Annotated in this window: 19 protein-coding genes (1 of these 19 cut by a window edge); 11 read left to right on the top strand and 8 right to left on the bottom strand. The window is 71.8% G+C overall.

The features are described 5' to 3' along the window. Positions 1-254: 254 nt before the first annotated feature. The 11 genes from ACFV20_RS16200 to ACFV20_RS16150 all read left to right on the top strand — a co-directional run bounded on the left by ACFV20_RS16200 (position 255) and on the right by ACFV20_RS16150 (position 38,166). Positions 255-470, top strand: coding sequence for an MbtH family NRPS accessory protein (locus ACFV20_RS16200; RefSeq protein ID WP_356767897.1), 216 nt, complete (start codon positions 255-257; stop codon positions 468-470). A gap of 89 nt (positions 471-559) precedes the next feature. Continuing rightward, positions 560-5,587 (top strand): amino acid adenylation domain-containing protein, encoded by a 5,028-nt coding sequence (locus ACFV20_RS16195; RefSeq protein WP_385656869.1) that lies wholly within the window; start codon positions 560-562, stop codon positions 5,585-5,587. Next, positions 5,584-22,704, top strand: coding sequence for an amino acid adenylation domain-containing protein (locus ACFV20_RS16190; RefSeq protein ID WP_385656866.1), 17,121 nt, complete (start codon positions 5,584-5,586; stop codon positions 22,702-22,704). The genes ACFV20_RS16195 and ACFV20_RS16190 overlap by 4 nt, the downstream gene beginning before the upstream one ends. Positions 22,705-22,826: 122 nt before the next feature. Beyond that, positions 22,827-23,777, top strand: coding sequence for an ornithine carbamoyltransferase (locus ACFV20_RS16185; RefSeq protein WP_385656864.1), 951 nt, complete (start codon positions 22,827-22,829; stop codon positions 23,775-23,777). Further along, entirely contained in the window at positions 23,774-25,036 is a 1,263-nt protein-coding gene (locus ACFV20_RS16180; RefSeq protein WP_385656861.1) for an MFS transporter, read from the top strand. Before ACFV20_RS16185 ends, ACFV20_RS16180 begins: the two co-directional genes overlap by 4 nt. A gap of 146 nt (positions 25,037-25,182) precedes the next feature. Beyond that, positions 25,183-26,166 carry a TauD/TfdA family dioxygenase gene (locus tag ACFV20_RS16175; protein ID WP_385656858.1) on the top strand — a complete coding sequence of 328 codons (984 nt, stop codon included), beginning with the start codon at positions 25,183-25,185 and terminating at the stop codon, positions 26,164-26,166. 7 nt (positions 26,167-26,173) lie between these two features. After that, positions 26,174-26,947, top strand: coding sequence for a thioesterase II family protein (locus ACFV20_RS16170; RefSeq protein ID WP_385656857.1), 774 nt, complete (start codon positions 26,174-26,176; stop codon positions 26,945-26,947). Positions 26,948-26,953: 6 nt separating this feature from the next. After that, positions 26,954-27,163, top strand: coding sequence for an MbtH family protein (locus ACFV20_RS16165; protein WP_385656855.1), 210 nt, complete (start codon positions 26,954-26,956; stop codon positions 27,161-27,163). Positions 27,164-27,295: 132 nt separating this feature from the next. Then, positions 27,296-31,891 (top strand): amino acid adenylation domain-containing protein, encoded by a 4,596-nt coding sequence (locus ACFV20_RS16160; RefSeq protein ID WP_385656853.1) that lies wholly within the window; start codon positions 27,296-27,298, stop codon positions 31,889-31,891. Continuing rightward, a complete protein-coding gene (locus tag ACFV20_RS16155; protein WP_385656849.1) occupies positions 31,888-37,824 on the top strand; it encodes an amino acid adenylation domain-containing protein in 5,937 nt (1,978 codons plus the stop codon). Before ACFV20_RS16160 ends, ACFV20_RS16155 begins: the two co-directional genes overlap by 4 nt. Positions 37,825-38,004: 180 nt before the next feature. After that, a complete protein-coding gene (locus ACFV20_RS16150) occupies positions 38,005-38,166 on the top strand; it encodes a hypothetical protein (RefSeq protein WP_385656846.1) in 162 nt (53 codons plus the stop codon). A 10-nt stretch (positions 38,167-38,176) separates the two neighbouring features. Here ACFV20_RS16150 and ACFV20_RS16145 read toward each other — a convergent pair whose 3' ends face one another. From ACFV20_RS16145 to ACFV20_RS16110, 8 genes are all read right to left on the bottom strand, one after another. After that, a complete protein-coding gene (locus ACFV20_RS16145; protein WP_385656843.1) occupies positions 38,177-39,046 on the bottom strand; it encodes a LuxR C-terminal-related transcriptional regulator in 870 nt (289 codons plus the stop codon). A gap of 195 nt (positions 39,047-39,241) precedes the next feature. Then, complete coding sequence (locus tag ACFV20_RS16140) at positions 39,242-40,279, bottom strand: helix-turn-helix domain-containing protein (protein ID WP_385656840.1); 1,038 nt, start codon at positions 40,277-40,279, stop codon at positions 39,242-39,244. Positions 40,280-40,499: 220 nt separating this feature from the next. Continuing rightward, the gene (serA, locus tag ACFV20_RS16135) at positions 40,500-42,089 is read right to left on the bottom strand and encodes a phosphoglycerate dehydrogenase (protein WP_385656837.1); all 1,590 of its coding nucleotides are present in this window, start codon (positions 42,087-42,089) and stop codon (positions 40,500-40,502) included. A 171-nt stretch (positions 42,090-42,260) separates the two neighbouring features. Then, positions 42,261-43,199 carry a TauD/TfdA family dioxygenase gene (locus ACFV20_RS16130; RefSeq protein WP_385656834.1) on the bottom strand — a complete coding sequence of 313 codons (939 nt, stop codon included), beginning with the start codon at positions 43,197-43,199 and terminating at the stop codon, positions 42,261-42,263. A gap of 32 nt (positions 43,200-43,231) precedes the next feature. Further along, positions 43,232-44,359, bottom strand: a complete 1,128-nt coding sequence (locus ACFV20_RS16125) for a hypothetical protein (protein ID WP_385656831.1) — start codon at positions 44,357-44,359, stop codon at positions 43,232-43,234. Further along, entirely contained in the window at positions 44,356-45,354 is a 999-nt protein-coding gene (gene sbnB, locus ACFV20_RS16120) for a 2,3-diaminopropionate biosynthesis protein SbnB (RefSeq protein WP_385656828.1), read from the bottom strand. Before sbnB ends, ACFV20_RS16125 begins: the two co-directional genes overlap by 4 nt. Before the next feature lie 223 nt (positions 45,355-45,577). After that, positions 45,578-46,879 carry an MFS transporter gene (locus ACFV20_RS16115; RefSeq protein ID WP_385656825.1) on the bottom strand — a complete coding sequence of 434 codons (1,302 nt, stop codon included), beginning with the start codon at positions 46,877-46,879 and terminating at the stop codon, positions 45,578-45,580. After that, on the bottom strand, positions 46,876-47,439 hold the 3' end of the coding sequence (locus ACFV20_RS16110) for an amino acid adenylation domain-containing protein (RefSeq protein ID WP_385656822.1). Its footprint extends 12,762 nt past the window's final position; only the last 564 of its 13,326 coding nucleotides appear in the window; the start codon falls outside the window, past its right edge; the stop codon is at positions 46,876-46,878. The genes ACFV20_RS16115 and ACFV20_RS16110 overlap by 4 nt, the downstream gene beginning before the upstream one ends.

The following is a 47,439-nucleotide window of genomic DNA, read 5'->3' as shown; positions in this document are numbered from 1 at the left end:
CCGGCCCAGGGAATTCGACCGCTCCTGAGCCGCCCCCCACACCCCCCCCCCGCCCGCCCCCCCCCACCAGGGGCGGCCGGGCCGTGCTCTGTCGCCACCATGGCCAGATAGCTCCGGTAGAGCCGGAGTATGGGACCGCTCGCGAGGATGAACAGCACGATGCCCGCAGCCTGACGGACGTGATCCCGGGCCGCGGAGCCCGCTGCGGCCGACTGGCCGTCAGCACCACTCATCATCCGACGAGGAGACCTGTCATGGCCGACGAGCGTGCCGACGACCGTATCTACCACGTGGTCCTCAACGACGAAGAGCAGTACTCGATCTGGCCGGCGGACCGCGACATCCCGGCCGGCTGGCGCGCGGCGGGGACCACGGGAAGCCGTGAGGAGTGCCTCACCCGCATCGGCGAGGTCTGGACGGACATGCGCCCGCTGAGCCTGCGCCGGCGCATGGAGCAGGCGAGCGCCTGACCCCCACCCCCACCGCCGTCGGCCTGCCGCTGGCGAGTCGGGCGCCACCGCGCCGCACCCCATCCACCGCTGACCACCCAGGAGTACCCATGAAGTCCGAGTCGGCACGGAACGGCTCGCTCGACGAGGCCATCACCGTCCATGAACTCGTCGCGAAGCAGGCGGCTCGGACGCCGGACGCGATCGCCGTCACCGACGGGTCACAGAGCCTCACCTACGCGGAACTGGCCGAGCGGTCGGGCCGGCTGGCCCACCTCCTGCGCGACCACGGAGTGGTCGCGGACTCCAGGGTCGGGATCTGCCTGGGCCGCGGTCTGGACCTGGTGACCGCAGTACTGGGCGTGTGGAAGGCGGGTGCGGCGTACGCGCCGCTGGACCCGGCCCAGCCGAGCGCCCGGCTGGCATGGCTGCTGCGGGATCTGGGAGCCGGTCTCGTCCTGACCGACGGGGCGACGGCGCCCACCGTCGAGCGCGCGGGGGTGCGCGCACTGGACCTGTCATCCGCCGACGCCCGCCGGGAGCCGGCCCGGCGCCCGGCCGACGGCCCGGCCGTCGAGGTGGACCCGGCCCAGGCGGCGTACGCCATCTACACCTCCGGATCCACCGGCCTGCCCAAGGGTGTGGTCATCACGCACGAAGGCATCGCCAACCGGGTCCGCTGGGCGGTGGACACGCATGAACTCGGCTCACGGGACCGGGTGCTGCAGAAGACGGCCGTCACCTTCGACGCCTCCTGCTGGGAGATCTTCGCCCCGCTCGTCAGCGGCGGCACGCTGGTGCTCGCCCCGGCCGGAGCCGAGCGCGACCCCGCCGCCCTCCTGCGGGCGGTGGCCGAGCACGACGTGACCGTCCTCCAGGTCGTCCCCTCGGTCCTCCAGGCACTCGCCGAGGAGTCCGGCTGGGAGCAGTGCACCGCGCTGCGGCTGCTGTTCTCGGCCGGTGAACCGCTGCACGCCGAACTGGCCCAGCGTGTCCTGGCCCGGCGGCCCGGCCTGACCGTCTGGAACACCTACGGCCCGACCGAGTGCGCCATCGACGTCACCGCGCACCGCTTCGACCCGGCCGTCACGACCGGCCCGGTGCCCATCGGCCGGCCCATCCCCGGCATGCGCGTGCTGGTCCTCGACGCGGCCGGCGCCCCCGCCGCCGTCGGCGCACCCGGCGAACTGCACGTCGGCGGTGTGGGCGTGGCCCGCGGCTACCTCGGCCGACCGGACCTCACCGCGGACCGCTTCGTGCCCGACCCCTACGGGAAGACCGGCGGCGCCCGCCTCTACCGCACCGGCGACAAGGTCCGCTGGAACCGCAACGGCTACCTGGAGTACCTCGGCCGGTTCGACGACCAGACCAAGGTGAACGGCGTCCGCCTCGAACCCGCCGAGATCGAGGCCGCGCTGGTCACCCACCCCGCTGTCAAGAGCGCCGTCGTCGTCCCCGTCAAAACCGACGACGGAGCCACCCGGCTCGCCGCCCATGTGCTGACGCACACCCCCGAAGTCCTCGGTCAGCTGCGGGACTTCCTGCGTGACCGGCTGCCCGAGACCCACATCCCGGCCGCCTTCATGGACGCGGGCGAGTTCCCGCTCACCGCGCACGGCAAGGTCGACCGCTCCGCGCTCGCCGCCCGGGGCCTGGAGGCCGGTACGGCCCGTACGGCGCCCCGCACCGACGCCGAGAAACTCGTCGCGGAGATGTGGGGGCAGCTGCTGAAGAGCGAGGACATCGGCGTCCACGACGACTTCTTCCAGCTCGGCGGCTCCTCGCTCCAGCTCACCCGGCTCGCCAACCAGCTGCGCGCCGCAGCCAAGCGGGACATCCCGCTGCGTGGCCTGCTGACGGCCACCACCGTCGAGGCGCAGGCCCTGCTGATCTCCCCCGAGCCCGCCGAGACGGCGGCTCCCACCGCGCAGCCGAAGGACCCCGACGGCATCCCGCCGGTCCCCCGCGGCACCACCCTGCCGGTCTCCTCGGGGCAGCGCCGGCTGTGGGCCCTGGACCGGATGAACCCGGGCAGCGCCGAGTGGGTGGCCGGTGTCTTCCTGCCGGTCGCACCGGAAGCGGACACCGACGCGGTACGCCGCGCACTGGACGCCCTGGTCGCCCGCCACGAGTCGCTGCGCACCCGGTACGTCACCGTGGACGGCGAGCCCCGTCAGCACATCGACAGCCCCGCCCCCGTGGCGCTGCGCGAGACGGACACCACCCGGGAGGGGCTCGCCGACCTGCTCGGCACCGCGCTCGGACACGGCTTCGACCTGGAGCGCGGACCACTGGTGCGGGCCACGCTGGTGCGCACCCTCGACGACGGGCAGCGGGTCCTGGTGCTGGCCGTGCACCACATCTGCAGCGACGGCTGGTCGACGCAGGTCCTCCAGCGGGACTTCCACGAGCTGCTCAACGCCGCCGTCACCGGCCGCGACCCGCTCCTGCCGCCGCTCGGTGTGCAGTACGCCGACTACGCCGACTGGCAGCGATCCCGGCTGACCGACGAGGTGATCGAGCGCGAACTCGCCTACTGGCGCGCCGCGTTGGACGGCTCCACCCCGGTGGCTCTGCCCACCGACCGGCCCCGGCCCGCCTCCCGCGACGGCCGTGGTTCGGTGGCGGCGTTCACCGTCGCGGCCCCCGTCGTGACGGCGCTCACCGACCTCGGCCGCAGCCGGGGCGCCACGCCGTTCATGACGCTGCTGACCGCCTACGCCACGCTGGTGGCCCGCCACACCGCACAGTGGGACCTGCCGGTCGGCACGCCCGTCGCCGGACGCGACCGGCCCGAACTCGAGGACGTCGTCGGCTTCTTCCTGAACAACGTGGTGCTGCGCTGCGGGCTGGACGCGGACCTCACCTTCGTCGAGGCGCTGGACCGCGTCCGTGACGCCTGCCGGGACGCCTTCGCCCACCAGGATCTGCCGTTCGACCTGCTCGTGGAGGACCTGGCTCCCGAGCGGGACCTGTCCAGGACGCCGCTCTACCAGGTCGCCTTCGACCTGCATGACCAGGAGTTCACCGGACGCGCCACGTCCCTGGAGGACACCGGCACCGTCGTGGACTCCTGGCGCCTGGCCCACACCGACCTCACCCTGCTGATGCGCCGGACCGCCGACGGCGGTATGGAGGGCGCCTTCGAGTACGCCACGGCGCTCTTCGAGCCCGCCACGATGGAGCGCCTGGCCGACCGGTTCCAGCACCTGCTGCGGGCGGCCGCGGACGCCCCGGCCACCCGGCTCGCCGACCTGCCCGTCGTGCCCGCGCGTGAGGCCGAGCTGCTGACGCTGTGGTCGGTGGGTGCGGGGCCGGTGGTGGAGCGGCCGGTGGTGGAGATGTTCGAGGAACAGGCCGCCCGGGTGCCGGAAACGGTGGCGGTGGCCTGCGGCGAAGCGTCCGTGTCCTATGCGCAGCTGGATGCCCGGGCCAACCAGCTGGCGCATCACCTGCGGGCACTGGGCGTGGGCCCGGAGTCCCTGGTCGGTGTGCTGCTGGAACGGGACATCGACCTGATGGTGGCGCTGTTGGCCGTGTGGAAGGCCGGCGCCGGCTACGTCCCGCTCGATCCCGCACTGCCCGGCACGCGCGTGACGGGCATGCTGACCGACGCCGGAGCCCGGGTGCTGATCACCCGGGACGCACCCGACGACGGCTTCGACGGCACACTCGTCGACCTCGACACCGACGCCGACGTGATCGCCGCTCGTGTCTCGACCCGCCCCGAAGGTCAGGTCGACGCCGACAGCGCCGCGTACGTGGTGTTCACCTCCGGCTCCACCGGCCGGCCCAAGGGAGTGGTGGTCTCCCACCGCAACCTCGGCAACCACGTCGGCTGGGCCGTGCGCGAACTGGCCTCGTGCGGCCAGGGCGGCGGCGCGGTGTTCTCCTCCGTCGCCTTCGACCTGGTCGTCCCCAACCTGTGGGCACCCCTGTGCGCGGGCCAGCGCGTCGCACTGCTGCCCCCCGCCTCCGGCCTGGACGAACTGGGCCCATGGCTCCTGCAGCAAGGCCCCTTCAGCTTCCTCAAGCTCACCCCCGGCCACCTGGAAGTCCTCTCCCACCAGGTCACCCCCGAACAAGCCACCCGCCTCGCGGGCGTCATCGTGGTGGCCGGTGAAGCACTCGCCGGCTCCCTGGGAGCACGCTGGGCGGGCTGGCTCGGCGAAGGCCGCCTGATCAACGAATACGGCCCCACCGAAGCCTCCGTCGGCACCACCATCCACCCCGTCCCGGCCGACGCCGAAGGCATCGTCCCCATCGGCCACCCCCTGCCCGGCATGCGCGTCCACATCCTCGACGCATCCCTGCAACCCGTACCCGTCGGCGCCCTGGGAGAGCTCTACGTCGGCGGCACCGGCGTCGCCCGCGGCTACATCGGCCGACCCGAACTGACCGCCCAGCGCTTCGTCCCCGACCCCTACGGCGAACCCGGCGCACGCCTCTACCGCACCGGCGACGTGGTGCGCTGGAACACAGCCGGAGCGGTGGAATTCCTCGGCCGCGCCGACGACCAGGTCAAGATCCGCGGCTACCGCGTCGAACCCGCCGAAGTAGCCGCAGTCCTCACCCAGTCGCCCATGGTGAGCGAAGCGGTCGTCATCGCCCGCACCGACGACGGCGAAACCCGCCTGGTCGGCTACATCGTTCCGGCCGACGGCCCCGGCACCGCACCCACCGACGACCTGGCCGCCCACCTCGCCGAGTCACTGCCCGACTACATGGTGCCCTCCGTCCTCGTCGAGCTCGACACCATGCCGCTGAACGCCAACGGCAAGATCGACCGCAAGGCCCTGCCCACCCCCACCCACGACACCGGACAGGCCGGGCGGGTCGCGCCGCGCAACGGCGTGGAGGAGCGGATCGCCGAGCTGTGGGAGGACGTCCTCGGCACAGCCGAGTTCGGCGTCCACGACAGCTTCTTCAAGGTCGGCGGCAACTCCATCCTCGCCATCCGCCTGATCGCCGCCCTGCGCGGCGAGTACGAGATCGACCTCCCGGTCCGTGCCCTCTTCGAAGGGCCGACCGTCGCCGCGCTCGCCGACTCGGTCGAGACCTGCATCAGAACCGAAATCGACATGATGTCCGACCGAGACGTGGCGGACTCGATGCTGCCGAAGGAGCAGAACCGATGAGCAACGGGGGCCACGAATCCAAGGCCGTTCCTTCCGCGGCGGGAACCGACCGTGAGGAACTGCTGCGCCGGCGACTGGCCGGCCGCCGGACGGGCGGCCGCCGCTCGGTGATCCCGAAGGCCGACCGCGGCGCGCCCCTGCCGCTGGCCGCCGGGCAGCAGCAGATGTGGTTCCTCAGCCGGCTCGACCCGGACAGCACCGAGTACCTGATTCCCCTCGTGGTGCGCCTGCGCGGCGCGCTGGACGTCTCCGCGCTGGAGCGTGCCCTGGGCGAGATCAGCGCACGGCACGAGATCCTGCGTACCCGTTACGCGATGACGCCGGACGGACAGCCGGTCCAGATCGTCGACGCGCCCGCCGAGTCGACCGCGGTCCTGACGGTGGAGCAGGTACCCGGCGGTACTGCCGCCGAGCGTGAGCGCCGGCTGACCGGGCTGGTCGCGGCGCACACGGCGGCCCCGTTCGACCTGGAGACCGAGTGGCCGTTGCGGGCCCGGGCGTTCCGCCTCACCGAGAACGACCACGTCCTGTGCCTGGTCTTCCACCACATCGCCTGCGACGCCTGGTCCACCCGCATCCTGCTGACCGAGATCAGCGCCCTGTACGGCGCCTTCACGGCCGGACGTCCGTCCCCGCTGGAGCCGCTGCCGGTGCAGTACGCGGACTTCGCGGCCTGGCAGCGCGAGCAGCTGTCCGGCGAGGGTCTTCAGCGGCAGCTCGCGCACTGGCGCACGGCGCTCGACGGCGCGGCCCCCACCGAACTGCCCACGGACCGGCCCCGCCCGGCGACGCGCAGCTACGCGGGTGCCGAGGTGTTCTTCGACTTCCCCGCCGAGCTGCCTCAGGCGGTGCGCGAACTCGCCGCCGCGCAGGAGACGACTCCGTTCACGGTCATGATGGCCGCCTTCCAGGCGGTCCTCGCCCGCAGCACCGGACAGAGCGACATCTCCGTCGGCACGGTCGTCTCCGGCCGCGCGCGTCCGGAGCTCCAGTCGCTGATCGGCTACGGCATCAACAGCCTGGTCCTGCGCGGGCACTGGGACGAGGACACCGACCCCGCCTTCACCGACCTGCTCGACCGCACGCGCCGCACGGTCCTGGACGCCTTCGACCACCAGGACGTGCCGTTCGCCCAGCTCGTGGACGAGCTCCAGCCGGAGCGCGACCTGTCGCGTACGCCGCTGTACCAGATCGCGTTCACGATGCACGAGTCCCGGCTGGACGCCGTCGACCTGCCGGGTCTGCGCGTCGAGCCGTACTCCGGCGGCGCACCCGTGGCCAAGTGCGACCTGACGCTGCAGGTCGAGGAGTCGACCGACGGCTCGTTCCACGGGCGCGTCGAGTACGCGAGCGCCCTGTTCGACCGGGAGACCGCACAGCGCACGGCCCGCCACTTCCTGCAGCTCCTCCAGAGCGCCGTGGCCGCCCCGGCGACTCCGATATCCCGGCTGAGCATGCTCGACCCGGCCGAACAGGCCATCGTCAGCGGAAGTCTCGACGGGCACCGTCCGTCGGCCGCGGTGGAGCGGTGTGTGCACGAGATCTTCGCGGAGCGTGCCGCGGCGACGCCGGACGCGGTCGCGGTGATCGCGGGCGGGGTGGAGCTGACCTACGCCGAGCTGGACCAGCGGGCCAACCAGCTCGCCCATCACCTGCGTTCACTGGGTGTGGGCCCGGAGTCGCTGGTGGGTGTGTGCCTGGAGCGCGGGCCCGACCTGATGCCGACCCTGCTGGGCGTGCTGAAGGCGGGCGCCGGATATCTGCCCCTGGACCCGGCCAACCCGGCGGACCGGTTCGGGTTCGTGCTGGCGGACGCGGGTGCGCGCGTGGTGGTCACCTCCGGCGAGCTGGTCACGGTCCTGGACGGGGTCTTCGACGGTGAGCTGGTCGTGCTGGACCGGGACGCGGAGACGATCGCCTCCCAGCAGCGGACCGCGCCCGAGACGTCGGTGGCCCCGGACAACATCGTCTACGTCATCTACACCTCCGGCTCCACCGGCCGCCCCAAGGGCGTCACGCTCGCCCACACCCAGGTGGTGCGACTGCTGGAGACAGCCCAGGAGCACTACGGCTTCGACGAGCACGACGTGTGGACGATGTTCCACTCCTACGCCTTCGACGTGTCGGTGTTCGAGATGTGGGGTGCGCTGTTCCACGGCGGGACCCTGGTCGTGGTCGAGCGGGAGGTGACACGCTCCCCGGAGGACTTCCTGGACCTGCTGGTCGAGCACGAGGTCACGGTGCTCTCGCAGACGCCGACGGCGTTCCGTTCCCTGGTGGCGGCCGCGGGCCAGGACGACCCGCGTATCGGGCGGTTGGCCCTGCGTGCGGTGATCTTCGCGGGTGAGAAGCTGGAGGTCGGCGAGCTGCGTCCGTGGACGGACCGGCTGGGCCTCGACGCCCCGCACCTGGTGAACATGTACGGCATCACCGAGACCACCGTCCACACCACCTACTACCGCATCAGCGACGAGGACTTCGATCCCGCTGCCGCCAACCGCGTCGGCTACCCCCTCAGCGACCTGCGTGTCTACCTGCTGGACCGCTTCGGTGAACTGGTGCCGGTCGGTGTCCCCGGTGAGATCTACGTCGGTGGTCCCGGGGTGGCCCGCGGCTACCTCAACCGGCCCGAACTCACCGCCGAACGCTTCGTTCCCGACCCCTTCGGCCCCGCCGGCTCACGCCTCTACCGCAGCGGCGACCTCGCCCGCCGCCGCCCCGACGGAAGCCTGGAGTTCCTGGGACGCGCCGACGACCAGGTCAAGGTCCGCGGCTACCGCATCGAACCCGGCGAGATCAGCGCCCGACTGTCCGAGCATCCGGCCGTGCGCGAAGCGGTCGTCGTCGTCCGCGACGAGCGCCTCGTGGCCTACCTCGTCGTCGACGGCGCACTGCCCTCCACCGCCGAGCTGCGCGCCTTTGTGGCGGGCGCGCTGCCGGAGTACATGGTGCCGGCGGCCTTCGTCGAGCTGGAGCGCATCCCGCTCACGGTCAACGGCAAGCTGGACCGCCGCGCCCTGCCCGAGCCCGACGCCTCCGTCGAGACCGGTCGCACCTTCGTCGCTCCTCGCACTCCCACCGAGGAGCGCGTGGCGGAGGTCTGGCAGGACGTGCTCGGCGTCGAGCGCGTCGGTGTCGAGGACGGCTTCTTCGAACTGGGCGGGGACTCGATCCGCGCCGTCGCCCTGGTGGGCGCCCTGCGAGCGGCCGGATTCGACGTGGCCGTCCGCGACGTCTTCGAGCACCGCACGGTCGCCGGCCTCGGTGAACTGATCACCGGCCTGCCCGCTCCGCAGCCCGAGCAGTTGTCCGTCGAGCCCTTCTCCCTCATCGGCGAGGAGGACCGGGCCGGGCTCCCGCAGGACGCCGTGGACGCCTACCCGCTGTCCCAGGTCCAGCTCGGCATGATCGCCGAGCAGTTCGCCGACGACCGCCGGAACAACTACCACAACGTCAGCCTCTTCAGGGTCCGCGACGGTCGTCCCTTCGACGCCGAGGCCCTGCGTGAGGCTGTCGGCATCCTCGTGCAGCGGCACGAGGTGCTGCGCAGCTCCGTGCACCTCGACGGGTTCACGGTGCCGTTGCAGATCGTCCGCCGGGCCGCGCAGGCCCCGGTGTCCGTGCACGACCTGCGCAGGGTGGAGGACGCCGACGCGCGCGAGCAGGCGCTGCGGAGCTTCGTCGCCACGGAGCGCCGGCAGGTGTTCGACCTGACGACGGCCCCGCTGCTGCGCGTGTCCGCGCACCTGGAGAGCGACGAGGCCTGGTGGCTCGGTATCACGGAGTCCCATGTCCTCCTGGAGGGCTGGAGCGTGAACACGCTCTACAGCGAACTGCTGGAGGTCTACGGCTCGCTGCGTGACGGCGCCCGCCCGGCACCCCACCAGGCGCCTCCCGTACGATTCGCCGACGCCATCGCCGCGGAACTGCGGGCGCTGGAGTCGAAGGAGGACCGCGCGTACTGGCGTGACGTGGTCGCCGAGCACACCAAGTTCGTCCTCCCGGCGGGATGGCACGGGGACCTGTCCGCCCCGGCCGAACCCGTGGGTACGGCGTTCCGCATGAACGACCTCCAGCCGGGTCTGCGCGCGCTGGCTTCGGCGGCCCAGGCCTCGATGAAGAGCGTGCTGCTGGCGGCGCACCTGAAGGTGATGAGCCAGCTCACCGACGAGGACGCCTTCCACACCGGCGTCGTCCACCACACCCGTCCGGAGGCCCCGGGCGCCGACCGGGTCCTCGGCATGCACCTCAACACCCTGCCGTTCCCGGCCGACCGGTCGGCCCGCACCTGGCGCGAGCTGGTCCAGCAGGTCTTCGCCCGGGAGATGGCCAACTGGTCCCACCGCCACTTCCCGATGCCGGCGATCCAGCGCGAGGCCGGCGGCGGCAGCCGGCTCGTCGACGTCTTCTTCAACTACCTCGACTTCCACCAGGTCGACGGTGAACTGGTCGACGAGGCGGCGGAGATGGGAGAGAACCCGAACGAGTTCTCCCTTGCCGTGACGGCGATCAGCGGCGTGCTCGGCGTGCGCGGCGACTCGCACGTCATCAGCCACGCCAACGTCGAGCGCCTGGTCGCGATGTACCGGGCGGTGCTGGAGTCGATGGCCGCGGATGCCGAGGGTGACGCGCGTGCGGTGTACCTGCCCGCCGGTGAGCGGGAGGCGCTGCTCGGTGCGGTGTCGTCCGTGCCCAGCGCCGCGGTGATGCGGTGCGTGCACGAGATCTTCGCGGAGCGTGCCGCGGCGACGCCGGACGCGGTCGCGGTGATCGCGGGCGGGGTGGAGCTGACCTACGCCGAGCTGGACGCGCGGGCCAACCAGCTCGCGCACCACCTGCGTTCACTGGGTGTGGGCCCGGAGTCCCTGGTGGGTGTGTGCCTGGAGCGCGGCCCCGACCTGATGCCGACCCTGCTGGGCGTGCTGAAGGCGGGCGCCGGATACCTGCCCCTGGACCCGGCCAACCCGGCGGACCGGCTCGGATTCGTACTCGCGGACGCCGGTGCACGCGTGGTGGTCACCTCCGGCGAGCTGGTCACGGCCCTGGACGAGGTCTTCGACGGTGAACTGGTCGTGCTGGACCGGGACGCGGAGACGATCGCCTCCCAGCCGCGGACCGCGCCCGAGACGGCGGTGGCCCCGGGCAACATCGTCTACGTCATCTACACCTCCGGCTCCACCGGCCGCCCCAAGGGCGTCACGCTGGCGCACGCGCAGGTGGTGCGGCTCCTCGACACGATGCAGGAGCACTACGGCTTCGACGAGCACGACGTGTGGACGCTGTTCCACTCCTACGCCTTCGACGTGTCGGTGTTCGAGATGTGGGGGGCGCTGCTGCACGGCGGAACCCTGGTCGTGGTCGAGCGGGAGGTGACACGCTCCCCGGAGGAGTTCCTGGAGCTGCTCGTCGAGCGCGAGGTCACGGTCCTGGCGCAGACCCCGACCGCCTTCCGGTCGCTGGTGGCAGCGGCAGGTCAGGGCGATCCCCGAAGTGGACGGTTGGCCCTGCGTGCGGTCGTCCTCGCGGGTGAGAAGCTGGAGGTCGGTGAGCTGCGTCCGTGGACGGACCGGCTGGGCCTCGACACCCCGCACCTGGTGAACATGTACGGGCCGACGGAGACGACGGTCTACTGCACCTACCACCGGCTCACTCCGCGCGACCTCGTACCGGGAGCGGTCGCACCGATCGGACGCCCCCTCAGCGACACCACCATGCACCTGCTCGACCAGTTCGGCGAACTCGTCCCCATGGGCGCACCCGGCGAGATCCACGTCGGAGGACCCGGCGTCGCCCGCGGCTACCTCGGCCGACCCGAACTGACCGCCGAACGCTTCATACCCGACCCCTTCGGCCCGCCCGGCGCACGCCTCTACCGCACCGGAGACCTCGCCCGACGCCGCCAGGACGGCAGCCTCGAATTCATCGGACGCACCGACGACCAGGTCAAACTGCACGGCTACCGCATCGAACCCGGCGAGATCAGCGCCCGCCTGGCCACCCACCCCGCCATCCGCGAAGCAGTCGTCATCGTCGGCGACGAACGACTGATCGCCTACGTCGTCCCCGACGGCGAACTGCCCGCCACCACCGAACTGCGCACCTTCGTCGCCCAGGAACTGCCCGAGTACATGGTCCCGGCCGCCTTCGTCGAGCTGGAGCGCATCCCGCTCACCGTCAACGGCAAACTCGACCGCCGCGCCCTGCCCGCACCCGACGCCTCCGTCGAGACCGGTCAGCCCTTCGTCGCTCCTCGCACTCCCACCGAGGAGCGCGTGGCGGAGGTCTGGCAGGACGTGCTCGGCGTCGAGCGCGTCGGTGTCGAGGACGGCTTCTTCGACCTGGGCGGTGACTCGATCCGCGCCGTCGCCCTGGTGGGCGCCCTGCGAGCGGCCGGATTCGACGTGGCCGTCCGCGACGTCTTCGAGCACCGCACGGTCGCGGGTCTCACCGAGCTGATCACCGGACGCCCCGCGGTGACGGACGCCGACCGGCGCGTCCAGCCGTTCGCACTGATCGGTGACCAGGACCGGGCCAAGCTCCCCGAAGGCGTCGTCGACGCCTACCCGCTGTCCCAGGTCCAGCTCGGCATGGTCGTCGAGATGCTCGTCGACGACAGCCGGAACAACTACCACAACGTCAGCGGCTTCCGGATCCGTGACGACCAGCCCTTCGACGCCGACGCGCTGCGGAAGGCCCTGCAGCTCGTCGCCGGGCGGCACGACATCCTGCGTACGGCGTTCGACATGCACACCTACGCCGTGCCGATGCAGGTCGTGTACGCCGAGGCCGACGTTCCGCTGGCCGTGCACGACCTGCGGCGGCTGGACGAGGACGCGCGCCGACAGGTGCTGCGGGACTTCGTGGCGACCGAGCGGGACACCGTGTTCGACCTGACCGCGGCGCCGCTGCTGCGGGCCGCCGTCCACGTGGAGGACGACGCCGGCTGGCGGCTGTCCTTCACCCAGACCCACGCCATCACCGAGGGCTGGAGCCAGCACGCGCTGCTGACCGAGGTGGTCTCCTGCTACCGGCGGCTGCGGGACGGTCTGGAGCCCGAGCCGTACGAGGCCCCCGCCGTGCGCTTCGCCGACTTCGTGGCCGGCGAGCTGGAGTCCCTGGCCTCCGCCGAGGACCGCGCCTACTGGCAGGGCATCTGCGAGGAGTACACGCCGCTGTCGCTTCCGGGCACCCTGTCCCCGGCCGGCGAACCGGACACGGACTACACGGTCGTCGTGCCCCTGCGGGACCTGGAGGCGCAGCTGCGCGCGTTCGCCACCCGGTCCAAGGTGTCGCTGAAGAGCGTGCTGCTCGCCGCGCACGTGAAGGTGATGAGCCAGCTCACCGACGAGGAAGCGTTCCACACCGGACTGGTCTGCGACGCGCGCCCCGAGGCGCTGGGCGCCGACCGGGTGCCGGGCATGTACCTCAACACCCTCCCGTTCGCCGTGGACCGCGGCGCACGCACCTGGCGCGAGCTGGTCCGGCAGGTCTTCGCCCGTGAGGTCGAGCTCTGGCCGCACCGGCGCCATCCGCTGCCCGAGATCCAGCGGCAGGCCGGGGGCGGGCGGCTCCTTGACGTGATGTTCAACTACCTGAACTTCACGGGTGCCGTCGACACCGACGTCGTCGACGTCGACGCGGGTCTGGGCGCCGGCTCGATGGAGTTCTCGCTCGCCGTGACCACGGCGGCCGAGGGTCTGGTCCTGAAGACCGGCACCCAGCACTTCAGCCGGGCCGACGGCGAGCGGCTGGCCGCGATGTACCGGGCGGTGCTGGAGTCGATGGCGGCGGACGACGAGGCCGACGCGGTCGTGCCGAGGCTGCCCGCCGGGGAGCTGGAACGGATCCTCGGCACCTGGAACGACACGGGTGCGGAGCAGGTCGACGCCTGCCTGCACGAGCTGTTCGAGCAGCAGGTCGAGGTGACGCCCGACGCCGTGGCCGTGGTCTGTGAGGAGGTCGAGCTCACCTACGCCCAGCTCAACGCGCGGGCCAACCGGCTCGCCCACCACCTGCGGGGCACGGGTGTGCTTCCGGGCACCCTGGTCGGCGTGTGCGTGGAGCGGTCGGTCGAGCTGCTCGTCACCGTGCTCGCGGTGTTCAAGTCGGGCGGCGTGTACGTGCCGTTGGACCCGGACTACCCCGCCGAGCGGATCTCCCACATGGTCCGCGACGCCAAGGTCGCCGTCCTGGTCACCCGCGACGCACTGCTTCCGCTGGTCGAGGGCAGCGGCGCCACCGAGGTACTGCTGGACGACGAGGACCGCTGGAGCGGTCGCAGCGAACGGAACCCGGAGCCCGTCACCGGCCCGGACGACGCCGCCTACCTCATCTACACCTCCGGCTCGACCGGCCGTCCCAAGGGCGTGCTCTGCGACCACCGCGGCCTGGTCAACCGGCTCGACTGGACGCAGCGCACCTATCTGCGGCTGACCGCCGCCGATGTGGTGCTGCAGAAGATCCCTATCGGCTTCGACCCGTCACTGGCGGAGATCTTCGGCCCGCTGATGGCCGGCGCCCGGATCGCGGTGGCCCGGCCCGGCGGTCACCGGGACCCCGGCTACCTGCGGGCGGCGATCGCCCGGTACGGCGTCACGAACCTGCACTTCGTGCCGTCGATGCTGGCCGCCGTCCTCGCCGTGGACGACCTGTCCGAGCTGCGCTCCCTGCGGATCGTCGTGTCCGGTGGCGAGGACCTCCCCGTCGCCCTCGCGAAGGAGTTCACCACCCGTCTGACGTGGGCGGAACTGCACAACCAGTACGGTCCGTGCGAGGCCGCGGTCGACGTCACGGCGTGGCACTGCGCACCCGACAGACTGGACGGGCTGCACCGTGTGCCGCTCGGCTCACCGATGCAGAACGTCACGGTCCACGTCCTGGACGCCGGTATGCACCCGGTCCCGGTCGGCGCCCCCGGCGAGCTGTACATCGGCGGTGTCAACCTGGCCTTCGGCTATCTGAACCGGCCCGACCTGACGGCGCGTTCCTTCGTGCCGGACCCGTTCGGCCCGGCGGGCGCCCGGCTCTACCGGACCGGCGACCGGGCGCGGTGGCGGGCCGACGGCACCGTCGAGTTCCTGGGCCGCACCGACGACCAGGTCAAGATCCGCGGCGCACGGGTGGAACCCGGCGAGACCGAGGCGGCGCTGAGCGCCCTGCCCGAGGTGTCGAGCGCCGTCGTCGTGGTGCGCGAGGACAGCGCGGGCCTGCCCCGGCTGGTCGCCTACGTCGTGCCGGCCCCGGGACGGTCGGCCGACCCGGCCGAGCTGCGCGCCCGGCTCTCCAACGAGCTGCCCGAGGCGCTGCTGCCGTCGGCCTATGTGCGGCTGGACGCCATGCCGCTGGGCGCGAACGGCAAGGCCGACCGGCGTGCCCTTCCCGCTCCCGGCGTGGACGCCTTCGCGGCCGGCGAGTACGTGGCTCCGCGCTCCTGGCTGGAGGCCCGCGTGGCGGCCGTCTGGAGCGAGGTGCTCGACCTCGACCGGGTGGGTGTCGAGGACGGCTTCTTCGAGCTGGGCGGCGACTCCATCCGCGCCGTCGCCCTGGCGGGCGCACTGCGCGGTGCCGGCTTCGAGGTCGGTGTGCAGGAGGTCTTCGAGCACCGCACGGTCGCGCAGCTGGCCGTGATGCTGGCGGGCCGTGCCCCGGCCGGCGGGCCGGTCGCGGACGAGAACGCCGTACAGCCGTTCGCGCTGCTGCCGGAGACGGACCGGGCGCGGCTGCCCGAGGACGCGGTCGACGCCTACCCGCTGACGCAGGCGCAGCTGGGCATGGCGGCCGAACTGCTCTCCGGGGACGGCCGGAACAACTACCACAACGTCACGATGGTCCGGGTCCGGGACGACGGCCCGTTCTCCGCCGAGGCGCTGCGCTCCGCCGTGGCGCTGCTGGTGGAGCGGCACGAGGTGCTGCGGACGTCGGTGCACCTGTCGGGCCACTCGGTGCCGCTGCAGATCGTCCACCGCACGGCCGAGGTGCCGGTCGGCTGGGCGGACCTGCGCGGGACGACGGACCGCGCGAGCGGCGAGCAGCGGCTCGTCGACCACGCGGCCCACGAGCGCGCCACACTGTTCGACCTGTCCCGGCCGCCGTTGCTGCGGGTCTTCGCCCATCTGGAGAGCGACGACGCGTGGTGGCTGACGCTCACCCAGTCGCACGTCATCCTGGAGGGCTGGAGCCACCACTCCCTGCAGACGGAGCTGCTGGACTGCTACCGGATGCTCCGGGACGGCCGCGAACCGGAGCCCTATCAGGCGCCCGCCGTGCGTTTCGCGGACTGCGTGGCCGGTGAACTGGAGTCCCTGGCCTCGGCCGAGGACCGTGCCTACTGGGAGCGGGTCGCCCTCGACCACCGCCCGTTCGCGCTGCCGGACGACTGGGCCGACACCTCGGGCCGTCCGCAGGAGGTGTACAGCGTCCGCGTCCCGGTCGACGATCTCGCCGACCGGCTGCGGGCCCTGGCCGCCGACGCGCGGGTCCCGGTGAAGAGCGTGCTGCTGGCGGCGCACCTGAAGGTGATGAGCCAGCTCACCGAGGACGACACCTTCCACACGGGCGTGGTCTTCCACACCCGTCCGGAGGCCCCGGGCGCCGACCGGGTCCTCGGCATGCACCTCAACACCCTGCCGTTCCCGGCCGGCCGGTCCGCCCGGACCTGGCGGGAGGCGGTGCGCGAGGTGCTCGCCACGGAACTGGCGGGCTGGCGTCACCGGCGGTACCCGATGCCGGAGATCCAGCGCCAGTGGGGCGGTGGCCGCCGCCTGGTCGACGCCTACTTCAACTACGTCGACTTCCACCAGGTCGACACGGACGTCGTCGACACCGGGACCGGCATCAGCGACGCCCCCAACGAGTTCGAGCTGTCCGTGCACAGCCACGGCACCCACCACCTGACCCTGGCCACGCACACGCATGCCGTCAGCCGTGCCAACGGCGACCGGCTGGCAGGGATGTACCGGGCGGTGCTGGAGTCGATGGCCGCGGATGCCGAGGGTGACGCGCGTGCGGTGTACCTGCCCGCCGGTGAACGTGAGGCGCTGCTCGGTGCGGTGTCGTCCGTGCCCAGCGCCGCGGTGGAGCGGTGCGTGCACGAGATCTTCGCGGAGCGTGCCGCGGCGACACCGGACGCGGTCGCCGTGATCGCGGGCGGGGTGGAGCTGACCTACGCCGAGCTGGACCAGCGGGCCAACCAGCTCGCGCACCACCTGCGTGCACTGGGCGTGGGCCCGGAGTCCCTGGTGGGTGTGTGCCTGGAGCGCGGCCCCGACCTGATGCCGACCCTGCTGGGCGTGCTGAAGGCGGGCGCCGGATACCTGCCCCTGGACCCGGCCAACCCGGCGGACCGGCTCGGATTCGTACTCGCGGACGCGAAGGCGCGGGTCGTGGTGACCTCCGGCGGCCTCGGTCCGGTGCTCGAGGACGTGTACGACGGTGAACTGGTCGCACTGGACCGGGACGCGGAGACGATCGCCTCCCAGCCGCGGACCGCTCCCGAGACGGCGGTGGCCCCGGGCAACATCGTCTACGTCATCTACACCTCCGGCTCCACGGGCCGCCCCAAGGGCGTCACGCTGGCGCACGCGCAGGTGGTGCGGCTGCTCGACACGATGCAGGAGCACTACGGCTTCGACGAGCACGACGTGTGGACGCTGTTCCACTCCTACGCCTTCGACGTGTCGGTGTTCGAGATGTGGGGTGCGCTGCTGCACGGCGGAACCCTGGTCGTGGTCGAGCGGGAGGTGACGCGTTCACCGGAGGAGTTCCTGGAGCTGCTCGTCGAGCGCGAGGTCACGGTCCTGGCGCAGACCCCGACCGCCTTCCGGTCGCTGATCACCACGGCGACCGCGCCGGGCGAGAAGCGGCTCAAGCAGCTGTCGCTGCGCGCGGTGGTCCTGGCCGGCGAGAAGCTGGAAGTGGCCGACGTACGCCCGTGGACCGAACGGCTCGGACTCGGCCGTACCGCGCTGGTGAACATGTACGGGCCGACGGAGACGACGGTCTACTGCACCTACCACCGGCTCACTCCGCGCGACGTCGTACCGGGAGCGGTCGCACCGATCGGACGCCCCCTCAGCGACACCACCATGCACCTGCTCGACCAGTTCGGCGAACTCGTCCCCATGGGCGCACCCGGCGAGATCCACGTCGGAGGACCCGGCGTCGCCCGCGGCTACCTCGGCCGGCCGGAACTGACCGCCGAACGCTTCATACCCGACCCCTTCGGCCCGCCCGGCGCACGCCTCTACCGCACCGGAGACCTCGCCCGACGCCGCCAGGACGGCAGCCTCGAATTCATCGGACGCACCGACGACCAGGTCAAACTGCACGGCTACCGCATCGAACCCGGCGAGATCAGCGCCCGCCTGGCCACCCACCCCGCCATCCGCGAAGCAGTCGTCATCGTCGGAGACGAACGACTGATCGCCTACGTCGTCCCCGACGGCGAACTGCCCGCCACCACCGAACTGCGCGCCTTCGTCGCCCAGGAACTGCCCGAATACATGGTCCCGGCCGCCTTCGTCGAGCTGGAGCGCATCCCGCTCACCGTCAACGGCAAGCTCGACCGCCGCGCCCTGCCCGCACCCGACGCCTCCGCGATCAGCACCGGGCGCGGCCATGTCGCCCCGCGCACCCCGCTGGAGGAACGGGTCGCCGCGATCTGGCAGACGACCCTGGGCGTGGAACGGGTCGGCGTCGAGGACGGCTTCTACGAGCTGGGCGGCGACTCCATTCGCGCCGTGATGCTGGTGGGTGCCCTGCGGGAGGCCGGGTACGACGTCACCGTCCGCGAGACCCTGGAGGCGCAGACGCTCGGCGCACTGTGCGAGCGGCTGTCGGGCCGGCCGGCCGACGGCGGCCCCCTCACCTCGGCGGCGGTCGAACCGTTCGCCCTGATCGGGGACGCCGACCGGGCACTGCTGCCCGAGGGCCTGACCGACGCCTACCCGATGATGCAGAACCAGATCGGCATGCTGGTGGAGATGCTGGGTGCCGGTGATCGGCTCAACTACCACCTCGTGACGTCCCTGCGGGTCCGGGACGGCCGGCCGGTGGTGGAGGAGGCCATGCGGTCCGCGGTGGCGGAACTGCTGCGCAGGCACGATGTGCTGCGCACCTCACTGGAGCTGGACCGCTACTCGGTGCCCATGCAGCTGGTGCACGCCGACGTGCCCACGCCCGTGCGGTTCTTCGACCTGAGCGACCGCAGCGAGAGCGAACAGGAGCATGTGCTGCGGGAGTTCGTCGCCGAGGAGAACGCGACGGCGTTCGACCACGCGGCCGGGCCCCTGGTGCGTATCGCGATCCACCAGTGCGCCGACGGGAGCTGGCAGTTCACCATCGCGCAGTCCCATGTGATCCTCGAGGGCTGGAGCTTCAGCGGGCTGCTGACCGAACTGCTGGAGATCTACCGTGCCCACGCCGACGGCCGTGATCCGGAGCGGCTGCCCGCCCCGGCCATACGGTTCGCCGACACCGTCGCCGCGGAACTGTCCGCGCTGTCGTCGGACCGGCACCGCGACCACTGGCGTTCCGTCGTCGTCGGCCGGGAGAAGTTCACCATGCCCGAGGGCTGGGGCGACGCCGGAGACACCGATCCGGAGAAGTACAAGCTGGAGGTCGGTTTCGACGACCTGACGGACGGGCTGCAGCGTCTCGCGGCGGCTGCGAAGGTGTCGCTGAAGAGCGTGCTGCACACCGCGCACCTGAAGGTGATGAGCCAGCTCACCCGTGAGGAGGAGTTCTTCACCGGCCTGGTCGCGCATGTCCGGCCCGAGGCGGTGGGCGCCGAGCGGGTGTACGGGATGTACCTCAACATCCTTCCCTTCGCGGTCGCTCGCACGGCCGGGACGTGGCAGGAGATGGTGCAGGACGTGTTCCGGCAGGAACTCGGCATGTGGGAGCACCGCAACTTCCCGATGCCCGCCGTCCAGCAGGAGTTCGGCAACGGCAGCAAGCTCGTCGACGTGTACTTCAGCTACCAGGACTTCAGCGGTAGCGACACCAGCATGATCGACGCCTCCGCCAGCACGGGGAACAGCACCAACGAGTTCGGCTTCTCGGTGTCGACGTCCCCCGGCCGCATCAACCTGCGGGCCGACTCGCGCACCCTCAGCCGTGCGCACGCGGCCCGGCTGGCCGGCATGTACCGCGCCGTCCTCGAGGCGATGGCCGCCGACCCGAACGGCGACGCCCGGCTCGTCCTCCTGCCGGAGGAGGAGACGAAGACGCTCACCGACTGGTCGGTGGGTGCGGGGCCGGTGGTGGAGCGGCCGGTGGTGGAGATGTTCGAGGAACAGGCCGCCCGGGTGCCGGAAACGGTGGCGGTGGCCTGCGGCGAAGCGTCCGTGTCGTATGCGCAGCTGGATGCCCGGGCCAACCGCCTGGCGCATCACCTGCGGGCACTGGGCGTGGGCCCGGAGTCGCTGGTCGGTGTGCTGCTGGAACGGGACATCGACCTGATGGTGGCGCTGTTGGCCGTGTGGAAGGCCGGCGCCGGCTACGTCCCGCTCGATCCGGCACTGCCCGGCACGCGCGTGGCGGGCATGCTCGCCGACGCTGGAGCCCGGGCGCTGATCACCCGGGACGCACCCGACGACGGCTTCGACGGCACCGTCGTCGACCTCGACACCGACGCCGCTGTGATCGCGGCCCGTGCCTCGACCCGCCCCGAAGGTCAGGTCGACGCCGACAGCGCCGCGTATGTGGTGTTCACCTCCGGCTCCACCGGCCGGCCCAAGGGAGTGGTGGTCTCCCACCGCAACCTCGGCAACCACGTGGGCTGGGCCGTGCGCGAACTGGCCTCGTGCGGCCAGGGCGGCGGCGCGGTGTTCTCCTCCGTCGCCTTCGACCTGGTCGTGCCCAACCTGTGGGCACCCCTGTGCGCGGGCCAGCGCGTCGCACTGCTGCCCGCCACCTCCGGCCTGGACGAACTGGGCCCATGGCTCCTGCAGCAAGGCCCCTTCAGCTTCCTCAAGCTCACCCCCGGCCACCTGGAAGTCCTCTCCCACCAGGTCACCCCCGAACAAGCCACCCGCCTCGCGGGCGTGATCGTGGTGGCCGGTGAAGCACTCGCCGGCTCCCTGGGAGCACGCTGGGCAGGCTGGCTCGGCGAAGGCCGCCTGATCAACGAATACGGGCCCACCGAAGCCTCCGTCGGCACCACCATCCACCCCGTCCCGGCCGACGCCGAAGGCATCGTGCCCATCGGCCACCCCCTGCCCGGCATGCGCGTCCACATCCTCGACGCAGCCATGCAACCCGTACCCGTCGGCGCCCTGGGAGAGCTCTACGTCGGTGGTGTCGGTGTGGCCCGCGGCTATGTGAACCGGCCCGAGCTGACCGCGGAACGGTTCGTGCCGGACCCGTTCGCCGAAGCGGGCGGGCGTCTGTACCGCACCGGCGACGTGGTGCGCTGGAACACAGCCGGAGCGGTGGAATTCCTCGGCCGCGCCGACGACCAGGTCAAGATCCGCGGCTACCGCGTCGAACCCGCCGAAGTAGCCGCAGTCCTCACCCAGTCGCCCCTGGTGGCAGAAGCCGCCGTCATCGCCCGCACCGACGACGGCGAAACCCGCCTGGTCGGCTACATCGTTCCGGCCGACGGCCCCGGCACCGCACCCACCGACGAACTGAGCACATACCTCGCCGAGTCACTGCCCGACTACATGGTGCCCTCCGTCTTCGTCGAACTCGACACCATGCCGCTGAACGCCAACGGCAAGGTCGACCGCAAGGCCCTGCCCACCCCCACCCACGACACCGGACAGTCGCAGCACGTGGCACCTGGCACGCCCACCGAGCGCAAGCTCGCGGACATCTGGAGCGAGGTCCTCGGCAAGGAGCGGATCAGCGCGACGGACAGCTTCTTCGAGCTGGGCGGACACTCGATCCTGGTCATCCAGGTCATCGCGGCCGCCCGCCGGGAAGGGCTCCCGCTGTCGCTGTTCATGCACTACCAGGCTCAGGATCTGGCGGAGCTCGCCGCACTGGTCGACGCGGCCGCCGTGCCCGAGACGGACGCCGCCGGCACCGGGCAGCAGGCGGAGCCTTCGGTGCCGTCGGCCGGAACGGCGTTGTCCGCCGCTCTGCCCGCAGCGCTGGACCGGCACCGGGTTCCCGGAGCCCTCGTCGCCGTGGTCGAGGGCGGTGAACTCGTCGCCGTCGAGGGCTTCGGCTCCCTGACCGCGGGCGGGGGCGAGCCGGTCACCCAGGAGACCGTCTTCCACGTCGGCTCGCTGAGCAAGCACATCACCGCGCTCGGCGTGCTCAAGCTCGTGGACGAGGGGCGGCTGGACCTGGACGCGGACGTCAACGAGTACCTCGTCGGCTGGCGGGTGCCCGCGGACACCGACGCGGTGCCGGTGACCGCCCGGCACCTGCTGGGGCACCTGTCCGGGCTCACCCCGACCCCGGGCAAGGGCTTCCGGCGCAACGACGGCCCCGTGCCGTCGCTGCTCGACCTGCTGCACGGCAGAGCCCCGGCGACGACGCCCCCGGTCGGGCGTGAGGGTGTTCCCGGCAGGGAGTTCCGCAAGGCGAACGTCCACTACTCGGTGCTCCAGCAGCTCATGACGGACGTCACCGGCCGCCCGTTCGACGAGCTGATGCGGGACCTCGTCCTCGAACCGCTGGGCCTGCGGGCCACCAGCTTCGACCAGGCCTTCCCCGAGCGGTCCGGCCGCCCGGTGGCTCTGGGGCACGACGAGGAGGGCCGACCCGTCGAGGGCGGTTGGTTGATCCGGCCGGACCAGGCGGCGGCCGGTCTGTGGACGACCGCCGCCGACCTGGCGAAGGTCGCGCTGGAGATCCGCCGCTCCGCCCTGGGCCGCCCGCTCAGCCTGCTGTCGAAGACGACGGCGCAGCTCATGCTCGCGCCGAGCAGCGACAGCTTCTACGGCCTGGGCACGGTCGTGGACGCCACGAACGACGAGGTGCAGTTCGGTCACGCCGGCTCGCCGGTCGGCTACCAGGCGGTGTCCCTCTGCCATCTGCGCAGCGGTGACGGCTTCGTCGCCCTCACCAACGGCGCGGCCGGCAAGGACGTCGTGGCCGACATCGCCGAAGCGCTGGGCCACGGTGCCCGGCGGTCCTCCCCGGGCCTCGACGGCCAGGGCTGACCCGCAGGCGTCGGCGGACCGATCCCCCCGGTCCGCCGGCGCCCTCCACCCGACGCGACGCATTCCCCCGAGGCCTTCGTCGCCGTCCGACCACTCGTACGACCCACGCCGAGGAGCCCCGCATGACCGCACGACACCTGATATCCCTCGACGACCTCACCGACGCCGACCTGCGCCACCTCGTGGAGCGGGGAGCCGCCTTCTCCAGCGGCACGGCCTCCCCGGGCCCCGTGCTAGACGGCACGATCGCCGGCATCTACTTCCGGCGCACCTCGACCCGCACCCGTACCGCCTTCTCGGCGGGGGCGCTGCGGCTCGGGGCGCGGATCATCGCGTACAACGGCGGTGACCTGCAGACCAACACCGGGGAGACCAGCGAGGACACCGGACAGGTCTTCTCCCGGATGCTGGACATCCTGGTCGCCCGGACGGCCGACGACCCGGCGGAGATGCGCGGCTGGGCGGCCCAGCCCCGGATGTCCGTGATCAACGCCATGAGCGCCGACGAGCACCCCACCCAGGGCCTGACCGACCTGAGCACGCTCATGTGCCGCTTCGGCCGCGTCGAGGGGCTGCGGCTGCTGTACGTGGGAGAGGGCAACAACACCGCTGCCGCCCTCGCGCTGGGCCTGACCCGCTTCCCCGGCACCGAACTCGAGCTGCGCACCCCGCCCGGCTACGGGCTGCCCGAGGACGTCCTGACCCGGGCGCGCGCCCACGCGGAGCGCTCGGGTGCCACCGTGACCGAGCGGCACACGATGGACGACCTGCCCAAGGACGTCCACGTCATCTACACCACCCGCTGGCAGACGACCGGCACCAGCAAGCCCGACCCCGACTGGCGCTCCCTGTTCGCGCCGTTCCAGGTCACCCAGGACCTGTGGACGCACAACGCCGACGCCCTGTTCATGCACGACCTGCCCGCCCACCGGGGTGAGGAGGTCACCGCCGAGGTGCTCGACGGCCCGGCGAGCATCGCCTTCGACCAGGCCGAGAACAAGATGCACAGCGCCATGGCGGTCCTCGAATGGTGCCGGCTCGGCCCCGCCGGTACCTCCGGCACGTCCGAATGAGCCTGACGGAGGAGCACCGCGAAGGAGGTGGCGCCCAGCCCGGCACGGCGCCACCGCCCCTGCGGAAGAACAGGGACTTCCTGCTGCTGTGGACCGGCGCCGGGCTCTCGCTGTTCGGAACCCGGGCGAGCACCGTCGCCTACCCCCTGCTGATGGTCTGGTACGGCGGCTCCCCGACCGGCGCCGGACTCGTCGGCTTCGCGGCGCTGCTGCCCCAGCTGCTCCTGCAACTCCCGGCGGGGGCCCTGGTGGACCGCCTGGACCGGCGCCGGCTGATGATCCTGTGCGACCTCGCCGGGCTGACCGCCATGGGCAGTGTCGCGGCCGCGCTGATCGGCGGGCACCTGTGGCTGCCGCACCTGATGGCCGCCGCGTTCGTGGAGGGCTCGGCGGCGATCTTCTACCGGCTCGCCGAGCGGGCCGCGGTGCGCAACCTCGTCCACCCGGACCACCTGACCGTCGCGCTGACCCGCAACGAGGCACGCGGCCAGGGCGCCGGGCTGCTCGGGCAGCTCGGCGGCAGTTCCCTGTACGCGGTGGCCCGATGGCTGCCGTTCCTGCTCACCGCGGTGTCCCATCTGACCGCCCTGGTCACGCTGTTGCTGATCCGGAAGAAGTTCCAGTCGGAGCGTCCCCAGGCGCCCCGCGATCTGCGCCGGGAAGTCGGCGAGGGGCTCGCCTGGGTGTGGCGGCAGCGGTTCATGCGGGCCGCCGTGGGGCTGATCGCGGGCAGCAACATCCTCTTCCAGGTGCTGTCCCTGGCACTCGTGCTGATCGTCAAGGAGAACGGCGGCTCCCCGGCCACCATCGGCCTCATCGGGACGGTGTCGGGGGTGGGCGGCATCCTCGGAGCCCTCACCGGCTCGTGGTTCCTGAAGCGGCTGTCGCCCGGCGCGATCGTCACCGGCACACTGGCGGTGTGGGCGCTGCTGATGACGCCCGTCGCCCTGGTCGAACAACCGGTGCTCATCGGTGCGCTGTTCGCGGGGATGTCCTTCGCCGGCGCCCTGCTCAACGTGGCGGCCGGCGTGTACCAGGTGCAGATCACCCCGGACGAGATGCAGGGCCGGGTGACCAGCGTCTTCGCTCTCATCGGCTCCGGCATGAACTCCGCCGGGGCGCTCGTCGGCGGCCTGCTGCTCGCGGCCTTCGGCACCACGCCCACCGTCACGGCGGTCGCGGCGGCGATGGCCGCCATGGCGCTGGTCGCCGTACTGAGTCCGGTCATCAGGACCGCGGGGCGTACACCGGAGAAATGACCGAAGAAATATAGGCCTCCCCCGCACAGTGGGGAGGCGGACGGGCCGCTCGCGCACGAGCGCCCCCACCCACGCGGCCGGGGCCGAACGCGGACACACGCACGCCTCCGGCACCCAACACCCTTTCAGGAAGGCATGCCACGACGATGTCCGCCCATCGCACAGCACCAGCGGGACAGCCGCTGCCGCTCCTGGTCGAGGCCGAGTCCGCGGACCGGGACGTCATCCGCCTGATCAAGTCGGACCGAGAACGGCTGCGGGCCTCACTGAGGACGCACGGTGCGCTGCTGCTGCGCGGCTTCGACATCGGCGGGATCGACGGCTTCGACCAGGTGGTCAGGGAACTGTCCGGCGACCCGCTCACCTACTCCGAGCGGTCCTCCCCGCGCAGCACCATCAAGGGGAACGTCTACACCTCCACCGACTATCCGCCGGAGGAGGAGATCTTCGTCCACAACGAGAACTCCTACCAGGCGAGTTGGCCCCGGACGCTGTACTTCTACTGCGACCGGCCGCCCGAGACGCGGGGCGCCACCCCGCTGACCGACATCCGCAAGGTGTACGCCTCCATCGACCCGGAGGTCCGCGAGGAGTTCGCCCGGCGTGGCTGGATGGTCGTACGCAACTTCCACGACCACTTCGGCGTGGCCTGGCGGGAGCTGTTCAACACCGACGAGCGGGCCGAGGTGGAGGCCTACTGCCGCTCCAAGGACATCGAGTTCGAGTGGCTGGGCGGTGACGGGCTGCGCACCCGGGCGCGCCGCGCGGCGATCCACACCCACCCCGAGACCGGGGAGACGGTGTGGTTCAACCACATCGTGTTCTTCCACCACACCACGCTGCCCGCCGAGGTCCGGGAGGGCCTGCTCGGCCTGTTCGGTGAGGAGGACCTGCCGACCAACACCTATTACGGTGACGGCGGCCGCATTCCCGACGAGGTCACGGACCATCTGCGGGCCTGCTACCGGGCGCAGACGGTGCGCTTCGACTATCAGCAGGACGACGTGCTCGTCGTGGACAACATGCTGGCCGCGCACGGCCGGGAACCGTTCACCGGGGCCCGCCGTATCGCGGTCGCCATGGCGGAGCCGTACGCGCCGCACGCGCGGTCCGAGCGCGGCGGGGAGTGACCACGCCATGACCCTGCACCACTCCACGCCCGGCAGCGCGTGGCTGCGCCGCTACGCGCCGCGCCCCGACGCCCGGCTGCGGCTGGTCTGCTTTCCGCACGCCGGCGGCAGCGCGAGCGCCTTCAGGGACTGGCCGGAGCTGCTGCCGCCCGACATCGAGCTGATCGCCGTCCAGTACCCCGGCCGGCAGGACCGGTACGGCGAGCCGCTGATCGGGGACTTCCCGGTCCTGGTGTCCGAGGCCGCGCGGGCCGTCCTGCACTGTTTCGACCGGCCCGTGGCGTTCTTCGGCCACAGCCTCGGCGCGACCGTGGCCTACGAGGTCGCCCGCGCCCTGCGGGCCTCCGGCGCACCGGCGCTGACCCGGCTGTTCGTCTCCGCGCGCAAGGCGCCCTCGGTTCCCCGCCCGGACACCGTCCGGTTCGGCACCGAGGAGCAGATCATGGCGTACATCCGGGATCTGGGCGGATCCGGCGCGGCCCTGCTGGAGCAGGGCGACGACCTGCTGGAGCTGATGCTGCCCATGCTGCGCAACGACTTCGGGCTCGTCGCCTCGTACCGCTACGTCCCCGGATCCCCGCTCGACTGCCCGGTGACCGCCGTCATCGGCGACCAGGACGGGTCCGTGAACGAGGACGAGGCCCGGCAGTGGTCGCGGCACACCGTGCGGCCGTTCGACCTGCACACCCTGCCCGGCGGTCACTTCTACACGGAGACGGCCACCGACCGGCTCGTGGCCCTGGTGGCCGACACACTGAGCGACGTGGCGAAGAGGAGCTGACCGCCCATGAGCACCCATCCGTTCGAGGACCCGGACGCCGCCTACCACGTCCTGGTCAACGAGGAGGGCCAGCACTCGCTGTGGCCCTCCTTCGCCGAGGTCCCGGCCGGCTGGACCGTCGTCCTGCGCCAGGCGGGGCGCGAGGCGTGCGTCGACTACGTCGACACCCACTGGACGGACATGCGGCCCGGGAGCCTGGGCCGGCCCGTGGCGTGACGCCGCCGTAGCCGCGCCCGCCCGTACCGCTTCCGGCCGACGCCCTCGTGCCGTCACGCCGTCACCCGATCTTCTTCGATACCCGGACCCTGGTGGTGGAAAGCCATGCCCATACCCGAAACAGCACCAACCGTGAGTCTCCCTCTGTCGGCAGCGCAAGCGGGTGTCTGGGCAGGGCACGAACTCGACCCGACCGGTGCGAAGTACAACATCTCCGAGTACATCACCTTCCACGGCGACGTCGACCACCGTCTGCTGGAGGCCGCCTGGCACCAGCTTCTGAAGGACGCGGAGACGCTCCGGGTGCGCGCCGTCGTCAAGGAGGGCGAGGAGCTGCGCCAGCTGGTCGTCCCTGAGCTGCGCCCCGGGCTGCCGCTGATCGACCTCACCGGGGAGGCCGACCCCGAGGCCGCCGCCCAGGAGTGGATGCACCGCGACCGGCACCGGCCCGTCGACCTGGCCGAGGGCGGCCTGACCACCTTCGCCCTGCTGAAGGTGGCGCCGGAGCGCTTCCACTTCTACGAGCGCATCCACCACATCCTGATCGACGCCTCCGGCGGCCCGCTGATCAGCGGCCGGATGGCGGAGGTGTACACCGCCCTGGCGCGCGGTGAGGAATTCGGCCCGAGCGGGTTCGCCCCGCTGTCCCAGCTGCTGGAGGAGGACGCCGACTACCGGCGCTCGCCGGCCCGCGCGGCGGACCGTGACTACTGGTCCGAGCTTCTCGCCGACACCCCGGAACCGCCCCGGCTGGTGGACACCCAGGACCTCACGCCCCCGGACGGGCAGGTCCTGTTCCTGCGGCGCAACGTCCGGCTGCCCGCCGACGACTTCGAGCAACTGCGGGTCGTGGCCCGGCGGCTGCGCTCGATGTGGCCCGTCGTGACCATCACCGCCACGGCCGCCTATGTGGCCCGGGCCACCGGCAGACAGGACGTCGTCCTCGGTCTTCCGGTCACCGCCCGGACCACACCGGCCGACCGCCGCACTCCCGTCCTGCGCTCCAACGTGGTGCCCCTGCGGGTGCGGGTGACCCCCGGCGACTCCCTCGCGCAGCTCGTCGCCCAGGTCACCCGGGCCACGCGCGCCGCACTGAAGCACCAGCGCTACCGCTACGAGGACATGCGGCGCGACCTCAAGCTCCTCGGTGACGGCCAGACCCTGGTCGGTCCCGTCGTCAACATGATGGACTTCGACTACGACCTGGACTTCGCGGGGCTGCGCACCACTGCCCACAACCTGTCCAACGGCCCCGTGGACGAGCTGTCCATCGCGGCCTACCACCGCGCCGACGGGGAGGGGCTGACCCTCGCCTTCGACGCGAACCCGGCCTTCTACGACACCGACCGGCTCGCCGCCCACCAGGACCGGTTCCTGCGGTTCCTGCGGGGGCTGATCGCCGAGCCGGAGCGCCCGACGGGCGAGGTGGAGGTGCTGTCCCCCGAGGAGCGGCGGCTGCTACTGACGGAGTGGAACGCGACCGACCGGGCCGTGCCCGTCGGGGCGCTCGGCGAACTGTTCGCCGCGCAGGCCGCGGCCACCCCCGACCGGGTCGCCGTGGCGGCCGACGGGGTGGAGCTGACCTATGCCGCACTGGACGCGAGGGCGAACCGGCTGGCGCGACGGCTGATGACGCTGGGCGTCACGGTGGAGTCCCCGGTGGCGCTGCTGCTGGAGCGCTCCGTCGACGCCGTGGTGGCGACGCTGGCCGTGGTACGGGCCGGCGGAACGTATGTGCCGCTGCACTCGGGCCTGCCGCCCGAGCGGCTGGCGTGGGCGATACGTGACGTCGGCGCCACGGTGCTGCTCACGGACCGCGAGGTGCCCGAACTGCCGACGCGCGTGGTGACCCTCGACGCGCAGCCCTGGCCGGGCGGGCAGGCCGGGGACGACGGGGACGACCCCGGGGCTCCCGGCATCACCGTGCACCCCGACCGGCTGGCGTACGTGATGTACACATCGGGTTCGACCGGGGTGCCCAAGGGCGTCGGGGTGCGCCACCGCGATGTCGCGGACTTCGCCTTCGACCGGCGCTGGACCGGCGGCGACCACGACCGCGTCCTCCTGCACGCCCCCCAGTCCTTCGACGCCTCCACGTACGAGCTCTGGGTGCCGCTTCTGAACGGCGGCCGGGTCGTGGTGGCACCGCCGGGCCAGGTCGACGGCGCGGTGGTCGAGCGGATGGTCGCCGAACACGGCGTGACCGCCGCCTTCCTGACGACGGCCCTGTTCAATCTGATCGCGGACGAGCACCCCAAGGCCTTCGCCGGGATGCACTCCGTCTGGACCGGTGGCGACGCCGGCTCGGCGGCGGCCATGCGCCGCGTCCTCGAAGCCTGCCCCGGAATCACCGTCGGCAACGGCTACGGCCCCACGGAGACCACGACGTTCGCCGTGAGCGCCCTCGCGCGGACGGCCGACGACATCGGCACGGTCCCTCCCATCGGTACGCCGCTGGACAACATGCGCTGCTACGTCCTGGACGCGGGCCTGCAACCGGCGCCGGTCGGCGTGGTCGGCGAACTCTTCGTCGCGGGCTCCGGCCTGGCCCGCGGCTACCACAACCGCCCGGGCCTGACGGCGGAACGGTTCGTGGCCTGCCCGTTCGGTGCTCCCGGAGAGCGCATGTACAGAACCGGCGACCTCGTCCGCCGGCGCGCCGACGGACAGCTGGAGTACGTGGGGCGTGCCGACTTCCAGGTGAAGGTGCGCGGCTTCCGCATCGAACTCGGCGAGGTGGAGGCGGCTCTGGCCACCCATCCGTCGGTCGCCCAGGTCGTCGTGATCGCGCGGGAGGACCGCCCCGGGGACCGCCGCCTGGTCGCCTACGTCGTACCGGAGGGCGAGACCGCCGACCCGGCCGACCTGCGCGCCCATGTCGCCGGGGAACTGCCGGAGTACATGGTGCCGACGGCGTTCGTGGTGCTGGAGCGGCTGCCTTTGACGGTGAACGGAAAGGTGGACCGGGGGGTTCTGCCGGCGCCGGAGTTCGTCTCGGGTGGGGGGCGGGCGCCCGGTTCGGGTGTCGAGGAGGTGCTGTGTTCCCTGTTCGCCGAGGTGCTGGGCCTGGACGAAGTGGGGGTGGAGGACTCCTTCTTCGACTGCGGCGGCGACAGCATCATGGCGATCCAGCTGGTGTCGCGTGCCCGGCGGGCGGGCTGGGTGCTGTCCGCGCGGGACGTGTTCCAGCATCCGTCGGTGGAGGGCCTGGCGCGGATCGCGGCGCCGGTGGGTGCCGGTGGTGCGGTGGCGGAGCCGGCGGATGCCGGACTGGGTGTGGTGCCGTCGACTCCGGTGATGGAGTGGTTGCGGGACCTGTCGGGGCCGGTGGAGGGGTTCCACCAGCACGTGGTGGTGTCGTTGCCGGATGCGGTGAGCCGTGACGCGCTGGTGAGCGCGCTGCAGGCCGTGGTGGACCGGCACGACATGGTGCGTTCGCGTCTGGTGCGCGCGGACGACGGGTGGTCGTTGCAGGTGGCGGCGCCGGGTGAGGTGGACGCGGACGGCCTGCTGGAGCAGGTCACCGTCGCCGACCTCGACGAGGCGACCGTGAAGCAGCACGTGCGCCACGCCGTCGGCCTGCTCGCCCCGGACGCCGGCAGCATGCTGCGGGCGGTCTGGCTGGAGCCGGGCCGGCTGCTGCTGGTGGCGCATCACCTGGTGGTGGACGGGGTGTCGTGGCGGATCCTGCTGGAGGATCTGAAGGCGGCCTGGGAGGGCCGTGAACTGGAGCCGGTGCCGCTGTCGTTCCGCAGCTGGGCGCGACGGCTGCGCGAGCACGCCGACCAGGGCACCTACGCCGGCCGTCTGGACTTCTGGCGCCGGCTGGTCGGACGGCCGAGTCCCCCGCTCGGTTCCAGGACTCTGACCCCCGTCGAGGACACCGCCGCCACCCAGCGCGAGATCACTCTGTCCCTCCCGGCGCAGCTGACGGAGGCGCTGCTGACGCGGGTTCCCGCGCTGTTCCACGGTGGGGTGAACGATGTGCTGCTGGCGGGTCTGGCACCGGCGGTGCAGGAGTGGCGGCGCCGACGCGACCGCGACGCGGACGGTGGTGTCCTGCTCGACCTCGAGGGGCACGGCCGCGTCGAGGAGCCGGGGGTCGATCTGTCGCGCACGGTGGGATGGTTCACGTCGATCCATCCGGTGCGTCTGGACGCCGGCGGGGAGTCCTGGGACGAGCTGTGTGCCGGGGGCGCGGCCGCCGGGCGGGTGCTCAAGCGGGTCAAGGAGCAGATGCGGGCCGTCCCCGACGACGGCATCGGCTACGGCGTCCTGCGCTACCTCGACCCCGCGGCCGGCACGGAACTGGCCGCCGGCGCACGGGCCGAGCTGGCGTTCAACTACCTGGGCCGGTTCGCCGGCGAAGCCGGCGCCTGGGAGATGAGCTCCCGTCCGGGCATGGTGGGCGCCGGTGCCGACGCGGGACTGCCGTTGGCGCACGCGCTGGAACTCAACGCGGTGACCTACGACCTGGCCGAGGGTCCGTGTCTGCACGCGAGCTGGGCGTGGGCGGACGGCGTGCTGTCCGAGGCGGAGGTGCGGGAGCTGGCGCAGCTGTGGTTCGAGGCCCTGGAAGGCCTGGCCCGGCACGCCGACGCACCCGGCTCGGGCGGCCTGACCCCCTCCGACCTGGACCTCGTCCAGCTCAGTCAGGACGAGATCGAAGCGATCGAGGGCTTCGAGAACGACGACGACTACGACCTCGACTGGGAGTTCTCAAAGTGACCAGGTCGCGCATCGAAGACATCCTTCCGCTGCAGCCGCTGCAGGAGGGCTTCCTGTTCCATTCGCTGGTGGCGGACGGCTCGGTGGATGTGTACACCTCCCAGCTTCGCTTCGACATCGCCGGTGAGGTGGACGGGGCGGCGTTGCGTCGTGCGGGTGAGCGGCTGCTGGCACGGCATGCGAATCTGCGGGCGGGGTTCCGCCACGAGGGCGTGAGCCGGCCCGTGCAGGTGGTGCACCGGCGGGTACGCCTGCCCTGGGCCGAAGTGGACCTCTCCCATGCCGCGGACACCGAGGCGCGAGCGGCGGAACTGGCCTCCGAGGACCGGCTGCGGCCCTTCGATCTGGGCCGGCCCCCACTGCTGCGCCTGTCCCTGCTGAAACTGGGCGAGCACCGCTACCGCATCCTGCTGACCGGCCACCACATCCTCTGGGACGGCTGGTCGGTACCCGTGCTGGTGGAGGAACTGTTCCGGCTGTACGCGGCCGGAGGAGACGACGCGGCACTGCCACCCGTCACGCCCTACCGCGACTACCTGGCGTGGCTGGCACGACAGAACCGGCCCGCTGCGGAACAGGCATGGGCCACCGCGCTGGAAGGACTGCCCGAACCCACCCTCGTCGCACCCGACACCACCCATGACAAGACCGCGCTCCAGGAGTACGTCTCCACCGACCTCTCCCGTGACCTGCTCGACCGGGTCACCGACCTGGCCCGCCGGCACGGGATGACGCTGAACACGGTGATCCAGGGCGTGTGGGGTCTGCTGCTGGCGCGGCAGACGGGCCGGGAGGACGTCGTCTTCGGCGCCACCGTCTCCGGCCGCCCGCCGGAGCTCGAAGGAGTCGAGCGCATGCTCGGCCTGTTCATCAACACCCTCCCCGTGCGCGTGCGACTGCGCCCCGAGGAGCCCGTGATCGGCCTGCTCACCCGGCTGCAGCAGGAGCAGGCACAACTGATCCCGCACCACCACTACGGCCTGTCCGACATCCAGCGCACCACCGGCTTCGGCACCCTCTTCGACACCAGCATGGTCGTCGAGAACTACCCGCTGGATCCGTCCGTCTTCACCACCGTGCTCGGCGACCTGGAACTCGTGGGCATCGGCTTCGACGACGCCACGCACTACCCCCTGTCCCTCGCCGCCATCCCCCTCCACGGAGCGGGTCTCACCCTCAAGGTGAGCTACCGCCCGGACGTCTACAGCCACGACGAGGCCCGGCGGATCAGCGGCCGCCTGGTCCATCTGCTCCAGACCCTCGTGGAGGACCCGGAGAAGCGGACGGACGCGGTGGACGTCCTGCCCCCCGGTGAACGTGACGTCCTCCTGGCCGCCGCGGGTCCGGCGGTGGCGTCGGCTCCGGTGGAGCGGTGTGTCCACGAGATCTTCCAGGAGCGCGCCGCGGCCACTCCCGACGCGGTGGCGATCGTCTTCGGCGAGTCGTCGCTGACCTACGCCGAGGTCGACGCGCGGGCCAACCAGCTCGCCCACCACCTGCGCACCTCAGGCGTGAGCGAAGGTTCCCTGGTCGGTGTCTGCCTGGAACGAGGCCTGGACCTGGTGCCCACCCTGCTGGGCGTGCTCAAAGCAGGCGCCGGCTATCTGCCCCTGGACCCCGCTTCCCCCGCCGACCGCCTGGGCTACGTGCTCACCGACGCCGGGGCCCGCGTCACGGTCACCTCCCACACCCTCGTGCCGGTCCTGGACGAGGTCTTCGACGGTGCACTCGTCGTCCTGGACCGGGACGCGGAAACGATCGCCGCCCACCCGCACACCCCGCCCGTGGTGTCGGCGGACCCCGCCGGCGTCGTATACGTGATCTACACCTCCGGCTCCACAGGCCGCCCGAAGGGCGTCGTACTGGAACACACCAACGTGGTCCGGCTGTTCGAGACCGCCCAGGCCCAGTTCGGCTTCGGACCCTCCGACGTGTGGACGCTGTTCCACTCCTACGCCTTCGACTTCTCGGTGTGGGAGATCTTCGGCGCCCTGCTGCACGGCGGCCGCCTGGTCGTGGTACCCGAGATGACCGCCCGCGAGCCGAGCCGCTTCCACGAACTCCTCCAACGGGAAGGCGTGACGGTACTGAACCAGACACCGTCGGCCTTCACCCAGCTCATCGAGGAAGACCGCACCCGCGACAACAGCGACCGACTCGCCCTGCGCACGGTCGTCTTCGGTGGTGCGGCCCTGGACTGCGGGGCTCTTCAGGGCTGGGTGGAGCGGCACGGTCTGGAGTCGACCCGCCTGGTGAACATGTACGGCATCACCGAGACGACCGTGCACGTCACCTACCACCCGGTCGGCGAGGAAGACCTCACCACCGGCGGCTCGGCGAGCCCGATCGGCCACCCGCTGAACGACCTCAGCCTCCACCTGCTCGACACACGCGGCCAGCTCGTACCCGTCGGAGTTCCCGGTGAGATCTACGTCGGTGGCCCCGGAGTGGCCCGCGGCTACCTCAACCGGCCCGAACTCACCGCCGAACGCTTCATACCCGACCCCTTCGGCCCCGCCGGCTCACGCCTCTACCGCAGCGGCGACCTCGCCCGCCGCCGCCCCGACGGAAGCCTGGAGTTCCTGGGACGCGCCGACGACCAGGTCAAGGTCCGCGGCTACCGCATCGAACCCGGCGAGATCAGCGCCCGCCTCGCCACCCACCCCGCCGTCCGCGAGGCCGTGGTCGTCGTCCGCGACGAACGCCTCATCGCCTACCTCGTCCCCGACGGCGCACTGCCCTCCACCGCCGAACTCCGGGCGTTCGTCGGGAAAACCCTGCCGGAGTACATGGTGCCGGCGGCCTTCGTCGAGCTGGAGCGGCTGCCGTTGACGGTGAACGGCAAGGTGGACCGGCGCGCGTTGCCGGCGCCGGAGTTCACCTCCGGTGCCGGCCGTGAGCCACGCCCGGGTGCGGAGCAGGTGTTGTGCTCCTTGTTCGCCGAGGTGCTGGGCCTGGACGAAGTGGGCGTGGAGGACTCCTTCTTCGACTGCGGCGGCGACAGCATCATGGCGATCCAGCTGGTGTCGCGTGCCCGGCGCGCGGGCTGGGTGCTCTCGGCACGGGATGTGTTCCAGCACCCGTCGGTCGAACGGCTGGCCCGGGCCGCGGTACCGCTGGGCGCCGACGGTGCGAAGGCGGAGCCCGCGGGTGCCGGGCTCGGTACGGTGCCGCTGACTCCGGTCATGGGCTGGCTGCGCGGCTTGGGCGGGCCCGTGGAGGGATTCCACCAGCATGTGGTGGTGTCCCTGCCGGATGCGGTGAACCGTCCGGGTCTGGTGCGGGCGTTGCAGGCGGTGGTCGATCGGCACGACATGCTGCGTTCGCGTCTGGTGCGTACGGGCGGTGCCTGGTCGCTGGAGGTGGCGGCGCCGGGGGCGGTGGACGCGGACGGCCTGCTGGAGCAGGTCACCGTCCCCGACCTCGACGAGGCGGCCGTACTGACCGCCATCGACGAACGGGCCGAGGCCGAACGCCGACGGCTCGATCCCGACGCCGGGGTCGTCTTCCGCGCGGTGTGGTGCGAGCCGGGCCGGCTGTTGCTGGTGGCGCATCACCTGGTGGTGGACGGGGTGTCGTGGCGGATCCTGCTGGAGGATCTGAAGGCGGCCTGGGAGGGCCGTGAACCGGAGCCGGTGCCGTCGTCGTTCCGCAGCTGGGCGCGACGGCTGCACGAGCAGGCCGACCGGGGGACGTATGCCGCCCAGCTGGACGTCTGGCGTCACATCGCCGGCGAGCCCGCGCAGCCGCTGGGCTCACGGGCCTTGGACGCGGCGAAGGACACCGTGGTCACCCGCCGGGTGCTGGACCTGTCCCTCCCGGCGCAGCTGACGGAGGCGCTGCTGACGCGGGTTCCCGCGCTGTTCCACGGCGGGGTGAACAATGTGCTGCTGGCGGGTCTGGCACCGGCGGTGCAGGAGTGGCGGCGCCGACGCGACCGCGACGCGGACGGTGGTGTCCTGGTCGACCTCGAGGGGCACGGCCGCGTCGAGGAGCCGGGGGTCGATCTGTCGCGCACGGTGGGATGGTTCACGTCGATCCATCCGGTGCGTCTGGACGCCGGCGGGGAGTCCTGGGACGAGCTGTGTGCCGGGGGCTCGGCCGCCGGACGGGTGCTCAAGCGGGTCAAGGAGCAGATGCGGGCCGTCCCCGACGACGGCATCGGCTACGGCGTCCTGCGCCACCTCGACCCGGCCGCCGGGGCCGAACTCGCGGCGTGCGGCCAGGCCGAGGTGGGCTTCAACTACCTCGGCCGGTTCACCAACGGCGGCGATGGTGCATGGGAGTTGAGTGCCCGCGCCGGCATGGTCGGTGGTGGCGCCGATGCGGGACTGCCGTTGGCGCACGCGCTGGAGCTCAACGCGGTGACCTACGACCTGGCCGAGGGTCCGTGTCTGCACGCGAGCTGGGCGTGGGCGGACGGCGTGCTGTCCGAGGCGGAGGTGCGGGAGCTGGCGCAGCTGTGGTTCGAGGCCCTGGAAGGCCTGGCCCGGCACGCCGACACACCCGGCTCGGGCGGCCTGACCCCCTCCGACCTGGACCTCGTCCAGCTCGGTCAGGACGAGATCGACGTGCTGGAGGACGGCGCGGCCGAGGTCGAGGACATTCTTCCGCTGCAGTCCTTGCAGGAGGGGCTGCTGTTCCATTCGCTGGTGGCGGACGGCTCGGTGGATGTGTACACCTCGCAGGTGCGCTTCGATCTGGCCGGTGAGGTGGACGGGGCGGCGTTGCGGCGTGCGGGTGAGCGGCTGCTGGCACGGCATGCGAATCTGCGGGCGGGGTTCCGCCACGAGGGCGTGAGCCGGCCCGTGCAGGTGGTGCACCGGCGGGTACGCCTGCCCTGGGCCGAAGTGGACCTCTCCAGCGCCGCGGACACCGAGGCGCGAGCGGCGGAACTGGCCTCCGAGGACCGGCTGCGGCCCTTCGATCTGGGCCGGCCCCCACTGCTGCGCCTGTCCCTGCTGAAACTGGGCGAGCACCGCTACCGCATCCTGCTGACCGGCCACCACATCCTCTGGGACGGCTGGTCGGTACCGGTACTGGTGGAGGAACTGTTCCGGCTGTACGCGGCCGGAGGAGACGACGCGGCACTGCCACCCGTCACGCCCTACCGCGACTATCTCGCGTGGCTGGCACGACAGGACCGGCCCGCGGCGGAACAGGCATGGGCCACCGCGCTGGAGGGACTGCCCGAACCCACCCTCGTCGCACCCGACACCACCCACGATCACAACCCCGTGCAGGACATGGTCCGTACGGAGATGCCCAAGGAACTCGCCGAGGCGCTGGCCGCGACCGGGCGCCGGCACGGGGTGACGCTGAACACGGTGATCCAGGGCGTGTGGGGTCTGCTGCTGGCGCGGCAGACGGGCCGGGAGGACGTCGTCTTCGGCGCCACCGTCTCCGGCCGCCCGCCGGAGCTCGAAGGAGTCGAGCGCATGCTCGGCCTGTTCATCAACACCCTCCCCGTGCGCGTGCGACTGCGCCCCGAGGAACCCGTGATCGGCCTGCTCACCCGGCTCCAGGACGAGCAGGCACAACTGATCCCGCACCACCACTACGGCCTGTCCGACATCCAGCGCACCACCGGCTTCGGCACCCTCTTCGACACCACCACGGTGCTGACGAACTACCCTCTGGACCCGTCGGTCCTCGACACGGTCCTCGGCGACCTCGAGGTGCTCGACATCGACAACGAGGACGCCACCCACTACCCGCTGCGCATGGCCGTCGTGCCGGACGGCGACAGCCTCGGTCTGCGGCTGGGTTACCTGCCCGACCTGTACACACGCGACGAGGCGCAGCAACTTCTCGACCGGGTTCTGCACCTGCTGGAGATCCTGGCGGAAGATCCGGAACGCCCGGTGGGTGGCATCGACATCCTCACGGAGGAGGAGCGTCACCAACTCCTCGTGGAGTGGGGGGGCTACTGACCTTTGCGGTGGCAGGCTCCTGCCATCGGCAGAAGCGGACATGGAATGCGCTGGCGGCCCGTGGAATTGCGCTGAAAGAATCAAAACACGGGCCCCACCGTGACGTTCGCGAGCCGAAGGCACAAGAACCGGTGCGGCCGAAAGTAGAAAAGCCAACAAGAAAGGTGTGTCGTGAAGGGCTTGGGACGACTGAAGCTCGCACTGCTGGTGCCCATCGTGGCCGTTCTGACCGCGACGGCGGCTGTCGGCGCGTCCCCGGTGACCGGTGACCCCGTCGGGCTGGTGTCCGCGTCCGGCCAGGGGGGTCACACGGTCCTGCAGGACAACACCTGGGGACCGTGATCCCCGGAGGTCAACCGCGCACCCAGCCCCGCGCCACGGCCAGCACGCCGGCCTGGAAGCGACTGCTCGCGTTCAGGCGGTTCATCAGACCGGCCGTCATACGACGCACCGTACGCACGGACACCGCCAGCTTGCGGGCGATCATCTCGTCGGTGAGCCCCCGGGCGAGAAGCTCCAGTACCGCGCGGTCCTGGGCGGTGAGCCCGTGTGAGTCGCGGGTGCGGTCCTCGCCCAGGGGGGAGGAGTGGTCCCAGGTCCGTTCGAAGAGGGCTTGCAGCGCACTGACCACGCCCATGTCCTCGAGAGCGAGGACGGCGGCATCCGCGACCTGCGGATTCACGGGAACGATCGCCAGGGAGCGGTCGTAGATGAGCAGTCGTGTCGGCAGGTGCGGTACCGTCCGCACCTGCCCGCCCTGCTGGGTCAGCCACTGTGCGTACGCCGTGGTGGCCGCGTCGTTGCGGACGCTGTCGAGGTAGACGTAGCGGACGCTCACCCCCCGCTTCAGCACGGCGGAGTCGAGCGGCTTGGCGGCGTCCAGACTCTCGGCCGGCTGGCCACCGCCGGTGGCGAAGACGGCGACTTCGGAGGTGCAGGTCTCGGCCATGGTCCGGATGAGGGACTGGATCGCCTCCCTGCCCTCCAGCCGCCGGGCCCCCCGGTGCTGATCGGCCGTGTCGGCCTCGGCGTGCTCGGCGAGCAGTTGGAAGACCACCTGACGGCTGGCGGCGATCTCCTTCTGGCGCCGGATCAGCTCCTCTTCCTGACGGTCCAGGAAGGAGATGAGGCTGCGCCTGATCCGGGCGATTCTGAGTTTCGCGTCCTCGCTTCCGGGACTCAGCGAGGACAGGTGGATCAATTTATTGAAGGCCGCGGTCACTCTTTCCGGAGACCAGCCGAGAACTTCGGAAAGGTCTACCACGCTGAGATTCGGTTTCTCCAGCAGCACCTGGTAAACAGATTCTTCATCGCGATTTATATCCAAGTTTTCCGCCATGGTGTTCCCCCGTTGTTCTCGTCACCGCCGCGTGTCAGCCGGCTGTCCCGCCCCGGCATCGTGATGACAGAAAGAGAGTCACCCGTCGCCCTTCGGCTCGGTCGCCGCGCGCGCCATGTCGTCCTCGGGCCCCGGTGGCAGGACCCAGCCACGGGTCGCCGCCAGCACACCCGCCTGGAAGCGGCTGCGGGCCCCGAGGCGGCTCATCAGTCCCGACGTGAGGCGCCGGCCCGTACGCACGGACACACCCAGCCTGCGCGCGATCACCTCGTCGGTGTCGCCTGCGCACAACAGTTCGAGCAGGGTGCGTTCCTGGTCGGTGAACTCGTCAGCGCCGCTGTCCGCCGCCGAACCCAGCGGCGTGGCCTGCTCCCACACGTGGTCGAAGAGGGTGAGCAGAGCCCTGACGGCGCCCGTGCCCTCGATCGCCACGGCCTCGGCGTTCGGTTGGGCGGGGTCGATGGGCACGATGGCCGAGTAGCGGTCGAAGATGATCATCTGAGGCGGCAGGCGCCGTGCCGTACGCACCTGTCCGCCCCGGGCGGTCAGCCGGTCGGCGTACTGGACGGTCGCCGCGTCGGTGAGGACGCTGTCGGGATAGACGCGGCGCAGGTCGACGCCGCGGTCCAGCATCGCCGAGTCGAGCCGCTCGGCGGCCTCCAGACGCTCCACGGAGGGGGAGCTGCCGACCTCCAGCGCGGCGATCTCCACCTGACAGGCCGCCGCGAACTGGTCGATCCTCTCCCGCACCGCCTCCGGATCCGGCAGCCGCACGACGTCGGGGCGGTCCTCCGGGGCGTTGTACGCGGCTATCACCTGGGTGACCGCGGTGCTGCTGGCGGCCACGCGCCTGCGGTGGTCGAGCAGCGTCGCCTCCTCATCGAGGAGCAACGCCGCCAGGGCCAGTTCGGGCCGGACCAGGACCGGTCTGCCGGTGCTGTCCGGGGGCAGCTGGACGAGGGAGCGCCGGGCCAGGCGGTTGATGGCGGCCGAGACCCTGCCCGTGGGCCAGCCGAGATGGGTGGCCAGCTCGGTCACGCTCATGTGGGAGTTGGTCAGCATCGCCCGGTACGCGGACTCCTCGTCCGGGTGCAAGCCGAGACTGCTGGTTAACACCGGCGGCTCCAAAGTGCCCCTGCGTTCCGGGCCGGTTCGCCCACCGGAGGGAATGGGAAGCGGGTGCACTTCGTCCAGCACATTCCCTCACGTGTGAGCTGTATGTCGGGTGATCGGTCGTAGATCTCCTACGGATTGTAAAACAGTTGGTTCGATCTTGTGGCGTTGGATTTCACAACTTCCACATTCGGTAAATTTCCTGATCAATATCCTTTCGACCTCAGTCCGTTGCGGAAACATGCCAGGTCAGGTCGGCGTCCACGGCGGCGGCGGCCCGGCCGAGGGCGCTCGCGGGAACAGGGGTGTCTACAGAAAGACCGGCCAGGGCGGTCCGGCCCGCGTCCTTCGAGACCTGCATGGCGGCGATGTCGACGCCCTCCGCGGCGAATTCCCCGCCGATCGCGCCGATCGCGCCGGGCCGGTGCGGGTAGCGCAGAAAGCAGAGGTCACCGCGGAGCGGCAGATCCAGCTCATGGCCCAGCGCCTCGACCAGCCGTTCCTGGAGGCGGATCCCGGCGAGCGTGCCGGTGACGGTGATGACGCTGCCGTCGGGGAGGGCGCCGCGCAGGGTGAGAGCGGAACGGTGGCCGGCGGCGTCCCGGCAGGTCGACAGCCGCGAGGTGAGGCCGCGCTCCCGGGCGACCAGCGGGGCGTTCACATGACTCACCGCGCTCGCGGCGGTGCCGTCCAGCACCCCTTTGAGCGCGGCGAGTTCGAGTATCCCCGGGGCCTGCTCCGCGATCTCGCCCCGCAGCACGACCTCGAGCTGCGCGGGGACACCGCCCGCGGCCCGGGTGAAGACCCGGCCGAGCCGCTCGGCCAGCGGCAGCCACGGACGGACCGGCTCCGGGACCGGGCCGCCCCGGACGTTGACGGCGTCGGGCACGTGCTCACCCGCGAGGGCGAGCCGCACCGAGCGGGCCGCGGCGACGCCGGCCTTCTCCTGGGCCTCGGCGGTGGAGGCGCCCAGGTGGGGGGTGACCACCACGTTGTCCAGCGCGAACAGCGGCGAGTCGGTGCACGGCTCGGTGGCGTACACATCGAGTGCGGCGCCCGCGACGCGCCCCTCCTTCAGCGCGGCGTACAACTCGTTCTCGTCCACGATGCCGCCGCGCGCCGCGTTGACGACGCGCACGGTGGGCTTCATCCGGCTCAGCGCGTCGAAGCCGATCAGGCCCGTCGTCTCCGGAGTCCGGGGCAGATGGACGGTGAGGAAGTCGCACCGGGCGAGGAGTTCGTCGAGGGGCGACAGCCGCACGCCCGTGGCGGCCGCCTGGGCGGCGGTCACGTAGGGGTCGTAGGCCACCACGTCCATCCCGAAGGCGGCCATGCGCCGGGCGACGAGGCCACCGATGCGGCCGAGGCCGACGACACCGAGCACCTTGCCGCTCAGTTCCACGCCGGACCAGCGGCTGCGCTGCCAGGAACCGCTCTTCAGCGCGGCGTCGGCCTGCGGGATGTTGCGGGCGACGGCCAGCAGCAGGCCGACGGTCAGCTCGGCGGCGCTGGTCACATTGGAGACCGGGGCGTTGGCCACCAGGACACCGGCCTCGGTGGCGGCCGGGATGTCGACGTTGTCCAGGCCCACCCCGGCCCGGGCCACCACCTTCAGCCGGGGCCCGGCGGCGATCGCCTCCCGGTCCATCCGGGTGGCGCTGCGCACCAGTACGGCGTCGGCGTCGGCGAGGGCGGGCAGCAGGGCCACGCGATCGGAACCGTCGACGTGGCGTACGTCCACGTCGGGGCCGAGGGCGTCGACCGTGGCCGGGGACAGCTCCTCGGCGATCAGAACGACGGGGTGACGGGTCACGGGGACTCGCCCCTCTCTGCGAGGGCCGGACGGGCCCGCCCGGCGGGAGGTCGGAAAGGAAGGCGGTCACACACGTGCGCGTCACGGTGCGGCCGGGGCTCAGAAGGAAACGGGGCCAGGACCGGTGACGAACCGGTCCTGGCCCCGCCGCGGGCCGGAATCGGAGAGCGCTCAGTCCGACATGGCGACGAGAACCCGCCGCGGGCCGGTGAACGGGCGGCGGCCGTGGCCGACCAGCAGGTTGTCGATGACCAGCACATCGCCCGCGCGCCAGTCGACGTCGACCGCGTTCTCCAGGCCCCGGTCGCGCACCTGGAGCACATACGCGTCCGGGATCGGGCTGCCGTCCGCGAAGGTCACGTACTGCGGCAGCTCGCTCGGCGGCATGATCTGGGCCAGGGCCTTGGCCGTCTCGTCACCGAGCGAGGCCGGGTGCCACTGGTCGGACTGGTTGAACCAGACCTCGGTCCCGGTGTCCGGGTGGCGGACCGTGGAGTGGCGCACCTGGCTGACCATCAGGCTGTTGCCCGGCCCCCAGCTCCAGTCGGCACCGGCCTCCTTGAGGAAGGCGTCGACCTCGTCCCGGTCGTCCGTCTCGAAGGTGTCCTGCCAGCTCTTGCCGAGCCCCCTGCCGCCGTGCAGGTTCTGCGTGTAGCGCACGCCGCCCCGGAAGGCCTCGCGCACCTCGTCGTCCAGGGACTCCAGCCACAGCGCCGCGTCGACGACCGGGGTGGCGCCGCCGGTCTCGGGTGCGACCGCGCAGTAGAAGGTGAGGCGGGTGGGCCAGGCGTGGGCGTACGACATCTCGTTGTGCATCGAGATGGTGTACTCCTGCGGATACTCCGTGGAGGTGTACACGTTCGAGCCCACCTTGGTGCGGGGCGAGTTGCCGTGCACGTAGGCCAGGCGGCGCGGCAGCAGACGGTCGAGCACCGGGTCGAGGCCGTCGGCGGGCACGTGGAACCCGCGGAAGACCACGGCCTTCTCCCGGACGAGCAACGCGTCCAGGTCGGCGGAGTCCAGGTGCGCGACGAGTGCCTCCGGGGTGCCGTCGGCGCCGATGTCTCCCGGCGTCACCTCCAGCGGCGCCCAGCCATTGCGGTCGCTCATGGAGCGTTTCCTTTCCTGTGGGGCGGTGTGGGTCAACGAGCGGCCGGCGGGGCGAGCCGGGACAGGAAGGCGTTGTACCAGAAGACCGAGTTGCCCTCGCTGTGGACCGCGTACAGCGAACCGTCGGGGGCCGTGGTCAGCTGGTCGACCTGGGCGCCCTTGGTGAGGGAGCTGTCCGTCACCCACGCGCTGCCGTTCCAGCGGACCAGCTTCGGGGACGAGGCGAGACCGGCGTAGAGCTGCCCCCCGTGGTAGGCGAAGGTCGGCCAGGAGGCGGGAGTGTCGTGGCGGGTCCAGGTCTTGCCGTTCCAGTGGCTCACCTTGTCCGCGGAGGCGACCCATGTGTCGTTCGGTCCGTTGCTGATCACTTCCTTCAGGGTGTACATCTCGCCCGGCGTCTCGGGCACCGGCACCTCCTTCCACGCGGTGCCGTCGTAGTGCATGGCGAGCGGCTGGTAACCGCCGGTGCCACCGCCCTTGTTGCGGTAGCCGACGGCCCAGATGTCGGTGGGGGAGTTGACGTCGACGGCATCGAACTGGCCGTCGATCCCGGTGAGCTTCGTCGTCTTCCAGATGCTGCCGTCCCAGCGGGTCACCATCGGGTGCCAGCCGCCGCCGTCCGCACGGTAGTTGCCGACCGCCCAGACGTCGTTGCGGCTGACCGCCTGGGCGTCGAGGACCTCGGCGTTCTTCGGCTCCGGGTTGAGGTTCGACGTCCACTTGGTGCCGTCGTAGTGGTTGAACCGGTAGCTGCCGGTCGTCGCGTACCTGCTTCCGAAGACCCACAGGTCGTTCACGCCGGTGCCGGCGAGGACGCCGACCTCGGCGTCCGAGGGCGTGGTCACCTGCTTCCAGGCGGTACCCGTCCTCTGCCACAGCTTGGGCGAGGACGTGCACTCGTCGAAACAGAAAGGCACGCTCTTGGCGTAGGCGTTCTGGCTGTCGAACGGCAGGACGGAGATGCTCGCGTAGGTGGTGGGCACCGTCAGCGACTCCCAGGAGGTCGCGGCGCTCGCGGGTGAGGCGACGAGCCCGACGCCGACGGTCGTGGCCGCGGCCGCGGCGAGGACCGCTGCGGTGTGCCGGGAGGTGCTCTTGATCATGTGTGCTCCCTTGTCGTGGTTCGTCGGGGTGCGTACGGCCGTGATGTGCCGCGTCACGGCAGGAAGCCCTCCACCGGCACACCGAGCCCCTGGGCGCGGGCAGTGGTGAGGACGTCGTGGGCCAGGGCCATGTCCAGGACTCCGAGCCCGAAGGGCGCGTAGACGACGGTGCGGCCCGGCTCCGGGACGAACGCCCCGTCGGTGCCTTCGTCGAGGAGCAGCCGGCCGATGGTCGGATCGATGAACTCGCGGTGACCGGCCGCCTGTACGGCCAGGTCCAGCGAGGTCCGCTCGCGCACCGCGTGATCGACGTCGTCGACGATGTTGTGCGCGTCGAGCAGCGACTCGGGCAGCAGGTCGCGCAGCGAGATGTGCAGGACGACCGTGCCCGGCACGGCTGCCTTCAGGTCCAGGTGCGGTTCGATCGCCGAGGTGGCGACGGAGACCAGGCCGTGTGCCGCCAGCGCCCGTTCCGCGCTGTCGAGCGTGACGACCTCGGCACCGGGGAGCACCGCGGCGGCACGCGCGGCGAACTCGGCGGCCCGCTGCGGGGAACTGTCGTACAGGGACAGTGTCTTCAGCCCGGGAACCGCCGCCCGCACATGGCGCAGGATCTCCAGGTTGATGACCCCGCAGCCGATCAGCGCCAGGCCGTCCGGGCGCCGGTCGCGGGTGAGCAGCTCCGCGGCGAGCGCGGCGCTGGCGGCGGTGCGCGCGGCGGAGATCAGCGAGCCCTCGATGAGGGCCTCGGGCCGGCCGGTCTCCAGCGAGTTGAGGATGATCGACGCGCTGGCCCGCTCGATGCCCCGCTCGATGTTGGCCGGGAAGGAAGCGATCCACTTCATGCCCGCGACCGGCGTCTGCCCGCCCCGGTAGGCGGGCAGGCCGATGATGCGGTTGCGCGGCTGTCCGGGGAAGCGGAGGAACACGGAGTGCGGTACCGCGGTGTCGCCCTGCGCGTGCACGCGGTAGGCCTCGCCCACGGTCCGGATGTTGTCGAGTTCACGGCCGTCGAGGATCTGCGCGACCTCGGAGTGCCGCAGGATGAGCATGACGGGATTCAGTCCTTCCACAGGTGCGCGCGGCGGTCCGGGAACACAACCGGGCGCCGGCACGTCGGAACGGATCGTGTCGAGGTCGAGTGCGCGATCACCGTCGCGCGGCCCGGGTGGTGGCGGCAGCCGGGCCGGAGTTCTCCACGAGCACCGGCACATGGGTCACCGGGGACGGCGGTCCCCCGGCGCATCGATCCTGCGGGGGGCTCCTATCACGGACCTATACGGCCGGTATGTGGTCGTCTCCGCGCTCGGGCAGGTCCGGCTCGGGGCCGCCCGAGGCCGGATGGGCGGCGGCCCGGACGGCGGGCACCGCGGCCGCCGCCAGGGCGGTCACGCCCATCAGCACGGCGACCGCGAGGACGGTGTGACGGCTGCCCCAGCCGTCCAGCATCACCCCGCCCGCGAGCGCCCCGAGCGCGCTGGCGCCGTACGCGAACATGCCCGCCGCCCCGGCCGAGCGGCCCAGTATCTCGTCGGGGGTGATCCTCAGCTGGTAGACGGCGGCCACCACGTTGAACAGCCCGCTGACATAGCTCATCGCCCCGCACGCCAGCCCCATGAGCAGCGGCTGGCGTACGACCGCCACCAGCGGCACGAGCACCGCCCACACTCCGAGTCCGCCGATCAGCACGGTCCGCAGGTACAGGCGTGGGATCCACCACTGGGCGCTGAGCGCGCCCAGCATTCCGCCGATCCCGCCGGCCGCCAGCACCACGCCGACCGCGACCGGCGACCGGCCCTCCTCCTCGACCAGCGCGAACGGAACGGCCAGCATGACCACTTGGAACAGCACGTTCGTGGCGGCCACCAGGGACACCGCGGCCCGCAGGAACCGCTGCCCGAGAAGCCACCGCACCCCCTCGCGCATCTCCCGGACCAGCGACCGACGGCCGTCGCGCTTCCGGTGGTCCTGGAAGTCCCGCCGGATCAGCAGCAGGGTGAGCAGCGACAACAGCTGACCGAGGGCCGCGAAGGCGAACGGCAGCCAGCGGGTCAGGGCGAACAGCGCGGTCCCCAGCGGCCCGCCGATCAGCCCGGCGGCCCGGAAACGCGTCTCGTTGCGGGAGAGGGCGGCCCCCAGCTGGTGCGGGGCGACCACGTGGCGCACCGCACCCTGCTCGGCCAGTTGGTGGACCAGGCCCAGGCTCGTCTCCAGCAGGGCCACCGCCATCAGATGCGGCAGCCAGAACCGCCCGGCGGCGGCCGTGACGGCCACGCTCAGCAGGGCCGCCGCCCTGCCCACCTCGCAGGCCACCATCAGCCGCTTGCGGTCCCACCGGTCCACCAGCGCACCGGCCGGCAACTGCACCACCAGGTTCGGCAGCAGCGCGGCGAACGCCACCAGACCGGCGGCCTGCCCCGACCCCGTGTGCCAGAGCGCCAGCAGCGCGTACCCCGCGGCGCCGGCCCGCGACCCGAGCACGGACAGCCCGCTGCCGCTCCACAGCAGCCAGAAGTCCCGGTTACGGCTCAACCGCGGTGTCCTGTCGACCGCGTCCCCTTCGGTCACGGTGCTCATCGCGCACCGCCGATCCGGCGCAGCACATCACCGAGAATCCGGCCGATGGCAGCCACCGGAGCGGCGTCCATCATGCCGGCGTGGCTGGACTCGATGCCGTACTCCTCGATCGGGCCCGCGGAGTACGGCTCCCAGGCGGTGAAGTCGGGGCTGCCCGGGGGCCGTTCCAGCAGGGCCGTGAAGTACACCAGGGGCGCATCGAGCGGCTCGGGCAGGTAGTCCCGCAGGATCAGGCTGGTGTTCACGGAGGTGTCCCACATGGCGCCGATCTGCTCCCGGGACAGCCCCTTCATCACGCTGAGTTCCTTGCGCAGGGTGCGGCCGAGTTCGGAGTCGTCCCGCTCGAGCCACTCGAAGGCCTCCGCGTCGACATCGAAGTCGGCGACCACCTTGTGGAGCCGCTCGCGCTCCATCGCGGGTGTGGGCTTGTCCATCAGGTCGCTGGGGCAGGAGTCGAGCAGCGCGACCAGCGTGACCGGCTCGCCGAGCCGACGCAGCCGCACCGCGACCGCGTGCGCCACGTTGCCGCCCACCGACCAGCCCAGCAGCTGGTACGGCCC

Source organism: Streptomyces sp. NPDC059696 (genome assembly GCF_042733745.1).
In the GTDB taxonomy this organism is placed as follows: Bacteria; Actinomycetota; Actinomycetes; order Streptomycetales; family Streptomycetaceae; genus Streptomyces.
The sequence above is the reverse complement of the archived record's forward strand: the minus strand, read 5'-3'. Positions and strand labels throughout refer to the sequence as shown.

Excerpts from the sequence above, each read along its gene's own strand:
- sbnB (WP_385656828.1), bottom strand. The coding sequence starts at position 45,354 with ATGCTCATCCTGCGGCACTCCGAGGTCGCGCAGATCCTCGACGGCCGT.
- ACFV20_RS16130 (WP_385656834.1), bottom strand. The coding sequence starts at position 43,199 with ATGAGCGACCGCAATGGCTGGGCGCCGCTGGAGGTGACGCCGGGAGAC.
- ACFV20_RS16195 (WP_385656869.1), top strand. The coding sequence starts at position 560 with ATGAAGTCCGAGTCGGCACGGAACGGCTCGCTCGACGAGGCCATCACC.
- ACFV20_RS16115 (WP_385656825.1), bottom strand. The coding sequence starts at position 46,879 with ATGAGCACCGTGACCGAAGGGGACGCGGTCGACAGGACACCGCGGTTG.
- ACFV20_RS16180 (WP_385656861.1), top strand. The coding sequence starts at position 23,774 with ATGAGCCTGACGGAGGAGCACCGCGAAGGAGGTGGCGCCCAGCCCGGC.
- ACFV20_RS16200 (WP_356767897.1), top strand. The coding sequence starts at position 255 with ATGGCCGACGAGCGTGCCGACGACCGTATCTACCACGTGGTCCTCAAC.
- ACFV20_RS16170 (WP_385656857.1), top strand. The coding sequence starts at position 26,174 with ATGACCCTGCACCACTCCACGCCCGGCAGCGCGTGGCTGCGCCGCTAC.
- ACFV20_RS16185 (WP_385656864.1), top strand. The coding sequence starts at position 22,827 with ATGACCGCACGACACCTGATATCCCTCGACGACCTCACCGACGCCGAC.
- ACFV20_RS16165 (WP_385656855.1), top strand. The coding sequence starts at position 26,954 with ATGAGCACCCATCCGTTCGAGGACCCGGACGCCGCCTACCACGTCCTG.
- ACFV20_RS16175 (WP_385656858.1), top strand. The coding sequence starts at position 25,183 with ATGTCCGCCCATCGCACAGCACCAGCGGGACAGCCGCTGCCGCTCCTG.
- ACFV20_RS16190 (WP_385656866.1), top strand. The coding sequence starts at position 5,584 with ATGAGCAACGGGGGCCACGAATCCAAGGCCGTTCCTTCCGCGGCGGGA.